This window comes from Ruegeria sp. CL3 (genome assembly GCF_056536505.1).
The window spans coordinates 111,621-167,884 of sequence record NZ_JBQFPT010000012.1 but is presented as its reverse complement, the minus strand read 5'-3'; the positions used below and the strand labels follow the sequence as shown (position 1 = coordinate 167,884).

Below are 56,264 nucleotides of genomic sequence, written 5' to 3'. Positions count from 1 at the left end.
GTAGCTCAGGGGTAGAGCAGTGGATTGAAAATCCTCGTGTCGGTGGTTCGATTCCGCCCCCGGGCACCATTCCCAACAGGTAAGCTACTGTTTCCCTTCAGCTTTAACTGGAACCGACCAAGGGCGTAGTACATGCTGGAGAACAAAACCGTTCCCTTCTCATTTGTGAAAGCAGGGGGCTTGTACTTCACACGGCGGGTCCCGAAGGACCTCGATCACCACTATACCACCAGAAAAATATCGTTCTCGCTGCGGACAAGATCAGCGGCGTCCGCAAAGTCCCGAGCGCAAAGAACTTCTCAGCAATTGGATGATCACTGGTATCGCCTACGTATCCAAGACGTAGACCTACCGGGTAAGCATCTTCTGAGGATGACCGCCCTCTCTGGACGAGAAGAGACCAGGTCCAATCGGATCCATGAAACCCTCGACTCTATGACTTGTTGTATTCCAAATATCGGGGAAGCTTACCCTCTGGGCCAGCGAAGGCCGCAGTGTCCAGTATTCTGCGGCCAGTGTTTTCAGGGGTGACTTGCGACGAAATCCAGACCGATATCAAGGCAGGGTGCGCTGTGGGTGATCCAGCCCATGGAAATCAGATCAACCCCGGTTTCAGCGACAGCGCGCACGCTGTCAGGTGTGATCCCGCCCGAGGCTTCGGCGATAGCTCTCCCATCAATCATACCCACTGCCTCGCGCAATGTGGTCGGGGTCATGTTGTCGAGCAGCACGGCATCGGCACCGATCTCCAAAACCTGCTCCAACTGCGCGAGTGTATCGACCTCGATCTCTATCTTGACCATATGGCCGACCGTTTGTTTCGCGCTTGTCAGGGCTGGGCCGACGCCTCCGGCGATGGCGACATGGTTGTCTTTGATGAGCACCGCATCGCTTAGGGAATAGCGGTGGTTCATGCCTCCACCCGCGCGCACGGCGTATTTTTCCAGCGCGCGCAGACCCGGGGTTGTCTTGCGGGTGCAGGCGATTGAGGCGCGCGTGCCTTCGACACGGCGCACCAGATCAGCGGTCGCGCTGGCAATTCCCGAGAGATGGCCCATGAAATTGAGCGCGGTTCGTTCAGCGATCAACAGGCTGCGGGACGGCCCTTGGAATGTTGCAATCGGCGCGCCGCTCGAAACCGAGTCTCCGTCGTTCACATGGCGGGTCACCGTGATGGCCGGATCAACCAAGGCGAAGGCAAGTTCCGCACAGTCCAGACCGGCGATGCAACCGGGTTGGCGCGCGCGCGCCACAACCTCGGATCGGTGATCTGGTGGAATGACGGCGGCAGAGGTGACATCGCCCGCCAGACCGAGATCTTCATCCAGAGCGCAGCGGATCATCGGCTCAAGCATCGTGCGCGGCAACGGGGTAAGGGGCATGGCAGTCATGGATCAGGCTGTCCTCAGCTGGGGTTCTTGGTCGACCGAACCCGCATACGACAGGATTTCGGTGATATTCATCTGGTTTGATCGCGGATTAGTCTCTGGTTCGGGGGAATCGCCACGATAGTGCCCGCCGCAGGAGCCCCGACGCTGTTCGGCGAAAACCGCGACTGCAAGCGCCACGAGCGCCGGGTCCGAAGTTGGCCCACATGACCGAACATGCGGCAACAGGTTCGAGATCGCGTTCCGCAGCCCAGCGCCATGGCGGATCACACCCAGATGCTGCGACATTGTCGGTCGGACAGTCGCAAGATCAGGATCAGGCAGTGCAGCGGGGTTGGGGACAAAGGCCCGGGCTCGCATCGTGCTGGCGGCAACATCGCTGGCGGCGCGGCGCGCCATCACAACAGCCTCAAGCAGAGAGTTACTGGCAAGGCGATTGGCCCCGTGCAAACCGGTCGCCGCACATTCACCGATCGCCCACAATCTGGGTAGCGTGCTCTGGCCGGTCTGGTTAACGGCAATGCCACCCATGTGATAGTGCGCAGCCGGACGTATTGGAATCGGGTCACGCGCGGGGTCGATGCCATGCGCTGCGCATAGGGCCTGAATGCCAGGAAAACGTTTGGCAAAGCCCGCGACCAGCGAAGCGCGGGCGTCAAGAAACACGCGCCCTCCGCCTGCGATGACCTGATGCACCGCGCGGGCCACCACATCGCGCGGGGCCAGTTCGGCATTCGCGATATGCAACATGAACCGCTTGCCTTTCTGGTCGATCAGAGCTGCCCCCTCGCCCCGCACCGCCTCGCTGATCAGGGCCAAAGGTGCCTGGTCAGTAGCCAGCGCGGTCGGGTGAAATTGCACGAATTCCATATCGCGCAAAGCTGCGCCTGCACGTACGGCCATCGCCAAACCCTGCCCGAAATTGCCGGACGGGTTGGTGCTGGCGTCGAACAAATCCCCGCAGCCACCTGTCGCCATGATGACCTGAGCGGTCCGCAACACCACCGCTTGACCCATCGCTTGCAGATGAACACCGGCAACGCACCCGTCTGCGGTCACAAGCCGTCGGGCCTCAACCCCCGTCAGGCAGGTGATCGACGGGCAATGCTGCACCGCGCGGGTCAGAGCAGACATGATCTCGGCCCCGGTCCGGTCGCCGCCAACATGCAGAATGCGGCGGCGGGAATGCGCGGCCTCGCGCGCCAAGGCAAAAGTGCCGTCCTGCGCCCTGTCGAAGCGGACGCCGTATCGCTCAAGCACAGCGATCGCCTCGGCGGCCTCTGAGAGGATGCCCGAGGCGACAGTTGCATCACACAGCCCATCTCCGGCCCGCAGTGTATCAGCCAGATGCCGGGCAGGGTCGTCATCAGCGCCCAGCGCCGCAGCAATCCCCCCTTGGGCCCATACACTTGAACAGTCCTGCCCCAGCCCGGTGCGGGTGATCAGCACCACAGGCAGCGGCGCAAGTTCCAGTGCGGCTACCAGCCCTGCGATACCGCCACCGATGATGGCGATCCGGTCATGGAGCCCCTCAAGCCGGATCATTTCACGGCCAGCATTCGCTCGACCGAACGGCGCGCATCGTCGGCGATGGCCGGATCGACGGTGACTTCGTGGCGATCCAATTCCAAAGCTTCACGGATATTGCCCAAACTGATGCGCTTCATATGCGGACACAGATTGCACGGGCGCACAAACTCCACGTCTGGATGGTTCAGTGCCACGTTGTCGCTCATGGAGCATTCGGTCAGAAGGCAAACCCTTGCCGGTTTCTTGTCGCCGACGAAGTCCGACATCACGGCGGTAGAGCCTGAGAAATCAGCCTCGGCCACGACCTCGGGTGGACATTCCGGGTGGGCCAGCACCGTGACACCCGGCCATGCCTCGCGCATCGCCCGAATATCGTCTGGGGTGAACAGCTCATGCACCTCGCAATGCCCGTGCCAGGCGATCAGTTCGACATCGGTTTCCTTGGCGACGTTCTTGGCAAGGTACTCATCCGGTATCATCAACACGCGCGGCACCCCGAGGGATTCCACCACTTTCACTGCGTTGCCCGAGGTGCAGCAGATATCTGAGGCAGCCTTCACCGCAGCCGACGTGTTAACGTAGGTGACTACCGGTACACCCGGATGGGCTTCGCGCAGCAGCACGATATCTTCGGGCGTTATGGAATCCGCCAGCGAACATCCCGCCCCCATATCCGGGATCAGCACGGTTTTTTCAGGGTTCAGCAGCTTGGCGGTTTCGGCCATGAAGTGCACGCCAGCCAGCACGATAACATCGGCGTCGACCTCAACGGCTTCGCGCGCCAGGGCCAGGCTGTCACCTACGATATCGGCCACACCGTGAAAGATCTCGGGCGTTTGGTAATTGTGCGCAAGGATGACGGCATTCTTCTGCCGCTTCAGATCGAGGATGGCTTCCAGATCCTCTTCGTACTGCATCCATTCGGCTGGCGGAATGACTTGCTTAACCCGATCGTACAACTCTGGCAGGCGGAAATCTTTCATTGGCTCCTCCAATTATACTCGATTCGAGTACATTTGAGATGTGATTATTCTCGATTCGAGATTATGTCAAGCGCAACTCAGGACTTGGACAGAGGCAGCCTTGCGCCCGACAGCATGCGGGCCTCAAGAATAGCAGGTCGATATCGGAACAGACGCGCCGGGCGGCCGCCGGTGCCGCTCGAGATTTCGCCTGTTTCTTCAACAAGTTCCTGCTGGTCGATCTGGCGGCGGAAATTGGGTTTGTGCAAGTGCAGACCCGACAGCGCCTCGACCGTGCGCTGTAATTGAAGCAGGGTAAAGCTTTCGGGCATCAGCTCGAACACGACCGGAGAATATTTGATCTTGGCCCGCAACCGTGAAATGCCAGTGGCAAGGATGCGGCGGTTGTCGCCCGCCATGGGCAGGCCAAACTCGGGCACATCGACCAGACCGGCCTCATACATCAGCTCATAGCGCTGCAGAACCAGTTCCTCGTTCCACGTCTTTCCATTAAGACCGAACAGATAGTCGACACGCTGAGCCTTGTGCGGATCTGCCCCAGCCCAAGCCGTCAGGCGATCGGCGATACGCGGCACTTCCTCGGGCATGCTGTCACGATGGTCTTCCCACGGGAAGTACCGGTACCAGCTGCGCCAGGACGGGCGCCCTGCTCCGGCTGCATCCTGTTCGCGCACCAGCCCTAGATAGCTGATCGAGATCCGCTGCGTGTTTTCTACATCCCCAGACCGAGGATCGCGATCCCTGTCCGCAAATGTATAGAGCTGTTCAAGATACCCCACAGGATGACCGGTCTGCGCTTCAATCCAGGCACGCAGGCTGCTCTGCAGGCTGCGATGAGAGGATTCGAACGGCCCCGATGGCAGCGCCTCCCCCCCTCGCAAGGTCATGACACGCGGCTGGTTGTCGGTCACGGCGACAAGGATTGCGATCAGTTCGGCAGGGGCTAGTCCGCTGGGCAAGAAGGTACCTGTGTATTGCGCGATGCCAGTCATTGACATCCTGTTTGATTTCTAACCCAGATTTCAAACCTTTGCTTGAGGAAAATGTCATCGCGCCGACACCGACCTCAAGATGAGGTTTTCGCCGATGATTGAAGGTATTTCCGGCACCTGCAGTGGCGACCCCGGCAGGATTCGAACCTGCAACCTGCCCCTTAGGAGGGGGCTGCTCTATCCAGTTGAGCCACGGGGCCGTGCAAAGCCCTCTCTACCTTTGTTTTTTCGGCTTGTCATGGGGTTTACTGTGGGTTTGCTGTGGGCGTGCTGAACAGTTGTAAACTGCAGGGTGTTTACGCTAGCATCAGATAAAACAACAACGCAGGTGCCCTCCGTGAACACAGAAACAAAACGCCCGCTTACCCTTCGCGATGTCTCTGAAGCCTCTGGGGTGTCCGAGATGACGGTCAGCCGGGTCCTGCGCAATCGGGGCGATGTGTCGGATGCGACGCGCACCCGCGTTTTGGCCGCTGCGAAGGAACTGGGCTATGTGCCCAACAAGATCGCAGGCGCGCTGGCCTCAAGCCGGGTCAATCTGGTGGCGGTCATCATTCCATCCCTGTCCAACATGGTCTTTCCCGAGGTTCTAACCGGCATCAATCAGGTGCTTGAGGACACCGATCTGCAGCCTGTGGTCGGCGTGACCGACTACCTGCCTGAGAAAGAGGAAAAAGTGCTGTATGAGATGCTCTCCTGGCGGCCCTCGGGGGTGATTATTGCCGGGCTGGAGCATACCGAAGCGGCGCGGGCGATGCTGGATTCGGCCGGAATTCCTGTGGTTGAGATCATGGATACCGATGGCAAACCGGTTGATGCGATGGTCGGGATCTCTCATCGTCGCGCCGGGCGCGAAATGGCTCAGGCGATCCTGAAAGCGGGCTATGAACATATCGGCTTCATGGGCACCAAGATGCCGTTGGACCACCGGGCGCGGAAACGGTTCGAAGGCTTCACCGAGGTTATGGGCAAGCACGGGATCGAGATCGAGGATCGGGAGTTCTATTCCGGCGGCTCGGCTCTGGCCAAGGGGCGTGAGATGACGCACGCCATGCTGGATCGCTCGCCCGATCTGGATTTCCTGTATTATTCCAATGACATGATCGGTGCTGGGGGGCTGTTGTACCTACTAGAGCAAGGTATCGAAATTCCCGGTCAGATCGGCTTGGCTGGTTTCAACAATGTCGAACTTCTGCAAGGCCTGCCCCGCAAACTGGCGACGATGGACGCCTGCCGACTTGAGATCGGACAGCAAGCGGCCAAGATCATCGCCACGCAGCTTGACGATCCGAATGCCGAGATTGAGACCCGCGTGACTCTGACCCCCAAGGTCAACTTTGGGGATACGCTGAAACGGCGCTGATATCGTGGCGCTGAAACGGCTGGACAATCGCACGGCGCGGGCGATCTTCATGGATTGCCACGCGCTGGCCGAACCTCCTTCGGGCGGCTCTAAGGGCACCGATCTGCTGGATTTGATCCAGAGGCTGGGCTTCGTTCAACTGGACAGTATCAATACGGTGGCGCGCGCGCATGACATGATCCTGTTCTCGCGCAGGCCCAGCTATCGCAGCGTTAACCTCAAGCGCTTGTATGAGCGGGACCGGGCGCTATTCGAACACTGGACCCACGATGCCGCCGTCATACCGATGGAGTATTACGCGCATTGGCATCTGCGGTTTCAGCGCGATGCGGATCTGCTGAAATCGCGGTGGAAGAACTGGCGTCGGGATGGGTTTGAGCAGCAGTTCGAAACGGTTCTGAGCCATATCCGCGACCATGGGCCAGTGTCCTCGTCCGACGTGGGAAAGGATGAAAAGAAAGGCTCGGGCGGGTGGTGGGATTGGCACCCGTCTAAGACCGCGCTTGAGTACCTTTGGCGCTCTGGCGCGCTGACAGTTGTCGGGCGTGAGGGGTTTCAGAAACGATATGATCTGACCGAGCGGGTGATCGAAACTCATCTCTGCCCCGGTCAGCGACCCTGTGACGCCGAGGCGACGGTTGATTGGCTGTGCAATGCGGCGCTGGACAGGCTTGGCTTTGCCACTTCGGGTGAGCTGGCCGCGTTCTGGGATACCGTCAGCGCGGCTGAGGCCAAGGCATGGTGCGCCCAAGGGTTGCAATCAGGTGCACTGGAAGAAGTCGAGGTTGCTTGCGTCAACGGGCGCCTGCGCAAACTGTTTGCCCGCCCCGATCTGACCGATGGTCTGAGCGATCTGCCCGCACCAACAGGCCGCATCCGGGTTCTCAGCCCGTTTGACCCGATGCTGCGTGACCGGAACCGAGCCGAGCGGCTGTTCGGCTTCCACTACCGGATCGAGGTCTTCGTGCCCGAACCCAAGCGGACCTATGGCTACTATGTTTTCCCGCTTCTGGAAGGCGACAAGCTGATTGGCCGGATCGACATGAAAGCCCATCGCGACGAAGGCATTCTGCGCGTCAAAGCCCTCTGGCCAGAACGCGCGATACGCTGGTCGGATGCTCGTACGCAGCGACTGCAATCCGAGTTGGACAGAGTGCGCCGGTTTGCCGGTCTTGATACGGTCGAATTTGCCAATGACTGGCTGAAAGAGCCTAAATAGGGTCTATTCTGGATCCGTGAGGGTCAGGTGAATGGGCTCCAACCCATCTATCCCACCTTCAATTTCATCCCCCGCTGTAACCGGCCCTACCCCGGCGGGGGTGCCTGTCAGGATCATGTCTCCGGGGCGCAGGTGATAGAAACCGGACAGGTGGCAGATGATCTCATCAATTTTCCAGATCAACTCATGCAAAGTCGCGTCTTGCCTAACCTCGGCGTTGACGGTCAGGTGAATGCGCTTGTTGTCCTCTGGGGACCACTCGGCGGCTCGGGTCAAAGGCGCAAAGACAGCGCCGTTCTCCACATCCTTGCCCAGATCCCAAGGGCGCTGTTTGTTGCGCTCGCGGATCTGAAGATCGCGACGGGTCATATCCAGCGCGCAGCCATAGCCATAAACTGCTTCCCACGCCTCTGCAGGGGTGGTGCGGAACACGGGGCGACCAATGGCGACGGCCAGCTCCATTTCATGATGGTAATTTTCGGTGCCCGGCGGGTACGGCACGCTCGCTCCGGTCAGAACGGCGTTAGCGGGCGACTTGGTGAAATAGAACGGTGCCTCACGATCTACCTCGTGGCCCATTTCAGCGGCATGCGCCGCATAGTTGCGCCCAACGCAGAAAATCCGACCGATGGGATAGGTCGCCTGCTCGCCGACCACAGGGATCGAGACTGGTTCGGGTAGAGAAAACAGATGCGGCATGGCGATCCCCTGAGTGTTGCGTCGAGCAGCTTATCGTCTGGCACGCAACTGGCAAGCCGTCGCGATGCGCCGGTTCACGCCGACATCTGCGGCGAGATCGGGCGCAAAGCCGCCCAATTCCTACCGCGGCGCATCTGGGCGTATGAATCCCTTGGAAACAGGTAAAATCGCGCTAGATCGCCAAGTAGAGTTGAGAATTGATGGCACCCCCACCACCTGCCCGGCACAGAAGTTCTGCCGGAAAGATCAATACGACTGAAGTGACCTGAAGATACCTCTTGCGGACGCCTCAACATGTCGGCATTGGGACGTGAACGTATCGGAGACGGCAGGCGAACACGCCCATCCCCCTGGGAGTTTCGCCCGTGTTAGACCCTGTTTTTGGGGCAGACGCGCCTTCCGACACGTGGGCCGGGCCGTCGGGTAAGACGACACGCAACGGCCTTGGGCCAGGCACAGAATCCAACCCGGGTCTGGCCACCCCGCCGGAGAATTCCCCCTACCTTCTCCGGCGGGGTATTAACTCAGCGACTCACTCTTCGAAATTTTTAAGCTCGTTGAGGATATCGAGAAGCGTTTCATGCTTTTCGGGCCCAAGATGCGCGCGCATGCGATCGGCCTGTTGAACAATGCCCGTCAGATTGTCCTGAATGATCTGTTCCCCCTTCGCGGTGATCTCGACGATCTGACGTCGTCGATCCTTGGGGTGACAGCGGCGCTTGATTAAGCCCTTTTCTTCCAGTTTTTGCAAGATGCGCGTCAGGCTGGGCAACAACAGGCAGGCCCGTTCCGAGATATCAGTCGGTTCGCTTGCACCTTCTTCTTTCAGCAAGCGTAGCACGCGCCACTGCTGCTCGGTCACCCCGGCATCAATCAGCAGTTTGCGAATAGGACCCATCACCCGTTCACGGGCGCGCAACAACGCGATGGGAAGGGATCGCGACACCAAGGGGAGTTGATCGGACATGCTGAATCATCGCTGAAAAAGCAGAAGGTCTCAAGCCACCTAGAGAGGAAAGACCTATAAGCCACTGATAAATATCAATTTAAAGCCAATAGTGGCAAGCTACACCCGCATCGCCTCGGCGGCTTTTGCATATCCACCCGAAGCCCCATCCACGAAATGCACATGATCGTCCCGCATGGCTGAGGGGACGAAGCAGGTCATCATCGCCTCATCCTGCACGTGCAGGCCGTAGCGAATTTTGCCGCGACCACGGGCTTCATCCAGCATACGCTGGAGGCGGTCCAACGTGGCAGGGTCACAGTCCAGCGTCATTTTCAAGCCATCGTCAAATTTGCGGTAATCCGCGTTTTGGCTGACCATCCGCCGATAGTGGCCGGGTTCGAACTGCCCCAACCGCTTGCCCGTCAGAAATAACAGGGCGATCAACAGGTTCTGCCCGAGCAGCTTCAGTTTTTGCGCAAACAGATTGCCCCCCGCGCGCGAGACATGGGCATCCAAACCTACGTCCGGCGGCGGCCATGTCATCGGAGGGCCGTTTTCCGGAACCGGATGCCCAGAACGATCCAGTTCGGCGGCCATGGTGACAACAGATTGCGCCAAATCCGCGAAATCCCTCTCTGTCGCTTGGGCCGTCGGCTGCACCACGACCGAGACGATTTGGCCATGCTGTGCAGGACTGTTGGACCAGCGGCAGGACAGGCCGGTCAGGTTTGGCTGCGCGTTGAGCGCGGCGGGGTCGACTGAATAGTACCCGGATTTCATCTGCGCCTCGGCCCAGGCCAGGCCTCCGCCCGAGAACATAGCATAGTCCACCCCGGTGGACGGGGCGTAGCGGGCCACCCTCAGGTCCTTTCCAGCTTTGCGTAGTTCGGCCACTGGAACGAGGGCCGCGCGCAACGGCATCTCAAACTCCTCTTCCGCCCAGCGCCGTAGGGTTGCCAACGCTCCAGCCGCGATATCGGCCGCACTGGGGGGCACAGCAAAGCCTGCCCCATCGCCACCAAAGACATAAGGAAAAGGCTTGTTTTCCAATGCGTTGATCATGGCCGAGATCACTGCAGCGCCGACCATGTTGACGGTTTTGTACCGCCCCCGCGCGATCTGCGCGGTCGAATCCACAATGTCGGCAACACCCACAACCCAATCGTCCGGAACCGAGGCAAACTGCGCCGGATCCGACAGAAGGGTAAAATCGCGCCAAAGCGGCAGGGACTCGTAAAAATCTGAATGGAGGTCTTTCATCGTCCCCCCTTTGTTCCAATTGGAGGTTAAGTTAGCCCGAATGTGATCGCTGTCCTCCCCTTGCAACATAGTACACGTGCTTGTGCGTTTTGCCACGGCGTGCCAATCAGGGCGGTGGAAATGCGCAGGAAAGGGCCGTTCATGCAGGCAGGTTTGGTTGTACTATGTCTGGCTTATGTCCTGAGCCAGTTTTTTCGCGCGTTCCTTGCCGTTCTCAGCCTTGATCTGGCGCGTGATATCGGTGCCTCGCCCGAGGATCTGGCCTTTGCTTCGGGCCTGTGGTTTCTGGTCTTTGCCGCGATGCAGCTGCCGGTGGGCTGGGCGCTGGATCGTATTGGACCACGGCTCAGCGCATCCGTCCTGCTGCTGATAGGCGGGGCTGGAGGGGCGCTTGTTTTTGCCGCCGCCAGCAGCCCGCTGCATGTCAGCATTGCGATGGCTCTGATCGGCATTGGCTGTTCACCGGTTCTGATGGCCTCGTACTTCATCTTTGCACGCGAGTATCCTCCGGCTCGGTTTGCTACGCTGGCGGCGCTAATGCTGGGCGTCGGGTCGGTTGGCAATCTGGTTGCGTCCTACCCAACGGCGCTTGCGGTCGAATTGATGGGCTGGCGCGCCACGATGGTTGGGTTGGCGGTTCTGTCCGCCGCCATCGCCTTGGGCATCTGGTTCAGCGTGCGTGATCCGAGAAAGGTCGAGACCGACCACAAAGGATCTTTGCTGGACTTGCTGAAAGAGCCTGCCTTGTGGCTCATCCTGCCCTTGATGCTGGTCGCTTACGCTCCGGCGGCTGCACTGCGCGGGCTTTGGGCGGGGCCATACCTGAACGATGTGTTCAGCCTGACCACCACGCAGATCGGCACGGCCACGCTGGTAATGGGAACCGCGATGATCGCGGGGACTTTTGTCTACGGCCCGTTGGACCGCCTTTTGGGCACCCGCAAATGGGTGATTGTCGGCGGCAATGTCCTCTGCGCGGTCGCGCTTGGTCTTTTGTGCCTGTGGGTCGATAGCGCTGTCTGGGTGTCGGTCGTGATGTTGTCGCTGATCGGGTTTCTGGGCGCGAGCTTTCCAGTCATCATGGCCCATGGCCGAGCCTTCATCCCGCCGCATCTGACTGGGCGCGGCGTGACCTTGTTGAACCTTTTCGGCATCGGCGGCGTAGGGCTTGCGCAATTTGCCACCGGGCAGATTCACGCCGCTTTTTCCGACGTCAGCCCCACGGCTCCGTACACGGCGATATTCGGCTTTTTCGCGGTGACCCTTGCTATTGGATGCGTGATCTATCTATTCAGCCGGGATAGCGTCGACTGACGCAACGATCAGGAGAGCCCGGTGAAAGACCCCGTCGTCATTGCCCCCAATCTCAAACGCAGGCTTTCGGGCGTGACCGCAACGATTGCGCGGCTGGTCCCTTTGCAGGCGCACCAGATCGACATCGCCGCTACCGGGCCGGGCCTACCCGCTGACATCCCGCATATCCCGCTGGGCCACCTGCCTTTCCTGTCCCGTCGCACGTTGCGAGTCTGGCACGCGCGCCGCAATACCGAGATGCTACTCGGCCTAATCCTGCGCAATGTGTTCCGGTTGAAGTTGAAGCTGCTCTTTACTAGCGCTTCGCAACGGGCGCACACAGGCTACACCAAATGGCTGATCGACAAGATGGACGCGATTGTCGCGACCTCGCGCAAGACCGCAGGCTATCTGGAACGGGACGCGCAGGTGATCATGCATGGCATCAACCTAGACGACTTTACTCCGCCTGAGGACAAAGCCGCCCTTCGCGCTCAGCTGCGGCTGCCGGACGGCTTGCTGCTTGGCTGTTACGGACGCATCCGCCATCAAAAAGGCACGGACGCTTTCGTCGACGCCATGATTGATCTGTGCGCCAGATCCCAAGATGTCTCGGGCATCGTCATGGGCCGCGCGACGGAAAAACACACGGGTTTTCTGGCCGAATTGAAAGACAAGGTTGCCAAGGCGGGCCTGTCGGACCGTATCCTCTTTATGCCCGAGGTGACGGTTGACCAGATTGCCGAATGGTATCAGGTACTGGACCTGTTCATCGCCCCCCAACGGTGGGAGGGCTTCGGTCTCACCCCGCTTGAGGCTATGGCCTGCGGCGTGCCCGTTGTCGCAACCGATGTCGGCGCGTTTTCCGAGATCGTGACCAACCCGTCTCTGGGCCGGGTGGTGGCCCCCGGTGACATCCCAGCACTGGCCAATGCGGCCGCAGAAATGCTGGAAAACCGTGATTCCCTGTCTCAGGCCGGACAGGCCGCCCGCGCCCATGTCGAGCAGAATTTCGACATCAACGGCGAGGCACAGACCCTCGTGGCCCTCTACAAGCGCCTGCTAAACGCGTGAAGCGCCTCAAATCGACGTCATTCGCTAAAATACATTGCGAAAGCTCTTTTGTCCCGACGGCAACGCGGCTATGAACGCGCGTCCTTAACTTTGGAGACATGAAATGGGCTATCGCGTCGTCGTCGTCGGCGCCACAGGTAATGTGGGCCGCGAAATGCTGAACATCCTGGCGGAACGCCAGTTCCCCGTGGACGAAATTGCCGTGCTGGCAAGCCGTCGTTCGCTGGGTACTGAGGTGACATTTGGCGACAAGACACTCACGACTAAAGACTTGGATACCTTTGATTTCACCGGCTGGGATATGGCCCTGTTCGCCGTGGGCTCTGCGGCGACCAAGGATTATGCGCCCAAGGCCGCTGCGGCGGACTGCGTGGTGATCGACAACTCGTCGCTCTATCGCTACGACCCCGAGATCCCGCTGATCGTGCCCGAGTGCAACCCGCAGGCGATCCACGACTACAAGAACAAGAACATCATCGCCAACCCCAACTGCTCGACCGCGCAGATGGTCGTCGCGCTGAAGCCGCTGCATGACCGCGCCAAGATCAAACGCGTTGTTGTCTCGACCTACCAGTCGGTGTCCGGTGCAGGCAAAGAGGGCATGGACGAGCTGTGGGAACAGACCAAGGCCGTCTACAACCCGATCAACGAGGTTGAGCCGAAGAAGTTCCAGAAGCAGATCGCCTTCAACGTCATCCCTCAAATCGACGTCTTCATGGAAGACGGCTCGACCAAGGAAGAGTGGAAGATGGTTGTCGAGACCAAAAAGATCGTCGATCCGTCGATCAAGGTCACGGCCACCTGCGTCCGCGTGCCTGTGTTCGTCGGCCACTCCGAGGCCGTGAACATCGAGTTCGAAGAATTTCTGGACGAGGATGAGGCCCGCGATATCCTGCGCGAAGCGCCGGGCATCATGGTGATCGACAAGCGTGAGGCTGGCGGCTACGTTTCGCCCACCGAATGCGTAGGTGATTTCGCAACCTTCATCAGCCGCATCCGTCAGGACTCGACCGTTGAAAACGGCATCAACCTGTGGTGCGTCTCGGACAACCTGCGCAAAGGTGCCGCCCTGAACGCGGTTCAGATCGCCGAGCTTTTGGGCCGTGAGGTTCTGAAAAAGGGCTGACGTCTGAATTGATATTCTTCGCAAGGGGCCGTTTCGTCAGAAGCGGCCCTTTTTCTTTGCGTTTGCTCAGCCATGATCCCGTTCAAGACAAAGGACAGACACAGCAATCCGTGCTAAGTTGCATTCATAGCCTTAAGAAAACCATCCAAAGGGTTTCACGATGCGCATTTTTTCTGTTCCTTTCATAATACTCGCCGCTCTTTCTCCGCTGTCCGCGAAATCACAGGAGATCGCCGATACGATCTATTCCGGCGGTCCCATTCTGACGATCAATGATGAGCAGCCCTCGGCCGAGGCCGTGGCGGTCCGGGATGGCCGCATTCTGGCGGTTGGATCGCTTGCCGATATGGCCGCGCATCAAGGCGATGGGACCACAGCGTTTGATCTGGCAGGGCGCGCAATGTTGCCTGGATTTGTCGACAGCCACGGGCACGTTGTGATGGGCGGGCTGCAAGCCTTGTCGGCCAACATGCTAGCACCTCCGGACGGAGAGGTGACAGATATCGCCAGCCTTCAGGCCACTCTGACAGCTTGGGCCGAGGCAAATTCCGAAGCCGTAGAAAACGCGAACATGATCATTGGCTTTGGGTATGACAATGCGCAACTGGCCGAGCTTCGGCATCCCACGCGCCAAGATCTAGACGCCGTATCCACCACCGTACCCGTTGTGATCATCCACCAATCCGGACATTTGGGTGTTGGCAACTCAAAGGCACTGGAACTGGCGGGCATCACTGCCGAATCCGAGGCACCACCAGGCGGCGTTATCCAGCGGGATGAAAACGGCGAACCTAACGGAGTACTAGAAGAATACGCGTTTTTCGCTTTGTTAGTGCCTCTTCTTGGTGATCTGGGCGAAGACGGTCTGGCTGAATTTGCTCGAGCCGGCAGCGCGCTTTGGGCGCGGTTCGGATACACCACCGGGCAAGAGGGCCGGTCATCCGGCGAGATCGTCGAGGTGCTGAAAAAGGTTGGAGCCGATGGCGAACTGCCCATTGACGTGGTTGCCTTTCCCGACGTTCTGGAGGCACAAGACTACATCGGCAGCAATGTCTCAGAGGATTACACGGATAGGGTCCGCGTGGGCGGCTGCAAGCTGACCATTGATGGCTCACCCCAGGGTTTCACGGCGCTGCGCGACCGTCCCTACTACGATCCGGTTGGCTCTTACCCCGCAGGCTATGCCGGCTATTCCGCGATCACGATGGAGCAGCTTCAGGGCGCTGTGAACTGGTGCTATGAGAACGGCATTCAGATCCTGGTGCATTCCAATGGCGAAGGCGCATCGGATATGCTGATCGCCGCTCTGGAAGAAGCTCAAATGAAATACGGCGACCCCGGAAACCGCCCGGTGCTGATCCATGGCCAGTTTCTGCGCGAGGATCAGGTCGCCAGTTTCAAGCGCTTGGGCGTTTTCCCATCTGTCTTTCCCATGCACACGTTTTATTGGGGAGACTGGCATCGCGACCATACCGTCGGCCCGATCAACGGTGAGAATATCTCGCCGACCGGATGGATACGAGAGCGTGAAATGATGTTCGGAACGCATCACGATGCGCCTGTCGCTTTGCCCGACAGCATGCGTGTTCTAGCCGCAACAGTGACGCGACGTACCCGGTCAGGCGACATCCTTGGACCGCATCAACGTGTCGATGTCATGACCGCGCTCAAGGCCATGACGATTTGGCCCGCATGGCAGCATTTCGAAGAGGATCAGAAGGGCTCGATCGAGGTTGGGAAGGTCGCCGACTTCGTAATTCTTTCGGACGATCCGACGGCGGTGGACCCCGAAACCCTGGCCGAGCTTCAGGTTCTGGTGACCGTGAAGAACGATACAGTTGTCTACGAGGCTGAAGACGGCATCCGAGAAGGAAAGCTGGACGTCTCACCCTTCACTAGCGATCCGGTTGTGGCACATACCTTCCTGCACGCAATTTACCAGGGGATGAAAGTCGAACAGCCTTGGCTGGCGACGGAGCCAAAACGCAATTAAAGGGCGTCTCCGAGGGCAGGGCTATCCCTGCCCTTCCACCAAAACCTTGAGGTTCATCAGACCGCGCTCATAGTCTGGGCCTAGCCACCGGTCCATCATGACCCCCATCCAACGAGACATCGGGTTCATGCCAAACTCGGATTCGAAGCCCCATGTAACCTGTGTCTGATCCCCATCGGGCTGCAGGAGGAAGGCGGCCGAGGCTGTTCCCATCGGACCGAAATCAAGCGCGGTCTGGACGCTTTGGTTCGCAACACTTTCGACGATTTCTTGCGATCCGGTGCCGACCTGCGGGTCGTCAGAGCTCCAGTTCAAAACATTCCCAACCCCCGACTCCGGCCCGGAATAGGTCAGCTTGGTCTCGGGGTCGCGGTGCAACCAGGGTGACCAATGCTCGGTCTGCTGCATCGAGTTCACATAGGGAAAGACTGCCTCGGGTGCGGCGTTGATGGTGATGCTGCGGGATACTTCGGCTTTTGAGGGCAGCAAATACGCAACGCCGACCAGCGCCAGCACAAGAACGATCAGGCCAAGAAAAACGCGTTTAATCAATTTCATAATATGCTCCAAAGGGTAATTCCCTTGTCCGGAGCATATCATAGAAAATTGGATGGAACCGCCGCTTAACGCGAAACCGCGACGTCAGACCGGAACGAACTTTTTCTGATAGGGGTCGAAACACTCCAACCCGCCCGCGCCGATATCTGTCCAAAGCCCGTGCAGGCTGAGCGTGTCGTTCTTGACCGCGTCGGAAACAAAAGGGAACGTCATCAGATTTTCCAGCGACGCAACGACGGCCTGACGTTCAAACTGGCGGGCCTGCTCGACGCCATCTTCGATATCCGCAACCTGTTCATACTTGGGCTTGAGGATATCCATCCAACGGCCAACAAAGCTTTCTTTTGCTTCCAGCTGCGGAGCTTCACCCTTGCACATGTCGATACAGCCCTGCACCCCACCGCATTGCGAATGACCAAGCACGATCAGATGCGCCACTTTCAACGCGGTCACCGCATATTCGATGGCTGCACTGGTCCCGTGGTGATCCCCATCCGGGGCGTAAGGGGGCACCAGGTTGGCAATGTTGCGGTGAATGAAGAACTCACCCTGATCGGCACCGAAGATCGCGGTCACATGAACCCGGCTGTCGCAACAGCAAATCACCATCGCACGTGGGCGCTGCCCCTCATCCGCCAAACGCCGATACCAGACCTGATTTTCGGAATAGGTCGTCGCTTTCCAGCCGTGATACCGTTTCACCAGATAGGTCGGCAAAGGTTTGGCTAAATCCATTTCGGCATTCCCGTCTTTCGTTGCGTAGGCTGCTGTAAACCGAATTCAAGAAAAATTCGAGCCATTATCCAAATTCATCGCAAGGTTTTGCAAAGGAATTGACAGCAAGGATCAATGCCACGCCGTGGGGGCGACGAAACTAGGGTGAATGTGGTGGAAAACATACTCAGGCTTGAACACAAGGAAACCGTGCGACTGGATCCGGATCGCCTCAGCGGGCTGTACCGGCAATTGGGCGACAAGAACGCGTTGGACGTGCTGTGCCGCACGGTCGAGGAACTGGCCGTGCGCTTGTCGAATTGCGAACGGTATTGGCGGCAGCGCGATTGGGAGGCATTGCGCAAATGCTCCAAATCGCTGGTGGCGATCGCCGATCAGATCGGAATGACGGCGCTGGCGCGGGTTGCGGGTGATGTCACCGGTACTGTGGATGCTGGTGATGCTGTTGCAGCAGGTGCAACGTTGGGGCGGTTGATCCGGGTTGGAGAGCGCTCTCTGACCGCGATCTGGGATCAGCAGGACCTTTCGGTGTGACGGGGGTTGCGGGCAGGCCGCAGGCGGATAGTCTGGTCGCAAATTCACTCAGCCCGAGACGACTATGACCCTCAGCTTTGCCCAACCCTCTGACAACTCTGTGCCCCTGAATGTGGTGGCGCAACCTGATCTGGACGATTGGCTGGCCGGTCAGTCCGATAACATCCGAAATTGGGTTACAGCGAACGGGTTCAAGGGCGCGCTGGGTCAAGTCTTGACGGTGCCAAGCACGGACGGCGGTGCGGGGTTTGCGCTGGCCGGATACGGGACCGAGGGCAAGCGCGCCCGCAAGCGGTTCCCTCTGGCCGCTGCAGCGGATGCACTGCCCGAAGGCAGCTATCACATCGCGGCGGGCGTCCCGGCGGAGCATCTGGAGATGGAGTGTCTGGGCTGGTTGTTGACCGGCTATGCCTTTGATCGTTATGCGTCTCAATCCGCCGCCAAAGCGCGTCTGGTTGCCCCTGAGGGCGTTGATGCCGCACGGTTGGAGGTACTGGCAAATGCCGAGGCGCTGACCCGCGATCTGGTCAATACACCAGCCTCCGATATGGGGCCGGATCAACTGCAAGCAGCAGCCGAGGCGCTGGCGGACGAATTCGGGGCCAACTGCAAAACGATCACCGGCGACGCGCTTCTGAAACAGAACTTCCCGTTGATCCATACGGTTGGGCGCGCCGCAGATCAGGCCCCGCGACTGATCGAGATTAATTGGGGCGCAGCCGGACCGACGTTGACGCTTGTAGGCAAGGGTGTGTGTTTCGATACCGGCGGGCTGAACCTGAAACCGGGCGCGTCGATGGGTCTGATGAAAAAGGACATGGGGGGTGCCGCCAATGCTCTGGGCCTTGCCCGGATGATCATGGCGCTGAACCTGCAGCTACAGCTGCGGGTGCTGATCCCGGCGGTTGAGAATGCGGTGGCTGGAAACGCCTTCCGTCCCGGAGATATCCTAACCTCTCGTAAGGGTTTGACGGTCGAGATCAACAACACCGATGCGGAGGGACGGCTGGTTTTAGCCGATGCGCTGGCGCTGGCGGATGAGGGGAAACCGGACCTCGTGATCTCGATGGCAACCCTGACAGGCGCGGCGCGCGTGGCCGTGGGGCCCGATCTGGCGCCGTTCTATACCGATGACGACCGCGCCGCCGGGGCGCTGAGCAAAGCTGCCGCCCAAGCCGCTGATCCGGTCTGGCGCATGCCGTTTCACACACCCTATGAGACGATGATCGAACCCGGTATCGCCGATCTGGACAACGCGCCCTCGGGCGGTTTCGCAGGGTCGATCACCGCAGCCCTGTTCCTGCGCCGTTTTGTCGAGGACAGCAGCTACATGCATTTCGACATCTATTCCTGGCAGCCCAGCAAACAACCGGGTCGCAGTAAGGGAGGGCTGGGGCAAGGCCCACGCGCCCTACTGACCGCACTGCCCGAGATTTTGGGCCTATGACCGATCGCAGGCTTCTACCCTTCAACGGTCGGGTCGCGCATTCTTCGCTGAAAGGTCAGGTCGAGGCCGAGGTTTTTAAAGACGGCGAACCCTTTCGGATTCAAAGGTTTGTGCAGGACATTCTGGACGTACCCAATGGCACTCGTCAGTGCCAAATGGTGTCCGGAGAGGTCTTCGTCATTCTCGACAAGACGGACGATTCTCTGTTCGGATACCGCGAGAAAGACGGCTATGTCGGATGGATCAGGCCCGGAATTCAAAAGCGCCCGATTGAGCCGACCCATCGGATTCGCGTACCCAGAGCGGTCTCGTTGGAACACCCTGATGTGACCAAAAACGCGAATGAGAGGATTCTACCTTTCGGAACACTCGTTGAATACTGGCCGCGCCGTGACCCGGACCGAGAGAACGCAATGCGATCAACCGGCTGGGTTTGCGTGAAGGAGGAGGGTTACGTCCCGACGGCTCGGTATATTCGCGAAACGCAGCTGGCCGAATTGGACTGGATGGCGTCAGATCCTGTGACGGTCGCAGAACAATTTCTTACGACCCCGTACCTTTATGGCGGTGACACGGGGCTTGGGATTGATTGTTCTGGCCTGGTTCAGATTGCGTATCAGTCCTGCGGAATGGCCTGCCCGCGCGATAGTGACATGCAATCCAGGTTTTTCAAGCCGATCTTGAAACCTGACCTGCGTCGAGGCGATCTGGTGTTTTGGAAAGGTCATGTGGGCATGATGCTGGATCAAGATACGCTTTTGCATTCAAACGCATATCACATGGCCGTCGCGAAAGAGCCTCTGGAGGAGGCCATCGCGCGTATCGGTCAAAAGGAATTCGGCGCCGTGACTGGCTACGGGCGGCATCCGGAGCTTTAGGCTCTAATCCGGGGAGACTGAGCGGATCAGCTTGCGCTCGAGCACCCTCAGAACCGTGCGCAGGTCGTGGCCGCGTTTCAGGATCCGTCCGTCCATCCCTACCACGGAATACATCCCCTGCTTTTGGCGCAGACGGGGATACTTTTCGATCCGGTAGATGGGATGCTCGGCGGTCCGTCGGAAAATCGAAAAGATCGCCATGTCGCGCAGGTTGGAAATTCCGTAGTCGCGCCATTCTCCGGCGGCGACCATCTTGCCATAGACGGACAGGATATGGGACATCTCGCGCCGGTCGAACGCGACGGGCATCTGGGCCGAGTTTGTAGGGAACCGGCTGGGAGGCTGCATGTTCATACTCCAAGCCTTGCCGGAAAACGCGGCTGAATCAAGCCCGATGCGCAAGCGGGCCACAATTCGTCAACAGGTGTTACCGCCGTCCGACTTGTCGGCAGATCAGGATCACAGGCAGCAACCCAACGGCCAGAATGACCAAGGATGGTACCGCCGCCCCCTCGAGCCGCTCGTCCGAGGCCAGCCTATAGGCCTGTACCGCCAGCGTATCAAAGTTGAAGGGACGCATGATCAGCGTTGCGGGCAGTTCTTTCATCACGTCGACAAAGACGATCAACAAGGCCGTCAGCAACGAAGGCGTCAGGATCGGCAGATGCACCCGCCTGAGTGTTCCCAGAGGCGTTTGCCCCAAGGATCGGGCCGCAGCATCCATATTGGCGTGAACCGTACTCTGCCCGCCTTCATAGGCACTTAGAGCCGCCGCAAGGAACCGCACCATATAGGCCGCCACCAGCAGCCAGATGGACCCCGTTACCAGCAGGCCCGTCGAGACATCAAATGTCGCGCGCATCCACGCGTCCAGCGCATTGTCAAAGCTAGCAAAAGGCACCAGCAGACCAACCGCGATCACCCCACCCGGCACCGCATAGCCCAGCCTCGCGATATAACCCGCGATGGTCGAGGGCCGCCCCGGCCTCAAGCGCTGAAAGAACCCAACACTGACGGCCGCAATAACTGTGATGACAGCAGCCGTCCCGGCAAGGGTCAGCGAGTTCTGAATGAAGCCGAGGTAGCGGGGCGACAGCAGGTTCTGCTCGGATTTCAACCCCATCTCGAACAGAACGGCCACCGGCAGGAGGAACCCGAAAAACACGGGAATGGCGCAGAGGGCAAAGGCACCGATCGCGCGCCATCCGGTCAGTTGCGCCGCGGGCAGAGCTGCATGTTGCTTGCCCGCTTGATAATACTTAGCCTTGCCGCGCCGCGTGCGTTCAGCCACAGCCAACACAAGCGCGAAGGTCAGCAAGCACAAGGCCAGTTGCGCAGCCCCGGCGCGATCACCCAGCGAAAACCAACTGGTATAAATGCCCGTGGCGAAGGTCTGGACACCGAAATACGAGACGGTTCCGAAATCGGCGATGGTCTCCATGATCGCCAAAAGAACGCCTCCGGCAATGGCAGGACGCGCCATCGGCAGCGAGACCCGCCGAAACGCCAGCCAGGGGCTGTTTCCCAATGCCCGTGCCGCCAGAAAGGCGGTGGCGCTCTGTTGCAGGAACGCTGCCCGCGCCAGCAGGTAAACATAGGGGTATAGCACCAGCGTCAGCATCACCGCCGCGCCCTCGGTCGAGCGGATTTCTGGGAACCAGTAGTCGCGCGGCCCCCAACCCGTCACATCGCGCAGCGTGGCCTGCACGATACCGGGATGATCCAGTATGAACGTGTAGGCATAGGCCAAAACGTAGGCGGGGAAGGCCAACGGCAGGACCAGCGCGATCTCCAACAGGCGTACTCCAGGGAACCGCGTCATCGTCACCAGCCACGCGGCCCCGGTCCCGATGCTGAACGTGCCCATGGCCACCAGAACCACCAATATGGCGGTGGTCATCGTGTAGCGCGGCAATACGGTTTCTGCGAGGTGCGAGATGGTTTCCGTGCCACCGGTCAGCGCTGCCAGAACCACCGCAACCATCGGCAAGAGGCATGCCGCCGCTACGACATAGGCAATACCCGCCAACAACCGCGTGCCACGCACGCCGCGGTTTCGTGATCCATTTTCAGAATATTCGATCTGGGCCATTTTCCGGGCTTGTAAGGGACGAGGGCGTCCTCTTTCTCGACTAAAACGCTAGGAAACGCCAGTGCCCAGAGCAACAAATCTAGCAACAAATCTGCGGCATCAAAAGCCGCAGATATCAGTCATAGACGCGCTGATCCTCGATCACCAGGCCATCCTTGGGCAAGGACCCGGGGGCCACAACCTCAATCGCGCCTTTCAGCTTCAGCACTTCGGCCACGGATTTCGCATAAGCCATGTCATCGCCACCAGCGCTTTCGATCTGGACGGTCATTGTGTCCATCTCACCCTGACGGGCCGCAATCACGCGGGCTTTGACGATCTCGGCATGTTTGTCGACCAGCGCGGCCACCTGCTCGGGCCGGACGAACATGCCCTTGATCTTGGTGGTCTGATCGGCACGCCCCATCCATCCCATGATCCGAGCGTTCGTACGACCGCAAGGCGACTGACCCGGCATAATGGCCGACAGGTCACCGGTCGCAAACCGGATCAGCGGGTAATCTGGGTTGAGAGAGGTCACCACGACCTCGCCAACCTCACCAGTCGCAACCGGAGTTCCGGTGCCAGGGGTGACGATTTCGACGATGACGTGTTCGTCCAAAATCATCCCCTCCATCGCGGCGCTCTCATAGGCGATATTGCCCAGATCGGCCGTGGCATAACATTGCAGACAGGCAATGCCGCGATCCGCGTATTCCTGCCGCAACGAGGGGAACAGCGCGCCCCCACCCACAGCGGCCTTTGAGAAACTCAGCGCAACGCCCATGGCATCGGCCTTGTCCAGAATGACCTTCAGATAGTCCGGCGTGCCCGCGTAGGCCGTGCATCCAACGTCGCGAGCCGCGGTCACCTGCAGCTCGGTCTGGCCGGTTCCGGCAGGCAGAACAGCCGCGCCAACCGCACGTGCGCCGTTTTCAAAGATCATGCCCGCAGGCGTCAGGTGATAGCCGAAGCAATTCTGAACAATGTCGCCCGCGCCGACACCGGCAGCGTTCAGGAACCGGCCCATGCGCCACCAATCGTGGTCTGTGCTGCCCGGCTCATAGATCGGGCCGGGGGATTGGAACACATGGTGAAAGTGCCGCGCCGGTTTGACTGTAAAGCCGCCAAAGGGCGGGCGCTCTCCTTGCGCGCGGGTCAGGTCCGACTTGCGCAGCACCGGTAGCATGGGCAGGTCTTCGGCCGTTTTCACCGTATTAGTGTCTGTTTCAGCGAAATGCGCCATGAACCCCGGCGCAGACCGCGCCCGCTCCAGTTGCGCCTGCAGCGCCACCGCCTGATCCGAGGCGCGCTGATCCGCCGAGCGCGTTTCAAGTGCGTCGAAATAGGTCATCGCCATATCCTCCATCAGATCACAACCACCGCTTGCGGCGGCGGTACGAGCGCACATCGCGAAAGCTTTTGCGGCCTTCGTCCGACATGCCGAGGTAGAATTCCTTCACATCCGGGTTCTCACGCAGCTCGGCAGCGGGGCCATCCATCACCACGCGGCCGGATTCCAGAATGTAGCCGTAATGCGCAAACCTGAGCGCCACATTGGTGTTCTGTTCGGCCAACAGGAACGAGACGCCCTCTTTCTCGTTCAGATCTCTTACAATGCCGAAAATCTCTTCGACCAGCTGCGGGGCAAGCCCCATCGAGGGTTCGTCCAGCAGGATCGTCTCGGGCCGTGACATCAGCGCGCGGCCCATCGCGACCATCTGCTGTTCCCCGCCCGAGGTATAGCCCGCCTGACTTTTGCGGCGCTCTTTCAAACGTGGGAAGTAGTTGTAGACCAGCTCCAGATCGCTCTGGATCGCGGCATTGCCGTCCTTGCGGGTATAGGCCCCGGTCAGCAGGTTTTCCTCGACCGTGAGGTGTTCGAAACAGTGGCGGCCTTCCATCACCTGAATGACGCCTTTTTCCACCAGATCCGCCGGGTCGCTTTCATGCACGCTTTGGCCGCGATACTTGATCGAGCCCTTGGTGACCTCACCCCGTTCGGAATGCAGCAGGTTCGACACGGCCTTGAGCGTCGTGGTCTTGCCCGCACCATTCCCCCCAAGCAGCGCCGTGATGCCGCCTTTGGGAACCGTTAGGCTGACGCCCTTCAGCACGAGGATCACGTGATTGTAGATCACCTCGATATTGTTGACCTCAAGCAGGGTTTCCGCCTGCACATCCGTGGTTTGGGCCGCATCCAGCATCAGCGCCTATCCTCGTTCGCGTGTTCGGGTCAGGGCGGCAGCAAACCGCCGCCCCGCTTGGTTCAGAGCGCTTTAGTTGCAGCGCGTTTCGATATTGTTTTCAGCCGCATAAGCCGCCGAGTCTTCTGCGATCAGAGCATTGATGACTTCGGCATCTGTCGGTTTGAAGTCCTGAACCGGGTTCCAGGTTCCGGCTGCTGCATCCCACTGGACCACACCCACAAGACCGGGGCCGCCATGGTTTTCACATGAAACCGAGAATTCCGGTCCGAAACCGACCATGCCCAAACCTTCCATCTTGGCATTTGTAATTTCCAACGCCTCCATGCCATCGCGCATCATCGACGCGTCGATCTCGGCCGTGCCGTGCATTTCCTGAGCAGTCTTTACCGCCTCAGCCGCCAACATCGCAGCATAGAGACCGCGGTTATACTGAACCGTACCCAGTTGATCGCCTGCACCTGCGGCTTTACCGGCATCGACGACGTATTTCTGCAGATCGTCATAGACCGGATAGTCCATACCTAGGCCCGTGAAGGTCAGCGCCTTGTAGCCGGTTGCTTTTTCACCCGCGGGCTCGACATCGAATTCAGCACCTGACCACCAGACGCCAATGAAGTTCTCCATCGGAAAGCGAATGTTGGCCGCTTCCTGAACCGCAACTTGGTTCATGACGCCCCAGCCCCACATGATCACAAAATCGGGCTTTTCGCGGCGGATTTGCAGCCACTGCGACTTCTGCTCCTGACCTGGGTGGTCGACAGGCAGCAGAGACAGCTCGTAGCCGTGCTTTTCGGCCAGCGTTTCCAGTGTGCGGATCGGCTCTTTGCCGTAGGCAGAGTTGTGGTACACCAACGCGATTTTCTTGCCGCTCAGGTCTCCGCCGTTTTCATCCAGCAGATAGTTGATCGCGCCCGAAGCTCCGTTCCAGTAGTTGGCCGGATAATTGAACACGTGGCTGAACACCTCGCCATTCGCAGCTGAGGTCCGGCCATATCCCATCGTGTGCAGGGGGATGCCATCTGCCGTCACTTTCGGGATCAGCTGATAGGTAATCCCAGTGGAGAGTGGCTGATAGACCAGCGCACCTTCGCCCTTGGTCGATTCATAGCATTCCACACCTTTTTCAGTGTTATAGCCGGTTTCGCATTCGATAACCTTGGCTGGAACACCCCCGATGCCGCCATCGCGTTCATTCAGCAAGGTGAAATAGTCGGCGTAACCGTCGGCAAACGGAATACCGCCTGCCGCGTAGGGACCCGTCCGGTAGCTGAGCGACGGGAACACAAGGTCGGCCATGACCGGACCTGCGGCCATCACGGCGCCCAGCGCCAGGGTTGCCAGTTTCTTGTTCATCGGGTGTCTCCTCCCTTGATTGATCCGATGGTGGTTTCGGGCGTTTGCACCCGTCTTTTTTGATTGGGCCTGTCCCTAGTGCGGGAACGGCCAGAGTCTGAGTTTCTCCTTGGCGACACGCCACAGCTGCGCCAGCCCGTGCGGTTCGAGGATCAGGAACATGATGATCAGCCCGCCAACGATCACGAGGTTCAGGTGCGCCACGATGTCCGTGGGCCAACCCAGCAGGTCTACGCCGATCAGCTTCAGCACGACTGGCAACAGCACAAGGAAAGCAGCCCCCGCAAAGGATCCAAAAATAGACCCTAATCCGCCGATAATGACCATGAAGAGCACGAGGAATGATTTCTGGATGCCAAAGACCTCACCGACTTCGACTGCGCCCAGATAGACCGCAAAGAACAGCGCCCCTGCGATGCCGACGAAGAATGAACTGACGGCAAAGGCGGTCAGTTTGGCCTTGAGGGGGTTCACGCCAATGATCTCGGCAGCGATATCCATGTCGCGGATTGCCATCCAGGTCCGGCCCGTGGTGCCCCGCGTCAGGTTGCGCGCAAGGATGGCGCAGACGGTCAGGAAGATTAGGCAGAACAGATAGGTCGCCCATGCCGGAGCATTCGGGCCGGTGATGATGATGCCAAACACATCCCGTTCCGGCGCGTTGATCTGTCCCGAAGCCGAGTAGTTGTAGAACCATGGCACCCGGTTAAAGAGCCACACCAGGAAGAACTGCGCCGCCAGCGTCGCCACGGCCAGATAGAAACCCTTGATCCTGAGGCTCGGCAAGCCGAACAACACGCCAACAAAGGCCGTGATACCTCCGGCAAGGATAACGTGGATGAACATGCTGACATCCGGGAAAGCAGTCATCAGCTTGTAGCAGGCATAGGCACCCACAGCCATGAACCCCCCGGTGCCCAGCGAGACTTGCCCGCAATAACCCACAAGGATGTTCAGCCCGATCGCCGCGATGGCATAGATCAGAAAGGGCAGCAGCAGCGCGTTGGCCCAATAGTCGTTGATGATGAAGGGAATGATCCCGAACGCCACCGCCAGCACGACATAGTAGCGGTACCGGTCAAACTTGATCGGGAAAGTCTGGCTGTCAGCAATGTACGAGGTTTTGAAATCCCCGGCCTCACGATAGAACATGTCTTACTTTCCCCATTCTTCCTGCGCCCGGTTCCGGGCCGCGGCGTCCAATTGGTTTGAGCCCTTGGCGTATCCGCTCGCCTCAGACGCGCGGACCAGTTTCAAATAGGCCAGAACGCCCATGATCAGACCCGCAAAAGCCAGGATTGCCGCGATAGTGAGCTGGCCTTCGGACAGATCGTCCGAGGTGAGGGCGATATACCCAAACGCCCAGAACCCGGCCCATGCGATGACGTTGATGATGGCGATCAGCTTGGTCATCGCTACACCCTCTCGATGATCTTCTCGCCGAACAGGCCCTGAGGACGGAACACGAGGAAGATCAGCGCCAGCACGTAGGCAAACCAGTTCTCTGTCGCGCCGCCCAGCGCAGGTCCCAAGGCGAATTCGAACAGCTTCTCACCCACGCCGATGATCAGCCCGCCGACGATGGCTCCGGGGATCGAGGTGAAGCCGCCCAGCATCAGCACCGGCAGCGCCTTGAGCGCGATCAGCGACAGCGAGAACTGCACGCCAGACTTGGTGCCCCACATGATCCCCGCGACCAGAGCGACGAAGCCGGCCACCGACCAGACCATGACCCATATGAAGTTCAGCGAAATCCCGACCGACAGCGCTGCCTGATGGTCATCCGCCACGGCGCGCATCGCCCGACCCTGTTTGGTGTACTGGCTGAACGCAACCAGAGCTGCCACCAGAAGCGCCGCGATGATCGTCGCCACAATGTCCAGATTGTCGATGAAGAAGCCATAGTCGAAGATGTTATACGTCGTCTCATCAATCCACAGGTTGATGCCCTGGGGCAGACCCACATCCAGCGTCTTGATCTCAGACCCCCACATCAGGTCGGCAACACCCTCAAGGAAGTAAGCCAAACCAATGGTGGCCATGAACAGAATGATCGGCTCCTGCCCGACCAGATGTCGCATGACGAAGCGCTGCACCGCCCAGGCCAGCAACACCATCACCGCCATGGTCAAAAGGATCGCCAATAGTGCGGGCACATTCCAGCCAAAGTAGTGGATATGCGTCCCGAAAATCGCGTTGATCAGATGCGCAAAGGGCACCTGGCCCTTCATGATCCCGACCAGCGTCATCGCAGCAAAAAGGGCCATAACCCCCTGGGCATAATTAAAAATCCCCGACGCCTTGTAGATCAGCACAAAGCCCAGCGCGACCAGCGCATAAAGCACCCCGGCCATCAGACCGTTGAGGATGACCTCCATCGCAAATACGAGTTGTTCAGGCATAGGTGCCTCCCCAATTTACTACCCCGATGTCAGTCATGGCTGACCCCCAGATAGGCGTCGATGACCTCTTGGTTGTTGCGCACCTCGTCGGGTGTGCCGTCACCAATTTTCTTGCCGTAATCCATCACGACGACCCGGTCGCTCAGGTCCATCACCACGCCCATGTCGTGCTCGATCAGAGCGATGGTGGTGCCAAATTCATCATTCACATCGAGGATGAAGCGGCTCATATCCTCTTTCTCTTCGACGTTCATGCCCGCCATGGGTTCATCCAGCAGCAGCAGCTTCGGCTCCGCCGCCAAAGCGCGCGCCAGTTCCACCCGCTTTTTCAACCCGTAAGGCAGGCGCGACACAGGCGTCTTGCGGATGTGCTGGATCTCGAGGAAATCGATAATCCGCTCAACCGCCTCACGATTTTCGGTCTCTTCCGCTTCGGCCTTCCCCTTCCACCAAGCCTGTTGAAGGATATTGGTCTTCATAAAGCTCAGACGCCCAGTCATGACGTTGTCCAGAACGCTCATGCCTTCGAACAGGGCGATGTTCTGGAAAGTCCGCGCAATCCCCTGCTGCGCTACCTCAAACGGCCGCATCGGAGGACGCTTGGAGCCGTGGAACCAAACCTCCCCCTCCTGCGGGACATAAAACCCCGAGATCACATTCAACATCGAGGACTTGCCCGCGCCGTTCGGTCCGATAATGGCGCGAATTTCGCCCTCGCGAATATCGAACGAGATATCCTTGATCGCCACCACGCCACCAAATCGCAGGGTGATGTTCTTCATCTCCATCACCACACCGCCGATTTTGCGGCCGTCTTCGGTGACATATCCTTCGGAATTATCCAGCATCAGCCTCTCCCAGACTTACGCGAAAACGGGACGGCGGGCGGGGCGATGACCGCAGGTCGAGCGGCGCTCGAACGGCCCATCATTCCGCCGCAACCTTGTGCTGCGCGACCGACACAACCGGCGCATCTACGATCTCAAGCGTCGCTGAAATCGACCCTTTGCGCCCATCCTCATAGGTTACTTCGGTCGTCGTTGAAACGCTCGAGGACCCGTCATAAAGCGCGGCGATAATGTCGTGGAACTTGTCTTCTACAAAACCGCGCCGCACCTTGCGGGTCCGGGTCATCTCGCCATCATCGGCATCCAGTTCCTTATGCAGAACCACAAAGCGATGCACCTGACAGCCCGATAGCATCTCATCCGCAGCGACCGATTTGTTAACCTCTTCCACGTGGGCCTTAATCGTCTCTAACACACGCGGATGTCCCGCCAGTTCCTGGTAGGACGCGTAAGCCACGTTGTTGCGCTCGGCCCAGTTTCCGACCGCCGTCAGGTCGATATTGATGAAGGCCACGCAGCGATCCTTGCCGTTCCCGAACAGAACGACTTCAAGAATATCGGGATAGAATTTCAGCTTGTTCTCGACATATTTCGGCGCGAACATCGACCCGTCAGCCATTTTGCCCACATCCTTGGCGCGGTCGATGATCCGTAGATGGCCCGAGCTTTCCTCAATGAACCCGGCATCCCCGGTCGCAACCCAACCCTCAGCATCCTTGGTCGAGGCCGTTGAGTCCGGGTTGTTGTAGTATTCAACAAATACACCGGGTGAGCGGTAGTGGATCTCGCCGCTCTCGTCGATTTTCAACTCAACCGCAGGGGCCGGAACGCCGACCGTATCTGCGCGCACCTCGCCATCCGGCTGCTGAGTGATAAAAACGGTTGCTTCGGTCTGACCATAGAGCTGTTTGAGGTTGATACCCAAAGAGCGATAGAAATCAAAGATTTCCGGCCCGATAGCTTCACCCGCGGTATAGCCTACGCGGAACCGTCCGTATCCAAGCGTATCCTTCAGCGGGCCATAAACCAGCATATTGCCCAGCGCGTATTTCAGCTTGTCGCCAAAGCCCACCGGCTTGCCGTCCAGCAACAGACCACCGACTTTCTTGGCATGCGCCATGAAGTGATTGAACATATTGCGCTTCAGCTTGCCCGCATCCTCCATCCGGATCATCACATTGGTCAATTGGGTTTCGAACACACGCGGAGGGGCAAAGAAATAGGTCGGTCCGATCTCGCGCAGGTCCGTCATCATTGTGTCGGCGCTCTCGGGGCAGTTCACGCAGAAGCCGCACCAATAGGCCTGACCGATCGAGAAAATGAAATCGCCCACCCAGGCCATCGGCAGGTAAGACAGAATGTCTTCGTTCCGGGTCAGATGATCGAACTCGGCCGAGTTCTTTGCACTTTCAATGACATTCCGGTTCGACAGCACCACACCCTTGGGCTTGCCCGTCGTGCCCGAGGTATAGAGCATCACACAGGTATCGTCATAGGTGATCGCCGCGATACGCTTGTCCAGCTCGGTATCGAACCGCGCATGCCCAGCGCTGCCTTCGGCCATAATGTCTTCAAGCGCGTTCATCTGAGAGTGGTCATACTTCCGCATCCCGCGCTTGTCGGTATAGAGGATGTGTTTGACCTGATGCAGGTTTTCTTGAATCTCGATGACCTTATCGACTTGCTCCTGATCGCCGCAGACGACAAATTTCGCGCCGCAATGTTCCAGCACATAGGCCATCTCTTCGGCGACCGAGTCCTGATACAGAGGCACCGGAACCGCGCCCACCATCTGAGCAGCCACCATCGACCAGTAATGCGCCGGACGGTTGCGACCGATGACAGCGATGTGGTCGCCTTTCTCAACGCCCAACTCCAGGAATCCAAGCGCGATAGCACGGATTTCCTTGGCGGCTTCCGCCCAGGTCCAGCATTGCCAGATCCCGAATTCCTTTTCCCGATAAGCCGGGGTATCCCCGAACTCTGTCGCATTGCGATGTAGCAGCGCCGGAAGGGACTGCATCCCCTCAGCGCCCGACTGCGTCTGAGCCAATCTCTTTCTCCTCCCCACCCGACCCCTCCCCGGGTCGGAAATGGCGGGTCCGGGATGGTGCCCGAACGCCAATGCCCCGATTAGGGACAGGCGGAGGATCAGCGTCAAGTTTTGCCTGATGTTTTCTCAATTCTTACGAATTGTAACAGGGTCAGACGGACTCGTTTCGTCCAATCGAACATGCGCTCTCAAAGATCAGCGGAATCGAATATCCGCACACATATGAACATACGTCATTCCACCTCGGCCTTGCAGGCTTATCCTGGGTCATTTTGAGATACGCACCTTTCAGCGTACTCTGATTGGTGTTGAGTGACTGAGTGGCCAATTCAGCTGGCTGTTGTTTAGGGGGGAAACCAATGTCCATTCAAAAAACTGCACGAGAGTTCTTTGAGGCATGCGAAACCGGCAAAGGCTGGGACGGCTGTAAGGACTTCTGTCACGACGGGGCCACGTTTTCAGCGCAAGCCGATGCTCTGGTCGATGTGACGACACTAGAAGGCTACGCCGACTGGATGAAGGGGCTGTTAACTCCGATTCCAGATGGGCACTATGAGCTAAAATCTTTCTCGACTGACGATGACCGTGGAATCGTGAATGCATTTGCTGTTTTCCACGGAACCCATTCAGTAGATGGTCCGGTTCCGGCCACCGGCAAAACAATCGCGGCCGACTACGTTTACGCGATTGAATTCGATGGCGACAAAATTCGGCATATGACGAAAATCTGGAACGATGCGCATTCCTTGAAGCAGCTTGGCTGGGCTTAACATTCGAAGATAGGAAACCCTGCGGAAAATCCCGCTGGGTTTCTTTTCTATTCTTTCATTTGGAGACCTTAACTCTGGTTTTGCCAGACGTTTACAACCAATCCCGCAGTATCGGAATCAGCGGTACATCCGCGGCAGGCATCGGATAGTCGCGCAGATCATTCGCTCGCACCCATTTCAGCGCCTGACCCTCTTTGGACTGCGGTATCCCCTCCCATTTGCGGCAGGCAAACAGCGGCATGAGCAGGTGAAAATCGTCGTAGCTGTGGCTAGCGAAGGTCAGCGGCGCGAGGCAAGAGGCCCAGGTGTCGATACCCAGTTCCTCGTGCAATTCGCGGATCAAGGCAGCCTCGGGGGTTTCGCCGGGTTCGATCTTGCCGCCAGGGAATTCCCAGAGGCCAGCCATGGATTTGCCCTCGGGACGTTGGGCCAGCAAGACGCGGCCCTCGATGTCGATCAGGGCGACTGCAGATACCAAAACTGTTTTCACGAGCGATAGTCCGCGTTGATCTCGATATAGCCGTGGGTCAGGTCGCAGGTCCAAACGGTGGATTGCCCCTCGCCCAGCCCAAGATCGACTGAGATCACAAGGTCTTGGCCTTTCATGTAGGCGGCCGCGTCCTCTTCACGATAGTCGGGGCTGACCCAGCCTTTTTCAGCGACCAGAATATCGCCAAAGGAAATGCTCAGCAGGTCGCGATCTGCGGCGGCTCCGGATTTGCCGATGGCCATGACGACGCGGCCCCAGTTGGGGTCCTCACCCGCGATGGCGGTTTTCACCAGAGGGGAGTTCGCAATCGCCAGCCCATGCACCTTGGCATCTGCGTCCGAGGCGGCTCCGGTCACGCGGATTTCTACGAATTTCGTCGCCCCTTCGCCATCGCGCACAACTTGCTGCGCAAGGTCCAGCATCACGCTTTCCAACGCCTCGGCGAAGGCCGCGTTCCTAGTAGCATCAACACCCGACGCACCGGTAGCGCACAGCAAAAGGCTGTCCGATGTCGAGGTATCGCTATCGACAGTGATGCAGTTGAATGTCCGGTCGGTCTGTGCGCCCAGCATGGATTGCAGCGCCGATTGCTCGACTACGGCATCGCTGAAGATGTAGACAAGCATCGTCGCCATGTCTGGCGCGATCATGCCGGAACCCTTGGCAATCCCCGCAATAGAGACTGTTTTGCCGTCAATCTCGACCTGAGCCGACGCCCCTTTCGGGAAGGTATCGGTGGTCATGATGGCCCGCGCTGCGTCCTCGATGGCATGACGACTGAGACCGGATTTCAACGCCTCAAGCTGCGAGACAATGCGATCATGCGGCAGCGGTTCGCCGATCACGCCGGTGGATGAGGTGAAGACCCTCTCAACCGGTACGCCGGTCGCCTTGGCCACGGCTTGCGTCACCTCGGCGACCGAGTTTTGGCCGTAGTGGCCGGTGAAGGCATTGGCATTGCCCGAGTTCACCAAAATCGCCGCTGGTCCATCGCTGGCGCCGCCGATCTTGTCCTGACAGTCCAGCACCGGAGCGGCGCGGGTGGCCGAGCGCGTAAACACCCCGGCCACGGACGTGCCGGGATCGAGAACCGCCAACATGACGTCGGTTCGACCTTTGTAGCGCACCCCTGCCTCGACGGTTGCAAAACGCACTCCGTCAATCGCTGGCAGGTCGGGGAAACCGGCAGGGGCCAGTGGCGAGGTTTTGGTGATCGTGGCCACGGGAGTTACTCCTGAATCAGGTCCAGCTGGCGGATGACTTCAGGACCAACCCCTTCAAGGGCGGTGCGTTCGATCTGAGCCTGTTGGGTCAACTCATCAATACGGCCCTGAATAGCCTCTTGCTGAATGGTCTGGGCCAGTTCATCGCGCACGGCCTCAAGCGCAGGGGCTTCAGATTTGCGCTTGTCGTTCAGGATCACCAGATGCCAGCCGAACTGCGTTTGCACCGGGTCAGAGATCTGACCTTTTTCAAGGCCCAGCACGGCGTTTTCAAATTCAGGCACCATCTGGCCCTTACCGAACCAGCCCAGCGCACCGCCATTGGGGCCGGACGGCCCGGTCGAATGCTCGCGCGCCATCTCGGCAAAGTCGGCGCCGTCATCAAGTTGCGACTTGAGCGCTTTGGCCTCGTCCTCGGACTCAACCAGAATATGGCTGGCGTCGAACTCGTCTTCACCTTCAAATTCGGCAAACTGCGCGTCATAGGCCGCTTGTACCGCCTCATCCGTCACAACATCGTTGGTCAGGGCGTTCACTGTCTGCACCGCCAGCAAAGAGCGTGTTTCATTGTCCAGCGTCAGAGCGTTTTGTTGGGTCAGCTCTTCCTGCTGTTGGCCCAGCAATTGCTGTTGGATCAGCTGTTCGAGCACGAAGTCATACAGCACATCGTCCTCGATCTGCTGATATTGCTGCGGCAATGCGGCGACGGTGGCGACAACGTGACCCAATGTGATCTCGTCCCCGTTGACCGTGGCCAGAACGGTGCTTGCATCGGGCTTTGTTTCGGCGGCCAGCGGCAGCGCCATCACGGCGGTCAAAGCCAGCGATGGCAGAAAAGTGAGGCCTTTGGGCATGGAATCATCCTATTTCTTTGCCGCGACAGGGCGCAGCGTTGACACTTCAGAACCTGCCGCTTACATCGCTTTGAAGCCTTGGACAGGGCCGCCTTTCACCCCCCGTATCTATGGGTTGCGCGCAAGGTGGGCAAGCCTGTCGCAACCAAGACAAGAACAGATCCGCTGGAGTGAACATGCTGGGACTCGGAACGCTCGCCAAAAAGGTGTTCGGAACACCGAACGACCGCAAGATCAAGGCGACCCGCCCCCTGATCGAAAAGATCAACGCGCTGGAACCCGAGTTCGAAAAACTCTCTGACGAGGGTCTGATCGAAAAAACCGCCGAGCTGCGCAAACGCGCGCTGGATGGCGAGAGCCTGGATGACCTGCTGCCCGAAGCTTTTGCTAACGTGCGCGAAGGTGCCAAACGCGCACTGGGTCTGCGGGCCTTTGATGTGCAGCTGATGGGCGGCACCTTCCTGCATCAGGGCAATATTTCCGAGATGAAGACGGGTGAGGGCAAGACACTTGTTGCCACTTTCCCCGCCTACCTGAACGCCCTGACCGGCAAGGGCGTGCATGTTGTCACGGTCAACGAATACCTGGCCAAACGCGATGCGGAATGGATGGGCAAGGTCTTTGCCGCGCTGGGTATGACCACTGGTGTGATCTGGTCGGGCCAGCAAGATGCCGAGAAGAAAGCCGCTTATGCTTGTGACGTGACCTATGCCACCAACAATGAGCTTGGCTTCGACTATCTGCGCGACAACATGAAGGCCGATATGGCTGACATCTATCAGAAATACCACAATTTCGCGATTGTGGATGAGGTCGACTCGATCCTGATTGATGAGGCGCGGACGCCGCTGATCATCTCAGGTCCGGCGCAGGACCGGTCGGATCTGTACACCGCAATTGATGCGTTGATCCCGAGCCTGAGTGACGATCACTATTCGCTGGACGAAAAATCCCGCAACGTGACCTTCACCGATGAGGGCAACGAGTTTCTGGAACAGCAACTGATCGCCGCGGGCCTGATCCCCGAGGGGCACTCTCTGTATGACCCCGAAAGCACCACCGTGGTGCATCACGTCAATCAGGGCCTGCGTGCGCACAAACTTTTCCAGCGCGACAAGGACTATATCGTGCGTGATGGCAATGTGGTTCTGATCGACGAATTCACCGGCCGTATGATGCCGGGTCGCCGCCTGTCGGAAGGTCTGCATCAAGCGATCGAAGCGAAAGAGAACGTCCAGATTCAGCCCGAGAACGTGACGCTGGCCAGTGTGACCTTCCAGAATTATTTCCGCCTCTATGACAAGCTGGGCGGCATGACCGGAACCGCGCTGACCGAAGCCGAAGAATTTCAGGAGATCTACGGTCTGGGCGTGGTCGAAGTCCCCACCAACCGTCCGATTGCCCGTCTGGACGAAGACGATCAGGTCTATCGCACAGCGATGGAAAAATACGGCGCGATTATCTCTGAGGCGAAGAAGGCCCAGGAAAAGGGTCAACCGGTTCTGATCGGCACCACCTCGATCGAGAAATCCGAAGTTCTAAGCCAGATGCTGACCAAGGAAAAGATCGAACACAACGTTCTGAACGCCCGTCAGCACGAACAAGAGGCCCAGATCGTGGCCGATGCGGGCCGCTACGGTGCGGTCACCATCGCCACCAACATGGCCGGTCGTGGCACCGACATTCAGCTGGGCGGCAATGTGGAAATGAAGGTTCTGCAGGCCCTTGCCGAAAAGCCCGAGGCCGACCCAGCCGAGCTGCGCGCTGCGGAGGAGGCCAAGCACGCCGAGGAAAAACAAAAGGTTCTGGATGCGGGTGGTCTGTATGTCATGGCCTCGGAACGCCATGAAAGCCGCCGCATCGACAACCAGCTGCGCGGTCGCTCGGGCCGTCAGGGCGATCCGGGACGCACGGTGTTCTACCTGAGCCTCGAAGACGATCTGATGCGCATCTTCGGCTCGGAACGTCTGGACAAGGTGTTGACCACGCTGGGCATGAAAGAGGGCGAAGCCATCGTTCACCCCTGGGTCAACAAATCGCTGGAACGCGCGCAATCCAAGGTCGAAGGCCGCAACTTTGACATGCGCAAGAACGTTCTGAAATTCGACGACGTGATGAATGATCAGCGTAAGGTGATCTTCAGCCAGCGGCGCGAGATCATGTCAGCCGACGACCTGTCCGAGATCGTCTCGGACATGCGCGAGCAGGTGATCGACGATCTGATCGACGAATACATGCCGCCAAAATCCTATGCAGATCAGTGGGATACCGATGGGCTGCATGAGGCAATCAAAGAAAAGCTGACCATCGATGCCCCGGTTCAGGACTGGGCCGCCGAAGAAGGTGTAGATGATGAACAGGTGCGTGAGCGTCTGGTTAAGGCCGCCGATGAGATGATGGCGCAAAAGGCTGTCGCCTTCGGCCCCGAGAACATGCGCAACATCGAAAAACAGGTTCTGCTGCAGACTATCGACGGCAAATGGCGCGAGCATCTTCTGACGCTGGAACATTTGCGCTCGGTCGTTGGATTCCGGGGCTACGCCCAGCGCGATCCGCTGAACGAGTACAAGAACGAAAGCTTCCAGCTGTTCGAAGGCATGCTGGACAGTTTGCGCGAAACCGTGACCCAGCAATTGTCGCGCGTGCGCCCGCTGACCGAAGAAGAACAGCGCGAGATGTTGGCGCAGATGGCGGCCCAGCAAGCGCAGGCTCAGCAAGCGGTTGATCAGGCCGCAGGTGCCGCTGAAGCTAAGGCCGAGGCGGTCGCGTCGGGGGATGCACTGCCTGGCTTTGACGAGAATGATCCCTCGACCTGGGGCAATCCATCGCGCAACGATCAATGCCCCTGTGGTTCGGGCAAGAAGTTCAAACACTGCCACGGCCGATTGACCTAACGTCAACAAATACCAGTCACAATCGCTCCGCTTCGCGGCCACAAATTGGCCGCGATTTTTAACGAGAGTGCGACTCGCTCCTTCAACTGGGGAGGGTGTTTTGTTCGTAGTCAGAAATTACGTGACCATGTGCGGCACGGTCGCTTGTGCCCTGGGTATTGGTTACCTGATGCAATATGGTGCGCCTGCGCAACCGAATGGCGCGCAGGAACCCATCGCCGTGGCTTCTGTCGCGGATCAGGCCTCGGTCATTGCCGGGCTTGAGCGTATCGTGCAAACCTCTTCCTCTGACGAGACCCCCTCGCAACCGATTGAGCGCCCTGCGCCGAAGGCAGCTCAAAAGCACACCAACTGCAGCATCAGCGCGCGTGCCACCGCCCAAATGGGTGCCAATGCACGGCTGCGGATCAAGGCCCCCTGCCGCAGCAACGAACGTGTTGAGATTCACCACAGCGGTTTGACGCTGACACAGCAAACCGACGAAAACGGTGCCTTGGACCTGACCATTCCGGCCCTGTCCGAATACGCCATTTTCCTGATCTCATTCGAGGATCAGACCGGCACGGTCGCCACCACTCACATCATGGACATTGACCAATTCGACCGGGTCGCATTGCAATGGCAGGGTCAGACCGATCTGCAAATCCACGCCTTGGAGTTTGGTGCTAGCTATGGTGAGCAGGGGCATATCTCGGCCAATAGCGCATCGCAGGGCGCGGGTTCCGTGGTCCACCTGGGAAGTGCGAGCTTCAATGATGGACAGAATATCCAGATTTACTCGTTCCCGGCTGCGCGTTCGGAACAATCCGGCTCGGTCGCTTTGACGGTTGAAACCGAAGTGACTGAGGCCAATTGCGGCCGCGATCTGAACGTCCAGTCGTTGGAACTGCGCAGTGATCGCCGGCTGCGGTCGCGCGATCTGATCCTGACGATGCCGATGTGTACCGAAGTCGGTGAGTTTCTGGTGTTGAATAATCTGTTTCAAGACCTGACAATCGCGGCAAATTAAACCGCAGGCAGGCTCGACCTTCTCATGACACGTATTCGTGCGGCGCTGGCCGTACTGTTTTCTGTTTCGCTGGCTGTTTCAGCCGCAGCGCAGGATATTGTTCTGACATCGCATGATGGCAAGATCGAAGTCTCCGGCACCCTGCTGGGCTTTGACGGTGAATTCTACCGGGTCGACACTCAGTTCGGAGAGCTGACGGTCGATGGCTCCGGCGTCACATGCGACGGCCCGGCCTGCCCCAGCTTGACCGATTTCGTGGCCGAGGTCCGGTTTTCGGGATCATCCGTCATGGCTGAAACGGTCCTGCCTGCCCTGATCATCGGCTTCGCCCGACAAGAAGGTCTGACAGCAACCCCATCGCGCGTGGATGAACGCAGCTTCGCCTATGAACTTCGCCAGCCTGACCGCACAGCCCCTCTGGCCCGCCTGTTCTTTCGCGTTGGAACGACGGATCAGGGGTTTGCCGACCTGATGGACAACGACGCTGATATCGTGATGGCGCAACGCGAAATCCGGGATGAGGAACGCAACGCGGCCGAGGCCGCGGGTTTGGGCGATCTGGCCCATCCCCGCCGCGCGCGGATTGTAGCACTGGATGCGATTGTCCCGGTGGTTGCGCCAGAGAACACCGTTCAGCAGATCTCACCCGCGAATCTGGTCCGTGTTCTGTCGGGCGAGATCTCCAACTGGACAGACCTAGAAGGGCCGGACGCACCGATTGCCCTTCACATGCCGGACGCTGGGTCAGGCTTGTCCCAGGATGTCGAGGATCAACTGTTGCGCCCCGCTCAGGCTGAGCTGTCCGAAAGCGTTCTCCGCCACCAGCGCAATCGCGATCTTGTTCAAGCAGTGGCCAACGACCCCTTCGCGATCGGCATCACGACGCAGGCGGCCTTTGGCCCCACCCGAGCACTGCCTTTGGCTGGAGGCTGCGGACATGCCCTTGCGGCGACCCGCCAGTCAATCAAAACCGAGGACTACCCGCTGACCTCTCCGATGTTTCTCTACCTGCCACAACGCCGCCTGCCACGGATCGCACGCAAGTTTCTGGCCTATACCCGCTCAGCCGACGCGCAGATGGCCATACGGCAGGCCGGGTTTGTCGATCAAGCGACCGAGAACCTGACCATTGGGCTGCAAGGGGATCGTCTTGCCAATGCCATCGTTTCTGGTGGGGTCGAGGTCGGGCTGGAAGAGCTTCAACACATGGTCGAAACTCTGCGGCCATTGTCTAGACTGTCGATCTCCTTCCGGTTCGAGCCGGGAAGCTCTCGCCCGGATGCGCAATCACGGTCCAACATTCTGCAATTGGCCCAGGCGCTTGAGTCCGGCAGTTTGACCCCTCGCAAGCTTGTCTTTGCCGGGTTCAGCGACGGGGATGGAGGCGCCAGCGCCAATGCACGGATCGCCCATCGCAGGGCACAAACGGTGCGCAATGCGGTACTGGCCGCCATTGAGACCGAAATCCCCGACAGTATCGAGATCACAACCGAAGGCTTCGGAGAGGCGATGCCCATGGCCTGCGATGACACGGAATGGGGCCGAAAAACAAACCGCCGGGTTGAGGTTTGGGTGAACTAGAGAGTGACGATGTCGGACAGAAACTCGGACGAAACCGCCTCTGCAAGCATTGAGGGTTCCGCCCAGCCGCGCGGAGACCATGTCTGATCTCTAGATACGTGAAGCTCTTTACGAGGAGACGAAACACTATGCGCAAACCTTGTGACGCATTTAGATAAAGGCAACATGGACGAAAGCGAGAAAATGTCCTCATCGAAATGAATCGGCCAAATTGGAACTCTCAACCCAGACAACAATTTCAGTCGTTTGGGCAATCAACTGACAACACAACTCTTCCCGTCACAAATACCCCTCGGATCGAAAGCTCAGCTCGGTTGATTTTCCGATAATCAGATGGTCGTGCAGCGTCAGCCCCAAGGCCGTGCAGGCATCCTGAATGCGGTTGGTCATGTCGATATCCGATTGCGACGGCGTGGGGTCGCCGGAGGGATGGTTATGCACCAAAATCAGGGCCGAGGCGTTTAGCTCCAGCGCTCGTTTTGCCACCTCGCGCGGGTAGACCGGGACATGATCAACAGTGCCCTTCGCCTGCTCCTCATCCGCGATCATCACGTTCTTGCGGTCAAGGTAGAACACGCGAAACTGCTCGATCTCTCGATGCGCCATCGTTGTGTGGCAATAGTCCAGCAAAGCATCCCAGCCTGAAATCACGTGGCGCTGCATCACCCGCGCGCGGGCCATGCGATGGGCGCAGGCTTCAAGGATTTTCAGATCGGTGATGACGGTTTCACCGACGCCTTTGATTTGGCGCAACCGCTCCTCTGGTGCAGTCAGCACGCGGTTGAAGTCGCCAAAAGTATCCATCAGCAGCCGGGCCAGCGGTTTCACGTCCTGACGCGGGATGGATCGAAACAACACCAGTTCCAGCAACTCATAGTCCGGCATAGCGCCCGAGCCGCCAGACATGAACCGTTCGCGCAGCCGCTTGCGATGGTCTTTGATGTAGGAGGGTAACCGACCCGTCGGCAGCGGCTGCGCTGGCGCTTCGTCCGTATCGAAAAGCATCGGGGCTTCGGCAAAGGCGTCCTGTGTCATGGGCCTTACCTTGGCGCAGAATCGGTTTCTGAAAGGTTAACGCGCCTCACCGGCCATGCGCGCGGTGGCGCGGCGCACCAGCATATGCAGCAGGATCGAGAGCACGCCCAAAGTCAGCATGGCCGCGAACATCAGATCGGTCTTGGCCCGGCCATTGGCCAGCAGCATCAGGTAGCCCAACCCTTGCGAGGACCCGACCCATTCGCCGATCACCGCGCCAATCGGCGCATAGACCGCCGCCAATCGCATCCCCGAGGCTAGCGAAGGCAACGCCGCCGGGATACGGATGTGCCACAGGATCGAACGCGGGCCTGCCTGCATCGTACGCGCCAGATCGAGATATCCGGGCGGGGTCCTCATCAGACCGTCAAAGAAGGATGAGGTGATCGGAAAGTAGATGATCAGGACCGCCATCGCGACCTTGGACCAAAGGCCGTAGCCCAGCCACAGGGTCAGAAGCGGCGCCAGCGCAAAGACCGGCAAAGCCTGCGTGAAAACCAGCATCGGCTGCACCAGCACCCGTGCGGCCCGTGAATTGGCCAGTTGCAGCGCGGTGACAACGCCTAGAACGGTACCAACCGCCAGGCCGATCACGACCTCAACCGCGGTAATCCAAGTATGTTCCGCAATCACCCAGCGGTTCTGCCACCAGGTCTCGGCCACAAGCGCCGGGCCGGGCAGGATGAATTTGGGCAGGCCGGTCAGGCTGACAATCGCTTGCCAGACGGCCAGAGCGAACAAGGTTGCGGCGAGGGCAGAGAGGAGTTTCATGCCGCCTCTCTCAATAGTTTCAGTAGCGCGCCTTGGGTTTCCAATGTCTCCAGATCATCCACATGGCGCGGTGCGGGCGCGGCAGGCGGAGCACAGGGCGTCAGCCCCTGCTGCGTCATCACGACGATGGATTGGCCCAAACGTGCGGCCTCGGCCGGGTCGTGGGTGACCAGAAGGACCGTCCGGCCCTGCAGCGCCTCTGCGGCCAGATCCTGCATGTCCGCGCGGGTGCGCGCGTCGAGGGCCGAGAATGGCTCATCCAACAGCACGATGGGGCGATCTTCCATCAGGGTCCGCGCCAAGGCGACGCGCTGTCGTTGGCCTCCGGACAGCTCCGACGGTTTCTTGGCCATGTGATCTTGCAGGCGCATCCGTTCAATCAGACGGTCCCGGCGATCCAGATCGGGTTTCTCACCCCGCAACCGCGCGCCGAGCGAGACGTTTTGCGCCACCGTCGCCCAAGGCAGCAGCAGGTCGTCCTGCGCCATATAGGCCACGCGAGTCGGGACCGTTTGGCCATCGCTGGCCGATATCTGACCGGTGAAATCCGCACCTGTCTCCAACCCTGCGATCAGGCGCAGAACCGTGGTTTTGCCAACGCCCGATCCACCTAACAGACAAGTCCACTGTACCGCCCCAAGGGTCAGAGTCAGCGGTGCGAACAAGGGCGTATCGCCAATACTCGCGTGTCCGCTGATAGTTAGATCGGGTGCCGGGGTCATGGGGTCAGACCCATTTGCCAGAAATTGACCTCTAGCTCTGTGGCGGTTCGGAAGGTCTGGCACAGACGATCCCAGCGCGGAGAGGCCTCGATATCCGCCCCAAGACGTCGTGTTAGAGCCGAATCCAGCAGTTCGCCGGCCGCCTTGCACGCACCCTGGTAGTCCTCACCAGCATAGGTATTGATCCAGTCGCGATAGGTCTCGGATGTGGCCTCGGAGGCCAGTCGAGACCCGATTTCTCCGTATCCCATCACACAGGGTGCCAGCGCTGCCAGCAAGTCCAACAGATCGCCACTATACCCGGCCTCCAGCACGAACCGCGTATAGGCAAGATTTTCGGCACGTTCCGGGGTTGCAAACAGCTCCTCCTGAGAGATACCGGCCGCTTCGCAGGTCCCGATATGCAGCTGCATCTCTTCTGCGACCAAAGCGTTCACGGTGCCCACAGCCGTCAGCATTTCGGAATGCGTTTCTGATTTCACCACCGCCAGCGCCCAGGCGCGGCTGAAATGGATCAGGAACACATAATCCTGACGCAGGTAATGCAGGAACGCCTCTCGGGGCAGAGTGCCGTCCTTCATCCCTTCAACAAAGGCGTGGCGGGTGTAGTCCCGCCACGGTCCCTGCGCCGCATCACGCATCAGTGTGAAGGCTTTGCCATAGTCGCTCATTGCGCGGTCACGTCGATGGTGATGTCGCTGACCGGCAAAACGCTGTCAATCATGCCGCTTTCGTTCAGGAAGGTTTCGAACCGGGCGTAGCGGCCCGCATCAAAACCCGCCGGGCGCAGAGCAAAGCGCGGCAGAGTGTCGACCCACGCGCGAGCATTCAGCTCATCCTGCAACTCGGGCGAAGTCGCGGCGAAGATCTCCCAGCTTTCTTCGGGGTTGTTGACAATGTACTGGGTCGCTTTTTCGGTCGCCGCCAGGAAACGCGCGATCTTGTCCTTATCCATCGTCTCGGGGTTGGCGACGTAGATCAGTTCGTCATAAGACGGCACGCCCTCTTCCTCGATATAGAAGCAGGTGCCGGGACGGCCTTCGATATCCATCTGGTTCAGCTCGAAGTTGCGATAGGCACCGATCACCGCATCCACCTGACCGGTCATCAGCGACGGAGAGAGCGAGAAGTTCACGTTGATCAGTTCAACATCGTCCAGCGCCACGCCATATTTGCCCAGAACGGTGGTCAGAACAGCCTCTTCCACGCCAGCGACCGAGAAGCCGATTTTCTTGCCCTTCAGGTCCGCAGGCGACTTGATCGGGCCGTCTTCCAGAACCAGCAGACAGTTCAGAGGGGTCGCAACCAGCGTACCGACACGCTTCAGCGGCAGGCCTTCATGGATCTGCAGGTGCAGCTGCGGCTGATAAGATACGGCCAGTTCAGCCTGACCAGCAGCCACCAAACGCGGCGGAGCGGACGGGTCGGCGGGGGGAACGATCTCAACCTCGAGGCCCTGCTCGGCGAAATAGCCGTTTTCCTGCGCCACGATGATGGGCCCATGATCGGGGTTGATGAACCAATCCAGCAGAACGGTCATCTTGTCTTCGGCCCAGGCCGGCGCAGCGGCCAGAAGGGCGATGGCTGTCATCAGCTTTTTCATGTCTCGCGTTTCCTTTTCACTCACGAGGTTGAGGCCGCGACGAGGACAATCTCGCCCGGCCAATCCGGTTCAATCTGTTCAGCCGCACGCCAGGCGCGCAGGCCGGTTGCACAGCACAAAGCCAGCCTTTTTGCTTTGTTAGGCTCTGAATTCAGGTGTTCCACGCTTAGACGACGTGCCAGGGGGTGGATGGGTTGAGGAGCTTCGTCTTCACTCCGAAGCTCAACAATCACATCATCTGAGGACAGTTGCGAGGCGGCAACGAAGGCAAAGGACTGCTCAGGCTCGGGCGCTGCGTCAAAGCGGAAGCTGGAGCTTCGGAATGTCTTGGCGTCTACCTGTAACATCAGGCCAAGGGGCGACGGGTCGAGGCCCTGGATCAAAGCCAATGCCATTTGCGCCTGCATCGCGCCGATCATCCCCACGACTGGCCCTAGAACACCTGCCGTGGCACAGCTCGCCCCGCTGGTCGGGGCCTCGGGGAACACGGCCCGTAGTGACGGCGCACCGCCGCAGAACGCACCAACATAGCCAGACAGGCCCAACACCGAGGCACTGACCAAAGGTTTTCCCAAGGTCAGGCAGATATCCGACAGCGTGTAGCTGGCGGCATAGCTGTCCGCACAGTCGAGGATCAAATCAGCCTGTGAAACAAAACCGGTCGCATTTTGACTTGTTAGAGCCTGTTTTAGCGCGACGACGTCGATATCAGAATTCAAAGCACGGCAGCGATCGGCTGCAACTTCGGCTTTTGGGCGTCCGCAATCTGCCTCAGTAAACAGCGTCTGCCGATGCAAGTTCGACAGGGCCACGTCATCCGCATCGAGGATCGTCAGATGCCCAACGCCCGCCCCAGCCAACAAAGGTAGGACCGGAGCCGCCAATCCACCCGCCCCGACAACCAAAATCCGCGCCTTGGACAGGCGCGCCTGCCCTTCGGCCCCCACCTCAGGCAGGATCATCTGTCGGGCGTAGCGGCTCATCTGGTGGCCTCGATCCATTGGCGCACCCGTGCCTCGGGGTCAGCGTTCAGGGTGATGTCCGTGACGACCGAGACGATGTCCGCCCCTGCCTCAAGCACGCCGGGCGCGCGTTCGACGCTCATACCGCCAATCCCGACCAGAGGGATATCGCCCACACGGGCCTTCCACTCGGTGACGCGCGGCAGTCCTTGCTGCTCCCACTTCATCTTTTTCAGGATCGTCGGATAGACCGGTCCCAGCGCGACGTAGTCGGGGTCCATGGCTAGAACGCGCTCTAGCTCATCATCGTCATGGGTGGAAACGCCCAGCTTTAGATTCGCTTTTCGGATCGCCTTGAGGTCGGCATCGTCCAGATCTTCTTGCCCCAGATGGATCCAGTCGCAGCCGGCATCAATGGCGGCCTGCCAATAGTCATTCACCACCAGAACCGCGCCATGCTGATTGCACAGATCGCGGGAGGTGGCGATCTCGGCCTGGACAACACCGTCCGGCTGATCCTTCATGCGCAGCTGTACCAGCTTTACACCCAAAGGCAGCATCCGCCGCAGCCAGTCGGAGTGGTCAAAGATCGGGTAGAAACGGTCCAAACTCATGCCAGGAACGCCTTTCCAACAACGGGGGTTGAGGGTACTGCCATGTCGCGGGCCTCGATCGGGTCGGCCTGATGGGCCAGCTGTCCGGCCTCAACCGCGCACATCATGGCCTTTGCCATCAACGCCGGATCACCAGCACGGGCGACGGCCGTGTTCAGCAAGACGGCGTCATAACCCAGCTCCATCGCGTGGGCCGCATGGCTGGGCAGGCCGATCCCGGCATCAATCACAAGCGGCACATCCGGGAACTCGGCCCGCATCGCGCGCAGGGCGTATTCATTGTTCAGCCCCCGGCCCGAGCCGATGGGCGCACCCCAGGGCATCAAAACCTCACACCCGGCCTCAAGCAGCCGTTCACCCACGATCAAGTCGTCGGTGGTGTAGGGGAAGACCTCGAACCCGTCCTCGGTCAGGATGCGCGCAGCCTCGACCAATTGGAAGACGTCCGGCTGCAGACTGTCGGTATGGCCGATCAGTTCCAGTTTGATCCATTTGGTCTCAAACACTTCGCGGGCCATATGCGCGGTTGTCACCGCCTCTTTCACCGTGTGACAGCCGGCAGTGTTGGGCAGCACCAGCACACCCAGATCGCGGATCATCTGCCAAAAGGTCTGCCCGGCCCCCGATTCCCGCCGCAAAGAGACTGTCGCCACACCCGCGCCGCTGTCGCGGAACGCCTGTTCTAGGATAGCGGGGCTGGGATATTGCGCGGTGCCCAGCATCAGCGGGTTGGGCAGATCGACGCCGTAGAAGCTTTTCATCCTCACCCTCCTTGCATCGGCGACAGGATTTCGACCCGGTCACCTTCGGACAGGGCATGGGCAATGCGCAGGCTGGAGGGCACGAATTCCTCGTTCACCGCCGTTGCGACACGGACCGAGAAACTGCATTCATCTAGCAGCTCTGCCAAGGTGGAGGCCTTTACCTCCTTGGGGTCGCCATTAAGCACGATCTTCATCGACCATCTCCGAATGTTTGTTCTCAAGCGCCAAATCGGCCACGCCCTGTGCCAACGCAGGGGCGAGCAAATAGCCATGGCGGTAAAGGCCATTGGCATAGATCGTCCCGCCCAAACGCCGGATACGCGGCAGGTTGTCGGGAAAGGCAGGACGGAGATCAACGCCAATTTCCAGCACCTCAGCCTCACCAAAGGCCGGGTTCAAAGCGTAGGCAGCGCTGAGCAGTTCCAGCATTGAGCGCGCGGTGATCCGGCTGCTGTCTTCGCTTTCGATCATGGTCGCGCCCAGCATGTAAATACCCTCACCGCGCGGCACGATGTAGAGCGGCATCCGCGGGTGCAACAGGCGCACGGGGCGTGTCAGCGTCACATCAGGGCAGCGCACAACCAGCATCTCACCCTTCACTCCGCGCAAGTCATGCAGGTATTCCCGCGCATGCAGCCCTCGACAATCGATGGCGTTTTCCAACTGCGTAGGTGCGAGTTTGCGGTGGAATTCGACGCCCTTGTCTTTGAGACCTCGGTGCAGGTCTAGCAATGCCTGACGGGGGTCAAGATGTGCTTCTTGGTCGAAGTACAATCCTTTTCCGAATCCATGCAGATCAGGCTCTAAATTCGCGATTTTCGCCCGGTCTACTTCGGAATAAGAATTCGTCCGACGGGCAAATCTGCGTAAATCTGGGATGTCCCGCGCATTTGCCACGACCAGAGTACCGCATCGTTGCACAGTTGTTCGGGAGGCCCACCACTCGATGGCAGATTGACCGAGCCTAAGGACAGGTTCCTCCGCGTTTTCATACTCGCACCACGGGGCCAGCATACCGCCCGCCCACCAGGAACATCCATGCGGGCCTGGGGGGCCGCCGGGATCGAAAACCTGTACCTTTGCCCCGCGCGAGACCAGCTCGGACGCAACGGCCAAACCAGCTACACCGGCGCCTATGACGGACCAGAGGGTCACGCAGGCCAAACCCGGTGGAAGTGATGAACAGGTCCGTGGCCCGCACCGATCTTCAGCTCATCAGCCCGCGCGATTGCGCCCTGCAGATACTCGTGCGCCTGCGCCACGGCATCGACAAGCGTCAGGCCTTGGGCCAAACCGGCAGCGATAGATGAGGACAGCGTGCAACCCGTTCCATGGGTGTTTCGGGTGGCCTTCCTTGGGGCCTGAAATTCGGCAATCACCCCGTTTTCGTCGATCAGCAGATCATGGCAGACATCCCCCTTGCCATGACCGCCCTTCATCAAAACCGCTTGTGCACCCAAAGCGCACAGCGCTTTGCCCTGTTCAACCATCGCCTCAGGCGTGTCGGCATCACCTCGATCCAGCAAACATGCCGCCTCGGGCAGGTTTGGCGTCAGAACGGTTGCACGGGGCAGCAGAACGTCGCGTAGCGTTTGAACTGCCTCATCGGCCAGAAGGGCATCACCGGATTTCGCAATCATCACGGGGTCCAGAACGATTGGCCCTTGAAAGCGGGAAATCCCCTGCGCCACAGTCTCAATAATCTCCGGCGTCGCCAGCATTCCGATCTTGATGGCGCGCACATCCAGATCGCTGAGCACTGCTTTGATCTGGGCCGAGATCACCTCTAGCGGGATGCCATGCACGGCCGTAACCGCCTGTGTGTTCTGCGCGGTAACGGCGGTGATCACGCTGGCCCCGAAAACACCCAAAGCCGACATCGCCTTGAGATCGGCCTGAATGCCCGCGCCGCCGCCGCTGTCGGATCCTGCTATGGTCAAGGCAATGGGTGCCACGTCGTTGCTCCATCTATTTTGGGCAACCCGGGCATGGAAAACGTCTGTTTGCTTTAGACCGTTCCCTACGCCGGAATTGCCCGGATCAGGTTCGATGGGTTAGCGCTTACGCCTCTCAGCCCTTTGATCAGGGCACCCCAACGGTTGGCGCGGACAATCTCAGGGCAGTTGGAAAAAATCAAGTCTTATTCGGTTGAGTTTTACAGCCCCAACGGAGGTAAAACATGGCGCGTTCAGGACTCAGCGAGGCTCTGCCTCGCGCTCCGAGATATTTTTAGCCAGATGAAGGAAAGGATCCTCTATTCATCTGGCCAGAAATATCCCGGGGGAGGCGCCTGTAGGGCGACGGGGGCAGAGCCCCCAAAACGCACAGGCCGCCCCAATTAGAGCGGCCTGAATTTAGCTTTTCATCCCATCCCAGAAGGATTTAACGGATGAGAAAAAGCTTTTTGATTCTGGGTGGTTATCCTCACCCAAATCATCAAACTCACGCAAAAGCTCTTTCTGGCGAGAGGTGAGGTTGACCGGTGTTTCCACAGCCAGTTCGATGAACATGTCGCCGATGCCACCACCCCGCAACGCGGGCATACCCTTTCCGCGCAGGCGCATCTGGCGACCGGACTGGCTGCCCGCCGGAATCTGCACCCGTCCGCGCCCGCCATCAATGGTCGGTACCTCGATGGACCCGCCAAGCGCGGCCTTGGCCATGCTGACAGGGACGCGGCAATAGAGGTTCACGCTGTCACGTTCGAACAGTTTGTGGTCCGAGACCTCTACAAAGATATAGAGGTCACCCGGAGGGCCGCCGCGCATACCGGCTTCACCCTCACCAGCCAGGCGGATGCGTGTACCGGTCTCAACACCGGCTGGGATATTGACCGACAGGGCGCGTTCTTTTTCCACGCGACCCGCGCCATTGCAGGATTTACAGGGGTTTTTGATGATCTGACCAAGGCCCGAACAAGTCGGACAGGTGCGTTCAACTGTGAAAAAGCCCTGCTGAGCCCGGACCTTACCCATGCCCGAGCATGTTGGACATGTCGTAGGTTCTACACCACCCTCAGCGCCCGATCCGTCACAGGCCGAACAGGCCACGGCCGCAGGAACGTTGATGGTTTTCTGCAGGCCCGAGAAAGCCTCTTCCAGCGTTACGCGCAAGTTGTAGCGCAGGTCGGACCCGCGTGCCGCGCGACGTCCACCGCCGCCGCCACGTTGGCCGCCCATGAAATCGCCGAAGAGATCATCGAACACATCCGAGAACGCGCTGGAGAAGTCACCCTGCCCAAAGCCACCGCCCGGACGGCCACCGCCACCCATGCCGTTTTCAAAAGCGGCGTGACCAAAACGGTCGTAGGCTGCTTTTTTGTCGGCATCGCGCAGCACGTCATAGGCTTCGTTCGCTTCTTTGAACTGCGCCTCGGCATCCGGGTTGTCTTTGTTGCGGTCGGGATGCAATTCTTTGGCTTTCTTGCGAAAACCTTTCTTGATCTCATCCGCAGATGCGCCCTTGGTGACACCAAGCACATCATAGTAGTCGCGTTTTGACATCAGTTTTCCCTTCTGCCTCAACGTAATCGGGCCGGCCCGGCAAGCGGACCGGCCCAGATTGGCCCGGTTACCGGTTACTTACGCTTGTCGTCGTCCAGATCTTCGAACTCGGCGTCGACAATGTCATCATCCGCAGGACCTGCGTCTGCTGCTGCAGGCTCTTCCTCGCCCTCTTCGGCTTGCGCCTTGTAGATGGCTTCGCCCAGCTTCATGGCGGCTTCGGTGACGTTCTGGATGCCAGACTTGATCTTGTCGGCGTTCTCGGTTTCCAACTCGTCTTTCAGCGCGGCAATTGCCAGCTCGATCGCTTCGATCGTGGTCGGATCGACCTTGTCGGAGTGCTCTTCCATCGACTTCTCGGTCGAATGGATGAGGCTTTCCGCCTGGTTCTTGGCGTCGACCAGCTCGCGGCGTTCCTTGTCGGCTTCCGCGTTCTCTTCGGCGTCCTTGACCATCTTTTCGATGTCCTCGTCGGACAGACCGCCCGAGGCCTGGATGGTGATCTTCTGCTCTTTGCCGGTGCCCTTGTCCTTGGCCGAAACCGAGACAATGCCGTTGGCGTCGATGTCAAAAGTCACCTCGATCTGAGGCATACCGCGCGGCGCCGGCGGGATGTCTTCGAGGTTGAACTGACCCAGGATCTTGTTGTCCGCAGCCATTTCACGCTCACCCTGGAACACGCGGATGGTCACGGCGTTCTGGTTGTCCTCGGCGGTCGAGAAGACCTGAGACTTCTTGGTCGGGATCGTGGTGTTGCGGTCGATCAGACGGGTGAACACGCCACCTAGCGTCTCAATGCCCAGCGACAGCGGGGTCACGTCCAGCAGAACCACGTCTTTTACGTCACCCTGCAAAACACCGGCTTGGATAGCCGCGCCCATGGCAACCACTTCGTCCGGGTTCACACCTTTATGGGGCTCTTTACCGAAGAATTTGGTGACCTCTTCGATCACTTTCGGCATCCGGGTCATACCACCGACCAGAACAACTTCGTCCACGTCAGCAGCCGACAGACCGGCGTCTTTCAGAGCAGCGGCGCAAGGCTTCATCGACTTTTTGATCAGGTCCGAAACCAGCGATTCCAGCTTGGCACGGGTCAGTTTCATGACCATGTGCAGAGGCTGACCGTTCGAACCCATTGAGATGAACGGCTGGTTGATTTCGGTTTGCGAGGTCGAGGACAGTTCGATCTTGGCTTTTTCAGCGGCTTCTTTCAGACGCTGCAGAGCCATCTTGTCTTGCGACAGGTCGACACCGTGTTCCTTTTTGAACTCATCCGCAAGGTAGTTGACGATGCGCATGTCAAAGTCTTCACCACCCAGGAAGGTGTCACCGTTGGTCGACTTAACTTCGAACAGGCCGTCGTCGATTTCCAGAATGGTCACGTCGAAGGTACCGCCACCAAGGTCATAGACCGCGATGGTTTGGGTTTCTTCCTTATCCAGACCATAGGCCAGAGCAGCCGCTGTCGGTTCGTTGATGATCCGCAGCACTTCCAAACCGGCGATTTTACCGGCGTCTTTGGTGGCCTGACGCTGAGCATCGTTGAAATATGCCGGAACGGTGATAACCGCCTGCGTGACTTCCTCACCCAGATAGCTTTCTGCGGTTTCCTTCATCTTGCCCAGAGTGAAGGCCGAGATTTGGCTTGGGGAGTACTTTTCACCGCGGGCTTCAACCCACGCGTCACCGTTGCCGCCATTTACGATGGCATACGGCACCATTTTCTTGTCTTTTTCGACTTCGGCATCATCCACACGACGACCGATCAGACGCTTGACGCCAAAGATCGTGTTGTCGGGGTTGGTGACCGCCTGACGTTTTGCAGGCTGACCGACCAGTCGCTCATCTTCGGTGAAGGCGACGATCGAGGGCGTGGTCCGCGCCCCTTCGGCGTTTTCGATGACCTTCGGCTGCGAACCATCCATGATCGCAACACACGAGTTGGTGGTGCCGAGGTCAATCCCGATTACTTTTCCCATATTTTCAATCCCTTTCTCTTCAAGGCGATGTCCCGAGGGCCGGACCCGTTATGGCATCCCGTCCCCGATCTGATGTGCGCGACAGCACTACACCATCGCGCGTCTCGGCGTATATAAGGGCCGGACCAGAGGCCTGCAAGCATTCTGAATTGCAGGTTTTCGGGAATCTGCGGCCTTTTTTGGCAAGGATTTGGTAAGGAATGGGGAATCCGGCATGGCTCGGCTGCTTTTACGGGGATTTGAGATCAGGAAAGGCTATCTGGACAACGCCGCCCAGAGCCGGCTGATCGATGCGCTGCGCCCGATTCTGAAATCTGCGCCCCTGTTCCGCCCCGTGACACCATCGGGCAAAGAGATGTCGGTGCGCATGACCTCTGCCGGGGATTTGGGATGGGTGACGGACAAGGCGGGCTACCGCTATCAGGACCAGCATCCCGGGGGCATGAACTGGCCCAAAATCCCCGAACGTGTCCTTGCGATCTGGCAGGATCTGGTGGGCCCAGAGCGCGCACCGGATTGCTGCCTGATCAACTACTACGGCGAAGACGCGAAGATGGGCCTGCACCAGGACAAGGATGAGGCCGATTTTTCGTGGCCTGTGTTGTCGGTCTCGCTCGGCGATGATGCGCTGTTCCGCATCGGCAACACAACACGCGGAGGCAAAACGGAATCCATCTGGCTGAACTCGGGCGATGTGGTGATCATGGGGGGTCCGGCGCGGTTGACCTATCACGGTGTAGATCGCATCCGGTTCAAATCATCCAAACTGCTGCCCAAGGGCGGGCGGATCAACCTAACCCTGCGCGTTGCGCTCTAGCGGCGCGCACCCCAGCTTTGTGAGACGTGTTTTTTGGTAAAGAAGACGCCCAACAGACCGATCATCACCAGCGCGACGCCAACCCAGACCGCATATTCCCAGCTTGTGTTGCGCGGGTAATAATTGCGGAAAACATAACCGCGACACTGGTCAATCAAATGAAAAAGCGGGTTCCAGGCGAACAGCATCAACATGTAACCGCCCAGCGCATTGGCCAGAAACATCTTGCCCGAGAAGATCATTTGCAACCGTCGGTACACCGTGGTCAGAATGCCTGCCGTCATTGGAAACCAAGGCCGCAGCGCCATCAAAACCAGCCCCACCGCACATCCGGTGAACCATGACAAAAGGACCATAGCAAAGGCAGGCCCGGGCTGTTCGATTACCAATGGATTTACCGCGGCATGGTAGATGAACAGGATGACAAACATCGTCACCATCATGGTGTAGAGCGTCCCAAAAGCCGTGGCCAAAATCGTGATCACCATATTCATAGGTGAATGCAGCATCATTGGGTTGTTACCCGCCCCGACACCCGCGACCTTTTTTACCGATTTGATGTGCAACATGAACAGGAACACACCCGACAAGAGGTACAAAACAATGTCGCCTCGCACCTTGGCCACCCGTGTGCCCATAAAGGACATGATCAGGTAGAACACGAGAACCATCGCAAGGACTTGAACAACACTTCGGATAATCGCGACCACCGCGTTTGCGTGTTGGGTCCGGATGTCACGCACAACCGCATGAAAGATCAGCTCCGCCGTGGTGAATGCACCACCCAGCAGGGTCTTGTTATTCCTGAAATAGAACACGTGTCGGGTCTTTCCTGCTCTGTTGACCTCAGTCTTTCACGAATACCTTGCCGTTCGGTAACCAGCACATCATAAGTCCGTCACCACATTCGATCAACAAACCACCAAATCGGAGCTTTTTTGTGACCTACGACGCCCTTATCCCCGTCATCCGACGTCTGGCACTAGAAGCCGGTGACAAGATTATGGAGATCTACAACTCGGATACGTTCGATGTGAAGGTCAAATCAGATGAAAGCCCCGTGACCGAGGCTGATGAGGCCGCCGATGCGTTGATCTCAGAAGGGCTGCGCGCCGCCTTCCCCGACATCCTGCTGGTGACCGAAGAACAGGCCGCCTCGCATTCCGAAAAGGGCGAAACATTCCTGATCGTTGATCCGTTGGATGGCACCAAGGAATTCATCAATCGGCGCGGAGACTTCACCGTCAATATCGCACTGGTCGAAAACGGTGCCCCTACGCGCGGTGTCGTCTATGCTCCTGCGCGCGGCCGCATTTTCTACACCAAAGCCGATGGGCAATCGGTCGAGGAAACCGGCGCATTGGACAAGGCCCATGCGGGGGAGATCACGCCGATTTCAGTCTCTAATCCGGACAATTCCGCCCTTTTGATCGTCGCCTCCAAATCGCACCGGGATCAGGCAACCGAGGATTACATCAACAAGTACCAGGTGCAGGACAGCAAGAACGCGGGCTCGTCCCTCAAGTTCTGTCTGGTCGCAACGGGTGAGGCGGATCTCTACCCACGGGTCGGACGCACGATGGAGTGGGACACCGCCGCCGGGCACGCTGTACTGGCAGGGGCTGGTGGTCAGGTGGTCCGGTTCGACAACCACACACCGTTGACCTATGGCAAGGATGGCTATGCAAACCCGTTCTTCATCGCCTACGCTCCGGGTGTTGAGTTGAAGGAAGCCTGATGTCCGTTCTGATCGCCATTCCCGCCCGCTATGCCTCATCCCGCTATCCGGGCAAACCCTTGGTGCCGCTGACCGGCGCAACGGGCAAAGCCATGACACTGATCGAGCGCTCATGGCGAGCGGCCAAGTCTGTGTCAGGCGTGGACAAGGTCGTTGTCGCCACAGATGACGACCGCATCCGGGACGCCGCCGAGGGGTTCGGGGCCGAGGTCGTGATGACCTCGGAAACCTGCCAGAACGGCACCGAACGCTGTGCCGAGGCACATGAGGTTTTGGGTGGTAGCTACGAGATCATCGTAAACTTGCAAGGCGACGCGCCGCTGACACCGCATTGGTTTGTCGAGGACCTGATCTCCGGCCTGCGCGACGCGCCCGAGGCCGGTGTCGCGACGCCCGTTCTGCGCTGCGACGGAGAGGCGCTGAATAGCCTGCTCAATGATCGCAAACACGGGCGCGTCGGCGGCACGACCGCCGTTTTTGCCAGCGATAACAGTGCGATGTATTTCTCGAAAGAAGTGGTGCCTTTCGCCTCCAACAGCTATACGGGCACGGATCCAACCCCGGTGTTTCACCATGTAGGTGTATATGCCTACCGCCCAGATGCGTTGTCTGCCTACCCCAGCTGGCCTACCGGCCCGCTAGAGCAGTTGGAAGGTCTGGAACAGCTGCGCTTCATGGAAAACGGCCGCAAGGTTCTATGCGTCGAGGTCGAAGCCAAGGGCCGTCAGTTTTGGGAGCTGAACAACCCTCAGGACGTGCCCAAGATCGAAGCGATGATGGCAGATATGGGGTTGGAGTGATCCCTTTTCCCCCTGACCAAACCTGCGAATCTGGCGTAGAAGCGCCCAAATATGACCAATGGACCTGATATGAAAACGATCCTTGTCACGGGTGGCGCAGGCTACATCGGCTCTCACGCTTGCAAGGCGTTGGCGCAAGCGGGCTTTGTACCGGTGACCTACGACAATCTCGTCACCGGCTGGCAGGATGCGGTCAAGTTTGGCCCTTTTGAACAGGGCGACCTGCTTGACCGCGCGCGGCTGGACGAGGTTTTTGCCAAGTATCAGCCTCAGGCCGTGATGCATTTCGCCGCGCTCAGCCAGGTTGGCGAGGCCATGAAAGAGCCCGCGCGTTATTGGTCGAACAATGTGACTGGCTCGCTGACTCTGATCGAAGCTGCAGTGGCCGCAGGCTGTCTGGATTTCGTATTTTCCTCAACCTGCGCGACCTATGGCGATCAGGACAATGTTGTGCTGGATGAGAGTACACCTCAGCACCCGATAAACGCTTATGGCGCCTCGAAACGGGCGATTGAGGATATCTTGCGGGATTTCGAGGCCGCTCATGGCCTGCGCCATGTGATCTTCCGCTATTTCAACGTGGCCGGTGCCGATCCCGAAGGCCAGGTTGGAGAGTTCCACCGGCCTGAGACCCATCTGATCCCGCTGATGCTGGATGCGATTGATGGCAAGCGGGATGGCCTGACTGTGTTTGGCACCGACTACGACACGCCGGACGGTACCTGCATCCGCGACTATGTGCATGTCTGCGATCTGGTTGATGCGCATGTTCTGGGCCTGAACTGGCTGCGGCAGGGTAAAGACAGCCGTGTGTTCAATCTGGGCACCGGGTCGGGGTTCTCGGTTCTTGAGGTTATCAAGCAGTCCAAAACCGTCACCAATCGCGCCGTTCCCTACACCGTCGGACCGCGCCGCGCAGGGGATTGTACCAAACTGGTGTCAGGCTCACTCCGCGCCGAAGATGAGCTGGGCTGGAAGCCAAAACGCTCAACGTTAGAGACGATGATCACCGACGCGTGGCGCTGGCATCAAACCGGCGCCTACGAGAAATGAGCCGCCGTTGACCCCTGTCAGCGCCCAGCTCCCTCGCATAAGCCCGGCCCAGAAATACCGGCTGCGTTGGAAACGGCGCAGGCTGCTGTGGCAATCCTGGCGCAGTCGCCACCAGTTGATC

Annotated in this window: 55 protein-coding genes, 2 tRNA genes and 1 riboswitch (2 of these 58 cut by a window edge); of the genes, 20 read left to right on the top strand and 37 right to left on the bottom strand. The window is 59.0% G+C overall.

What is annotated here, in order from left to right:
• Positions 1-69: transfer RNA gene (locus ACR0NO_RS18065), tRNA-Phe, on the top strand; it begins 6 nt to the left of the window's first position.
• A 63-nt stretch (positions 70-132) separates the two neighbouring features.
• Positions 133-531 (top strand): DUF6538 domain-containing protein, encoded by a 399-nt coding sequence (locus ACR0NO_RS18060; protein ID WP_480724949.1) that lies wholly within the window; start codon positions 133-135, stop codon positions 529-531.
• Here ACR0NO_RS18060 and nadC read toward each other — a convergent pair.
• From nadC to ACR0NO_RS18035, 5 genes are all read right to left on the bottom strand, one after another.
• Positions 522-1,391, bottom strand: coding sequence for a carboxylating nicotinate-nucleotide diphosphorylase (gene nadC / locus ACR0NO_RS18055; RefSeq protein ID WP_480724948.1), 870 nt, complete (start codon positions 1,389-1,391; stop codon positions 522-524). The two genes, ACR0NO_RS18060 and nadC, sit on opposite strands and share 10 nt — an antisense overlap.
• Positions 1,392-1,394: 3 nt before the next feature.
• Positions 1,395-2,933, bottom strand: coding sequence for an L-aspartate oxidase (locus tag ACR0NO_RS18050; protein ID WP_480724947.1), 1,539 nt, complete (start codon positions 2,931-2,933; stop codon positions 1,395-1,397).
• Positions 2,930-3,901 carry a quinolinate synthase NadA gene (nadA, locus tag ACR0NO_RS18045; RefSeq protein ID WP_480724946.1) on the bottom strand — a complete coding sequence of 324 codons (972 nt, stop codon included), beginning with the start codon at positions 3,899-3,901 and terminating at the stop codon, positions 2,930-2,932. The genes ACR0NO_RS18050 and nadA overlap by 4 nt, the downstream gene beginning before the upstream one ends.
• A 77-nt stretch (positions 3,902-3,978) precedes the next feature.
• On the bottom strand, positions 3,979-4,893 hold the full coding sequence (locus tag ACR0NO_RS18040) for an NUDIX hydrolase (RefSeq protein WP_480724945.1): 915 nt from the start codon (positions 4,891-4,893) through the stop codon (positions 3,979-3,981).
• Between the two features lie 123 nt (positions 4,894-5,016).
• Positions 5,017-5,093, bottom strand: a tRNA-Arg gene (locus tag ACR0NO_RS18035).
• Positions 5,094-5,230: 137 nt separating this feature from the next.
• Between ACR0NO_RS18035 and ACR0NO_RS18030 the strand changes: the two genes are divergently transcribed.
• Together ACR0NO_RS18030 and ACR0NO_RS18025 are read left to right on the top strand one after the other, a co-directional pair.
• Positions 5,231-6,256, top strand: coding sequence for a LacI family DNA-binding transcriptional regulator (locus tag ACR0NO_RS18030; protein ID WP_480724944.1), 1,026 nt, complete (start codon positions 5,231-5,233; stop codon positions 6,254-6,256).
• 4 nt (positions 6,257-6,260) lie between these two features.
• Positions 6,261-7,475: a winged helix-turn-helix domain-containing protein gene (locus ACR0NO_RS18025; RefSeq protein WP_480724943.1), complete on the top strand. Its 1,215-nt coding sequence runs from the start codon at positions 6,261-6,263 to the stop codon at positions 7,473-7,475.
• Positions 7,476-7,478: 3 nt separating this feature from the next.
• Here the strand turns inward: ACR0NO_RS18025 and ACR0NO_RS18020 are convergent, their stop codons facing one another.
• From ACR0NO_RS18020 to ACR0NO_RS18010, 3 genes are all read right to left on the bottom strand, one after another.
• Positions 7,479-8,174, bottom strand: coding sequence for a fumarylacetoacetate hydrolase family protein (locus ACR0NO_RS18020; RefSeq protein ID WP_480724942.1), 696 nt, complete (start codon positions 8,172-8,174; stop codon positions 7,479-7,481).
• A gap of 532 nt (positions 8,175-8,706) precedes the next feature.
• Positions 8,707-9,141, bottom strand: a complete 435-nt coding sequence (hpaR, locus tag ACR0NO_RS18015; RefSeq protein WP_480724941.1) for a homoprotocatechuate degradation operon regulator HpaR — start codon at positions 9,139-9,141, stop codon at positions 8,707-8,709.
• Positions 9,142-9,240: 99 nt separating this feature from the next.
• Positions 9,241-10,383: a DUF3095 domain-containing protein gene (locus tag ACR0NO_RS18010; protein ID WP_480724940.1), complete on the bottom strand. Its 1,143-nt coding sequence runs from the start codon at positions 10,381-10,383 to the stop codon at positions 9,241-9,243.
• A gap of 141 nt (positions 10,384-10,524) precedes the next feature.
• Between ACR0NO_RS18010 and ACR0NO_RS18005 the strand changes: the two genes are divergently transcribed.
• The 4 genes from ACR0NO_RS18005 to ACR0NO_RS17990 all read left to right on the top strand — a co-directional run bounded on the left by ACR0NO_RS18005 (position 10,525) and on the right by ACR0NO_RS17990 (position 15,869).
• Positions 10,525-11,697, top strand: coding sequence for an MFS transporter (locus tag ACR0NO_RS18005; RefSeq protein WP_480724968.1), 1,173 nt, complete (start codon positions 10,525-10,527; stop codon positions 11,695-11,697).
• Between the two features lie 21 nt (positions 11,698-11,718).
• Positions 11,719-12,750: a glycosyltransferase family 4 protein gene (locus ACR0NO_RS18000; protein ID WP_480724939.1), complete on the top strand. Its 1,032-nt coding sequence runs from the start codon at positions 11,719-11,721 to the stop codon at positions 12,748-12,750.
• Between the two features lie 103 nt (positions 12,751-12,853).
• Positions 12,854-13,876: an aspartate-semialdehyde dehydrogenase gene (locus ACR0NO_RS17995; RefSeq protein ID WP_170479916.1), complete on the top strand. Its 1,023-nt coding sequence runs from the start codon at positions 12,854-12,856 to the stop codon at positions 13,874-13,876.
• A gap of 160 nt (positions 13,877-14,036) precedes the next feature.
• Entirely contained in the window at positions 14,037-15,869 is a 1,833-nt protein-coding gene (locus tag ACR0NO_RS17990) for an amidohydrolase (protein WP_480724938.1), read from the top strand.
• A gap of 21 nt (positions 15,870-15,890) precedes the next feature.
• Here the strand turns inward: ACR0NO_RS17990 and ACR0NO_RS17985 are convergent, their stop codons facing one another.
• Positions 15,891-16,427, bottom strand: a complete 537-nt coding sequence (locus ACR0NO_RS17985) for an SRPBCC family protein (protein ID WP_480724937.1) — start codon at positions 16,425-16,427, stop codon at positions 15,891-15,893.
• An 84-nt stretch (positions 16,428-16,511) separates the two neighbouring features.
• The gene (locus tag ACR0NO_RS17980; RefSeq protein ID WP_170380271.1) at positions 16,512-17,162 is read right to left on the bottom strand and encodes a carbonic anhydrase; all 651 of its coding nucleotides are present in this window, start codon (positions 17,160-17,162) and stop codon (positions 16,512-16,514) included.
• Between the two features lie 144 nt (positions 17,163-17,306).
• Here ACR0NO_RS17980 and ACR0NO_RS17975 point away from each other — a divergent pair, with 144 nt between their 5' ends.
• The 3 genes from ACR0NO_RS17975 to ACR0NO_RS17965 all read left to right on the top strand — a co-directional run bounded on the left by ACR0NO_RS17975 (position 17,307) and on the right by ACR0NO_RS17965 (position 20,021).
• Positions 17,307-17,696: a hypothetical protein gene (locus ACR0NO_RS17975; RefSeq protein ID WP_480724967.1), complete on the top strand. Its 390-nt coding sequence runs from the start codon at positions 17,307-17,309 to the stop codon at positions 17,694-17,696.
• A 64-nt stretch (positions 17,697-17,760) separates the two neighbouring features.
• Positions 17,761-19,143 (top strand): leucyl aminopeptidase family protein, encoded by a 1,383-nt coding sequence (locus tag ACR0NO_RS17970; RefSeq protein WP_480724936.1) that lies wholly within the window; start codon positions 17,761-17,763, stop codon positions 19,141-19,143.
• Positions 19,140-20,021, top strand: coding sequence for a C40 family peptidase (locus ACR0NO_RS17965; protein ID WP_480724935.1), 882 nt, complete (start codon positions 19,140-19,142; stop codon positions 20,019-20,021). Before ACR0NO_RS17970 ends, ACR0NO_RS17965 begins: the two co-directional genes overlap by 4 nt.
• Positions 20,022-20,024: 3 nt before the next feature.
• Here the strand turns inward: ACR0NO_RS17965 and ACR0NO_RS17960 are convergent, their stop codons facing one another.
• The 10 genes from ACR0NO_RS17960 to ACR0NO_RS17915 form a co-directional block, all read right to left on the bottom strand.
• The gene (locus ACR0NO_RS17960) at positions 20,025-20,375 is read right to left on the bottom strand and encodes a DUF2794 domain-containing protein (RefSeq protein WP_170765084.1); all 351 of its coding nucleotides are present in this window, start codon (positions 20,373-20,375) and stop codon (positions 20,025-20,027) included.
• Between the two features lie 73 nt (positions 20,376-20,448).
• The gene (locus tag ACR0NO_RS17955) at positions 20,449-22,113 is read right to left on the bottom strand and encodes an ABC transporter permease (RefSeq protein ID WP_480724934.1); all 1,665 of its coding nucleotides are present in this window, start codon (positions 22,111-22,113) and stop codon (positions 20,449-20,451) included.
• Positions 22,114-22,228: 115 nt separating this feature from the next.
• Positions 22,229-23,446: a phenylacetate--CoA ligase family protein gene (locus ACR0NO_RS17950; RefSeq protein ID WP_480724965.1), complete on the bottom strand. Its 1,218-nt coding sequence runs from the start codon at positions 23,444-23,446 to the stop codon at positions 22,229-22,231.
• 19 nt (positions 23,447-23,465) lie between these two features.
• Positions 23,466-24,299: an ABC transporter ATP-binding protein gene (locus ACR0NO_RS17945; RefSeq protein WP_170380267.1), complete on the bottom strand. Its 834-nt coding sequence runs from the start codon at positions 24,297-24,299 to the stop codon at positions 23,466-23,468.
• Positions 24,300-24,371: 72 nt separating this feature from the next.
• Complete coding sequence (locus ACR0NO_RS17940) at positions 24,372-25,655, bottom strand: ABC transporter substrate-binding protein (protein WP_170380266.1); 1,284 nt, start codon at positions 25,653-25,655, stop codon at positions 24,372-24,374.
• 75 nt (positions 25,656-25,730) lie between these two features.
• Complete coding sequence (locus tag ACR0NO_RS17935) at positions 25,731-26,807, bottom strand: branched-chain amino acid ABC transporter permease (RefSeq protein ID WP_170380265.1); 1,077 nt, start codon at positions 26,805-26,807, stop codon at positions 25,731-25,733.
• A 3-nt stretch (positions 26,808-26,810) separates the two neighbouring features.
• Positions 26,811-27,068 carry a hypothetical protein gene (locus tag ACR0NO_RS17930; protein WP_170380264.1) on the bottom strand — a complete coding sequence of 86 codons (258 nt, stop codon included), beginning with the start codon at positions 27,066-27,068 and terminating at the stop codon, positions 26,811-26,813.
• A gap of 2 nt (positions 27,069-27,070) precedes the next feature.
• A complete protein-coding gene (locus tag ACR0NO_RS17925; RefSeq protein WP_170462900.1) occupies positions 27,071-28,057 on the bottom strand; it encodes a branched-chain amino acid ABC transporter permease in 987 nt (328 codons plus the stop codon).
• Between the two features lie 29 nt (positions 28,058-28,086).
• Positions 28,087-28,905 (bottom strand): ABC transporter ATP-binding protein, encoded by an 819-nt coding sequence (locus tag ACR0NO_RS17920; protein WP_170380262.1) that lies wholly within the window; start codon positions 28,903-28,905, stop codon positions 28,087-28,089.
• Between the two features lie 79 nt (positions 28,906-28,984).
• Complete coding sequence (locus ACR0NO_RS17915; protein WP_480724964.1) at positions 28,985-30,928, bottom strand: AMP-binding protein; 1,944 nt, start codon at positions 30,926-30,928, stop codon at positions 28,985-28,987.
• Between the two features lie 389 nt (positions 30,929-31,317).
• On the opposite strand from ACR0NO_RS17915, the gene ACR0NO_RS17910 reads away from it, so the two are divergent.
• The gene (locus tag ACR0NO_RS17910) at positions 31,318-31,728 is read left to right on the top strand and encodes a nuclear transport factor 2 family protein (RefSeq protein ID WP_170680770.1); all 411 of its coding nucleotides are present in this window, start codon (positions 31,318-31,320) and stop codon (positions 31,726-31,728) included.
• A gap of 91 nt (positions 31,729-31,819) precedes the next feature.
• On the opposite strand, the gene mutT is transcribed toward ACR0NO_RS17910, so the two are convergent.
• From mutT to ACR0NO_RS17895, 3 genes are read right to left on the bottom strand one after another with little or no spacing between them, the layout of a single operon-like run.
• On the bottom strand, positions 31,820-32,218 hold the full coding sequence (gene mutT, locus ACR0NO_RS17905; RefSeq protein ID WP_480724933.1) for an 8-oxo-dGTP diphosphatase MutT: 399 nt from the start codon (positions 32,216-32,218) through the stop codon (positions 31,820-31,822).
• Positions 32,215-33,441, bottom strand: coding sequence for a bifunctional glutamate N-acetyltransferase/amino-acid acetyltransferase ArgJ (gene argJ / locus ACR0NO_RS17900; protein ID WP_480724932.1), 1,227 nt, complete (start codon positions 33,439-33,441; stop codon positions 32,215-32,217). The genes mutT and argJ overlap by 4 nt, the downstream gene beginning before the upstream one ends.
• 5 nt (positions 33,442-33,446) lie before the next feature.
• The gene (locus tag ACR0NO_RS17895) at positions 33,447-34,295 is read right to left on the bottom strand and encodes a peptidylprolyl isomerase (protein ID WP_480724931.1); all 849 of its coding nucleotides are present in this window, start codon (positions 34,293-34,295) and stop codon (positions 33,447-33,449) included.
• A 176-nt stretch (positions 34,296-34,471) separates the two neighbouring features.
• On the opposite strand from ACR0NO_RS17895, the gene secA reads away from it, so the two are divergent.
• The 3 genes from secA (at position 34,472) to ACR0NO_RS17880 (ending at position 39,779) form a co-directional block, all read left to right on the top strand.
• Positions 34,472-37,189 carry a preprotein translocase subunit SecA gene (gene secA, locus ACR0NO_RS17890; protein ID WP_170550694.1) on the top strand — a complete coding sequence of 906 codons (2,718 nt, stop codon included), beginning with the start codon at positions 34,472-34,474 and terminating at the stop codon, positions 37,187-37,189.
• A gap of 100 nt (positions 37,190-37,289) precedes the next feature.
• On the top strand, positions 37,290-38,198 hold the full coding sequence (locus ACR0NO_RS17885; protein WP_170689503.1) for a hypothetical protein: 909 nt from the start codon (positions 37,290-37,292) through the stop codon (positions 38,196-38,198).
• Between the two features lie 24 nt (positions 38,199-38,222).
• A complete protein-coding gene (locus ACR0NO_RS17880; RefSeq protein WP_480724930.1) occupies positions 38,223-39,779 on the top strand; it encodes a phosphate ABC transporter substrate-binding/OmpA family protein in 1,557 nt (518 codons plus the stop codon).
• A gap of 279 nt (positions 39,780-40,058) precedes the next feature.
• On the opposite strand, the gene radC is transcribed toward ACR0NO_RS17880, so the two are convergent.
• The 13 genes from radC to dnaK all read right to left on the bottom strand — a co-directional run bounded on the left by radC (position 40,059) and on the right by dnaK (position 51,735).
• Positions 40,059-40,814: a RadC family protein gene (gene radC, locus ACR0NO_RS17875; protein ID WP_170462892.1), complete on the bottom strand. Its 756-nt coding sequence runs from the start codon at positions 40,812-40,814 to the stop codon at positions 40,059-40,061.
• A 36-nt stretch (positions 40,815-40,850) separates the two neighbouring features.
• On the bottom strand, positions 40,851-41,585 hold the full coding sequence (locus ACR0NO_RS17870) for an ABC transporter permease (protein ID WP_480566111.1): 735 nt from the start codon (positions 41,583-41,585) through the stop codon (positions 40,851-40,853).
• On the bottom strand, positions 41,582-42,307 hold the full coding sequence (locus ACR0NO_RS17865; RefSeq protein WP_480566109.1) for an ABC transporter ATP-binding protein: 726 nt from the start codon (positions 42,305-42,307) through the stop codon (positions 41,582-41,584). The genes ACR0NO_RS17870 and ACR0NO_RS17865 overlap by 4 nt, the downstream gene beginning before the upstream one ends.
• Complete coding sequence (gene tenA / locus ACR0NO_RS17860) at positions 42,304-42,978, bottom strand: thiaminase II (RefSeq protein ID WP_480566107.1); 675 nt, start codon at positions 42,976-42,978, stop codon at positions 42,304-42,306. The genes ACR0NO_RS17865 and tenA overlap by 4 nt, the downstream gene beginning before the upstream one ends.
• On the bottom strand, positions 42,975-43,910 hold the full coding sequence (locus ACR0NO_RS17855; RefSeq protein ID WP_480724929.1) for an ABC transporter substrate-binding protein: 936 nt from the start codon (positions 43,908-43,910) through the stop codon (positions 42,975-42,977). The genes tenA and ACR0NO_RS17855 overlap by 4 nt, the downstream gene beginning before the upstream one ends.
• 20 nt (positions 43,911-43,930) lie before the next feature.
• Positions 43,931-44,893: a HesA/MoeB/ThiF family protein gene (locus tag ACR0NO_RS17850; protein ID WP_480724928.1), complete on the bottom strand. Its 963-nt coding sequence runs from the start codon at positions 44,891-44,893 to the stop codon at positions 43,931-43,933.
• Positions 44,890-45,486, bottom strand: a complete 597-nt coding sequence (locus ACR0NO_RS17845) for a thiamine phosphate synthase (RefSeq protein WP_480724927.1) — start codon at positions 45,484-45,486, stop codon at positions 44,890-44,892. The genes ACR0NO_RS17850 and ACR0NO_RS17845 overlap by 4 nt, the downstream gene beginning before the upstream one ends.
• Positions 45,483-46,247: a thiazole synthase gene (locus ACR0NO_RS17840; protein WP_480724926.1), complete on the bottom strand. Its 765-nt coding sequence runs from the start codon at positions 46,245-46,247 to the stop codon at positions 45,483-45,485. The genes ACR0NO_RS17845 and ACR0NO_RS17840 overlap by 4 nt, the downstream gene beginning before the upstream one ends.
• 2 nt (positions 46,248-46,249) lie before the next feature.
• A complete protein-coding gene (gene thiS, locus ACR0NO_RS17835; protein ID WP_480724925.1) occupies positions 46,250-46,444 on the bottom strand; it encodes a sulfur carrier protein ThiS in 195 nt (64 codons plus the stop codon).
• Entirely contained in the window at positions 46,428-47,405 is a 978-nt protein-coding gene (locus tag ACR0NO_RS17830; RefSeq protein WP_480724924.1) for an FAD-dependent oxidoreductase, read from the bottom strand. The genes thiS and ACR0NO_RS17830 overlap by 17 nt, the downstream gene beginning before the upstream one ends.
• The gene (thiD, locus tag ACR0NO_RS17825; protein ID WP_480724923.1) at positions 47,402-48,205 is read right to left on the bottom strand and encodes a bifunctional hydroxymethylpyrimidine kinase/phosphomethylpyrimidine kinase; all 804 of its coding nucleotides are present in this window, start codon (positions 48,203-48,205) and stop codon (positions 47,402-47,404) included. The genes ACR0NO_RS17830 and thiD overlap by 4 nt, the downstream gene beginning before the upstream one ends.
• A 45-nt stretch (positions 48,206-48,250) precedes the next feature.
• Positions 48,251-48,355, bottom strand: a riboswitch (TPP riboswitch).
• A 249-nt stretch (positions 48,356-48,604) separates the two neighbouring features.
• Positions 48,605-49,753: a molecular chaperone DnaJ gene (gene dnaJ / locus ACR0NO_RS17820; protein ID WP_170380244.1), complete on the bottom strand. Its 1,149-nt coding sequence runs from the start codon at positions 49,751-49,753 to the stop codon at positions 48,605-48,607.
• A gap of 74 nt (positions 49,754-49,827) precedes the next feature.
• Positions 49,828-51,735: a molecular chaperone DnaK gene (gene dnaK, locus ACR0NO_RS17815; RefSeq protein WP_170380243.1), complete on the bottom strand. Its 1,908-nt coding sequence runs from the start codon at positions 51,733-51,735 to the stop codon at positions 49,828-49,830.
• A 214-nt stretch (positions 51,736-51,949) separates the two neighbouring features.
• On the opposite strand from dnaK, the gene ACR0NO_RS17810 reads away from it, so the two are divergent.
• Entirely contained in the window at positions 51,950-52,552 is a 603-nt protein-coding gene (locus tag ACR0NO_RS17810) for an alpha-ketoglutarate-dependent dioxygenase AlkB family protein (RefSeq protein ID WP_480724922.1), read from the top strand.
• Here the strand turns inward: ACR0NO_RS17810 and ACR0NO_RS17805 are convergent.
• Positions 52,549-53,370, bottom strand: coding sequence for an ABC-2 transporter permease (locus ACR0NO_RS17805; protein ID WP_170640932.1), 822 nt, complete (start codon positions 53,368-53,370; stop codon positions 52,549-52,551). The two genes, ACR0NO_RS17810 and ACR0NO_RS17805, sit on opposite strands and share 4 nt — an antisense overlap.
• Before the next feature lie 122 nt (positions 53,371-53,492).
• Between ACR0NO_RS17805 and cysQ the strand changes: the two genes are divergently transcribed.
• The 4 genes from cysQ to ACR0NO_RS17785 all read left to right on the top strand — a co-directional run.
• Positions 53,493-54,290: a 3'(2'),5'-bisphosphate nucleotidase CysQ gene (gene cysQ / locus ACR0NO_RS17800; RefSeq protein ID WP_480724921.1), complete on the top strand. Its 798-nt coding sequence runs from the start codon at positions 53,493-53,495 to the stop codon at positions 54,288-54,290.
• Positions 54,290-55,090, top strand: coding sequence for a 3-deoxy-manno-octulosonate cytidylyltransferase family protein (locus tag ACR0NO_RS17795; protein ID WP_480566094.1), 801 nt, complete (start codon positions 54,290-54,292; stop codon positions 55,088-55,090). Before cysQ ends, ACR0NO_RS17795 begins: the two co-directional genes overlap by 1 nt.
• Positions 55,091-55,159: 69 nt before the next feature.
• A complete protein-coding gene (gene galE, locus ACR0NO_RS17790) occupies positions 55,160-56,143 on the top strand; it encodes a UDP-glucose 4-epimerase GalE (RefSeq protein ID WP_480724920.1) in 984 nt (327 codons plus the stop codon).
• Positions 56,144-56,150: 7 nt separating this feature from the next.
• Positions 56,151-56,264 carry the start of a glycosyltransferase family 2 protein gene (locus ACR0NO_RS17785; RefSeq protein ID WP_480724919.1) on the top strand. 933 nt of this gene lie beyond the right edge of the window, so 114 of the gene's 1,047 nt are visible here — the first part of the coding sequence; its start codon is at positions 56,151-56,153; its stop codon lies off the right edge, out of view.

What these genes read in the sequence shown, in the direction of transcription:
- ACR0NO_RS18060 (WP_480724949.1), top strand. Translation starts at nt 133, where the DNA reads ATGCTGGAGAACAAAACCGTTCCCTTCTCATTTGTGAAAGCAGGGGGC.
- nadC (WP_480724948.1), bottom strand. Translation starts at nt 1,391, where the DNA reads ATGACTGCCATGCCCCTTACCCCGTTGCCGCGCACGATGCTTGAGCCG.
- ACR0NO_RS18050 (WP_480724947.1), bottom strand. Translation starts at nt 2,933, where the DNA reads ATGATCCGGCTTGAGGGGCTCCATGACCGGATCGCCATCATCGGTGGC.
- nadA (WP_480724946.1), bottom strand. Translation starts at nt 3,901, where the DNA reads ATGAAAGATTTCCGCCTGCCAGAGTTGTACGATCGGGTTAAGCAAGTC.
- ACR0NO_RS18040 (WP_480724945.1), bottom strand. Translation starts at nt 4,893, where the DNA reads ATGACTGGCATCGCGCAATACACAGGTACCTTCTTGCCCAGCGGACTA.
- ACR0NO_RS18020 (WP_480724942.1), bottom strand. Translation starts at nt 8,174, where the DNA reads ATGCCGCATCTGTTTTCTCTACCCGAACCAGTCTCGATCCCTGTGGTC.
- hpaR (WP_480724941.1), bottom strand. Translation starts at nt 9,141, where the DNA reads ATGTCCGATCAACTCCCCTTGGTGTCGCGATCCCTTCCCATCGCGTTG.
- ACR0NO_RS18010 (WP_480724940.1), bottom strand. Translation starts at nt 10,383, where the DNA reads ATGAAAGACCTCCATTCAGATTTTTACGAGTCCCTGCCGCTTTGGCGC.
- ACR0NO_RS18005 (WP_480724968.1), top strand. Translation starts at nt 10,525, where the DNA reads ATGCAGGCAGGTTTGGTTGTACTATGTCTGGCTTATGTCCTGAGCCAG.
- ACR0NO_RS17995 (WP_170479916.1), top strand. Translation starts at nt 12,854, where the DNA reads ATGGGCTATCGCGTCGTCGTCGTCGGCGCCACAGGTAATGTGGGCCGC.
- ACR0NO_RS17990 (WP_480724938.1), top strand. Translation starts at nt 14,037, where the DNA reads ATGCGCATTTTTTCTGTTCCTTTCATAATACTCGCCGCTCTTTCTCCG.
- ACR0NO_RS17985 (WP_480724937.1), bottom strand. Translation starts at nt 16,427, where the DNA reads ATGAAATTGATTAAACGCGTTTTTCTTGGCCTGATCGTTCTTGTGCTG.
- ACR0NO_RS17980 (WP_170380271.1), bottom strand. Translation starts at nt 17,162, where the DNA reads ATGGATTTAGCCAAACCTTTGCCGACCTATCTGGTGAAACGGTATCAC.
- ACR0NO_RS17970 (WP_480724936.1), top strand. Translation starts at nt 17,761, where the DNA reads ATGACCCTCAGCTTTGCCCAACCCTCTGACAACTCTGTGCCCCTGAAT.
- ACR0NO_RS17965 (WP_480724935.1), top strand. Translation starts at nt 19,140, where the DNA reads ATGACCGATCGCAGGCTTCTACCCTTCAACGGTCGGGTCGCGCATTCT.
- ACR0NO_RS17960 (WP_170765084.1), bottom strand. Translation starts at nt 20,375, where the DNA reads ATGAACATGCAGCCTCCCAGCCGGTTCCCTACAAACTCGGCCCAGATG.
- ACR0NO_RS17955 (WP_480724934.1), bottom strand. Translation starts at nt 22,113, where the DNA reads ATGGCCCAGATCGAATATTCTGAAAATGGATCACGAAACCGCGGCGTG.
- ACR0NO_RS17950 (WP_480724965.1), bottom strand. Translation starts at nt 23,446, where the DNA reads ATGACCTATTTCGACGCACTTGAAACGCGCTCGGCGGATCAGCGCGCC.
- ACR0NO_RS17945 (WP_170380267.1), bottom strand. Translation starts at nt 24,299, where the DNA reads ATGCTGGATGCGGCCCAAACCACGGATGTGCAGGCGGAAACCCTGCTT.
- ACR0NO_RS17940 (WP_170380266.1), bottom strand. Translation starts at nt 25,655, where the DNA reads ATGAACAAGAAACTGGCAACCCTGGCGCTGGGCGCCGTGATGGCCGCA.
- ACR0NO_RS17935 (WP_170380265.1), bottom strand. Translation starts at nt 26,807, where the DNA reads ATGTTCTATCGTGAGGCCGGGGATTTCAAAACCTCGTACATTGCTGAC.
- ACR0NO_RS17930 (WP_170380264.1), bottom strand. Translation starts at nt 27,068, where the DNA reads ATGACCAAGCTGATCGCCATCATCAACGTCATCGCATGGGCCGGGTTC.
- ACR0NO_RS17925 (WP_170462900.1), bottom strand. Translation starts at nt 28,057, where the DNA reads ATGCCTGAACAACTCGTATTTGCGATGGAGGTCATCCTCAACGGTCTG.
- ACR0NO_RS17920 (WP_170380262.1), bottom strand. Translation starts at nt 28,905, where the DNA reads ATGCTGGATAATTCCGAAGGATATGTCACCGAAGACGGCCGCAAAATC.
- ACR0NO_RS17915 (WP_480724964.1), bottom strand. Translation starts at nt 30,928, where the DNA reads ATGCAGTCCCTTCCGGCGCTGCTACATCGCAATGCGACAGAGTTCGGG.
- ACR0NO_RS17910 (WP_170680770.1), top strand. Translation starts at nt 31,318, where the DNA reads ATGTCCATTCAAAAAACTGCACGAGAGTTCTTTGAGGCATGCGAAACC.
- ACR0NO_RS17895 (WP_480724931.1), bottom strand. Translation starts at nt 34,295, where the DNA reads ATGCCCAAAGGCCTCACTTTTCTGCCATCGCTGGCTTTGACCGCCGTG.
- secA (WP_170550694.1), top strand. Translation starts at nt 34,472, where the DNA reads ATGCTGGGACTCGGAACGCTCGCCAAAAAGGTGTTCGGAACACCGAAC.
- ACR0NO_RS17880 (WP_480724930.1), top strand. Translation starts at nt 38,223, where the DNA reads ATGACACGTATTCGTGCGGCGCTGGCCGTACTGTTTTCTGTTTCGCTG.
- radC (WP_170462892.1), bottom strand. Translation starts at nt 40,814, where the DNA reads ATGACACAGGACGCCTTTGCCGAAGCCCCGATGCTTTTCGATACGGAC.
- ACR0NO_RS17870 (WP_480566111.1), bottom strand. Translation starts at nt 41,585, where the DNA reads ATGAAACTCCTCTCTGCCCTCGCCGCAACCTTGTTCGCTCTGGCCGTC.
- ACR0NO_RS17865 (WP_480566109.1), bottom strand. Translation starts at nt 42,307, where the DNA reads ATGACCCCGGCACCCGATCTAACTATCAGCGGACACGCGAGTATTGGC.
- tenA (WP_480566107.1), bottom strand. Translation starts at nt 42,978, where the DNA reads ATGAGCGACTATGGCAAAGCCTTCACACTGATGCGTGATGCGGCGCAG.
- ACR0NO_RS17855 (WP_480724929.1), bottom strand. Translation starts at nt 43,910, where the DNA reads ATGAAAAAGCTGATGACAGCCATCGCCCTTCTGGCCGCTGCGCCGGCC.
- ACR0NO_RS17850 (WP_480724928.1), bottom strand. Translation starts at nt 44,893, where the DNA reads ATGAGCCGCTACGCCCGACAGATGATCCTGCCTGAGGTGGGGGCCGAA.
- ACR0NO_RS17845 (WP_480724927.1), bottom strand. Translation starts at nt 45,486, where the DNA reads ATGAGTTTGGACCGTTTCTACCCGATCTTTGACCACTCCGACTGGCTG.
- ACR0NO_RS17840 (WP_480724926.1), bottom strand. Translation starts at nt 46,247, where the DNA reads ATGAAAAGCTTCTACGGCGTCGATCTGCCCAACCCGCTGATGCTGGGC.
- thiS (WP_480724925.1), bottom strand. Translation starts at nt 46,444, where the DNA reads ATGAAGATCGTGCTTAATGGCGACCCCAAGGAGGTAAAGGCCTCCACC.
- dnaJ (WP_170380244.1), bottom strand. Translation starts at nt 49,753, where the DNA reads ATGTCAAAACGCGACTACTATGATGTGCTTGGTGTCACCAAGGGCGCA.
- dnaK (WP_170380243.1), bottom strand. Translation starts at nt 51,735, where the DNA reads ATGGGAAAAGTAATCGGGATTGACCTCGGCACCACCAACTCGTGTGTT.
- ACR0NO_RS17810 (WP_480724922.1), top strand. Translation starts at nt 51,950, where the DNA reads ATGGCTCGGCTGCTTTTACGGGGATTTGAGATCAGGAAAGGCTATCTG.
- ACR0NO_RS17795 (WP_480566094.1), top strand. Translation starts at nt 54,290, where the DNA reads ATGTCCGTTCTGATCGCCATTCCCGCCCGCTATGCCTCATCCCGCTAT.
- galE (WP_480724920.1), top strand. Translation starts at nt 55,160, where the DNA reads ATGAAAACGATCCTTGTCACGGGTGGCGCAGGCTACATCGGCTCTCAC.